The following is a 57671-nucleotide window of genomic DNA, read 5'->3' as shown; positions in this document are numbered from 1 at the left end:
CGCGTTATTCGACGCGAGCGATGATTCGGCTGGAAGCGACGATGGCGTGGCAGGCAACATGGCTGTCGAACCGGGAGGGAAGGGGCGTTTCCCACTCCGCTCTCGAAGCCACGTTCAAGCGGCATGAGCGGCTGTCCGACGAGCAGAAAGCAGCGATCGAGCGCATTGCAGGACCTGCCCGTATCGCCGCCGTCGTCGGACGCGCGGGTGCTGGCAAGACCACGATGATGAAGGCGGCGCGGGAGGCGTGGGAGCTGGCCGGATATCGTGTCGTTGGTGGCGCGCTCGCCGGCAAAGCGGCGGAGGGCCTTTCGAGCGAAGCCGGCATCGAGAGCCGCACGCTCTCATCCTGGGAGCTGCGCTGGAACCGCGGTCGTGACGTGCTCGACAATAAGACCGTCTTCGTCATGGACGAGGCCGGCATGGTAGCCTCGAAACAGATGGCGGGCTTTGTCGATGCCGTCGTCAGGGCAGGGGCAAAGATCGTGCTGGTCGGCGACCCCGAACAGCTGCAGCCCATTGAGGCGGGCGCTGCCTTCCGCGCCATTGTCGATCGGATTGGTTACGCTGAACTCGAAACGATCTATCGCCAGCGCGAGGACTGGATGCGCAAGGCGTCGCTCGATCTGGCGCGCGGCAATGTCGAGAAGGCGTTGGCGCTCTACAATGCCAATGCGGGAATTGTTGGCGAACGTCTGAAGGCGGAAGCGGTTGAGCGCCTGATCGCCCACTGGAACCATGATTACGACCAGACGAAGACGACATTGATCCTCGCCCATCTGCGCCGCGACGTGCGCATGCTCAACGTCATGGCGCGCGAGAAGCTGGTCGAGCGCGGCATCGTCGGCGAGGGCCACGTCTTTAGAACGGCTGACGGCGAACGCCGTTTCGACGCAGGCGATCAGATCGTCTTCCTGAAGAATGAGACCTCACTTGGGGTAAAGAACGGCATGATCGGCCATGTCGTTGAGGCTGCGCCGAACCGCATCGTTGCGGTGGTCGGGGATCGGGATCATCGGCGGCATGTTGTGGTCGAACAACGCTTCTACAGAAATCTCGATCACGGCTATGCGACGACCATCCACAAGTCTCAGGGCGCCACTGTCGACAGGGTCAAGGTGCTGGCCTCTCTGTCGCTCGATCGGCATCTGACCTATGTCGCGATGACCCGCCATCGCGAGGATCTTCAGCTCTATTACGGGCGCCGTTCCTTCGCCTTCAACGGTGGCCTGGCAAAGGTTCTTTCTCGAAAGAACGCCAAGGAGACGACGCTCGATTACGAGCGCGGCAAACTCTACCGCGAGGCCCTCCGCTTTGCCGAAAACCGTGGCCTGCACATCATGCAGGTGGCTCGAACAATGCTGCGCGACCGGCTCGACTGGACGCTGCGCCAAAAAACAAAGGTTTCCGATCTCGTTCATAGGCTTCGTGCGCTCGGTGAGCGCCTCGGCTCCGACCAATCCCCAAAAACCCAAACGATGAAGGAGGCCGCGCCCATGGTCGCAGGCATCAAGACATTCTCCGGCTCTGTTGCCGACACGATCGGTGACAAGCTCGGCGCCGATCCCACGCTGAAGCAGCAATGGGAGGAGGTCTCGGCGCGCTTCCGCTACGTCTTCGCCGATCCCGTAACCGCCTTCCGCGCCATCAACTTCGATACGGTTCTGGCAGATAAGGAGATGGCGAAGCAGGTCCTCCAAAAGCTTGAGGCGGAGCCGGAGACTATCGGTCCATTGAAGGGCAAGACCGGCATTCTGGCAGGCAAGGCAGAGCGCGAGGCACGTCGCATCGCCGAGGTGAATGTGCCTTCTCTCAAGCGCGATCTTGAGCAATATCTTCAGATGCGCGAGACTGCCACGATGCGGCACCAGGCGGACGAGCAGACGCTGCGCCAGCGGGTCTCGATCGACATTCCGGCACTGTCGCCGGCAGCGCGTGTTGTGCTGGAGCGGGTGCGTGACGCCATCGACCGCAACGATCTTCCGGCGGCGATGGCCTACGCGCTCAGCAATCGTGAAACCAAGCTCGAAATCGACGGGTTCAGTCAGTCGGTTACGGAGCGGTTCGGGGAACGAACGCTGCTGAACAACGCCGCGCGCGAGCCTTCCGGAACGCTGTACGAAAAACTCTCTGAGGGCATGACGCCGGAGCAGAAGCAGCAGCTCAAACAAGCCTGGCCGGTGATGCGGACAGCGCAACAGCTCGCGGCCCACGAGCGCACCGCTCAATCGCTAAGGCAAGCCGAGGAACAGCGTCTAACCCAGCGCCAGGCACCGGTGCTGAAGCAATGAGACGGAAGAGGATTCTTCAGTTTCTCGCGGGCGCCGCCGTCGTCATGTCCGTAGTGACGGCGACGGCGTTCACGGGTGGCTATCGCCTGAACCTGACCCCAAGCGAGCCGCTCGGCCTCTGGCGTATCGAAGAGCTTCAGCGTCCGGTCGCGATCGGCGATCTGGTGTTTTTATGCCCACCCATGACAGCTGTCTTCGCAGACGCATGGCGGCGCGGATATCTGCGCCGAGGGCTTTGCGCCGGCGGCTTTGCGCCGCTGATCAAGACGGTCGCAGCACTTCCCGGACAGCGTGTCGACATCACCGATCGCGTGTTCATCGACGGTCGTCTGGTTCCCGCATCGTCTGTGTGGCGCACGGACGGCGAGGGCAGGATGCTCTTGCCTGATCCCGGCGGCGTTGTGCCGCCGTATCATCTCTTCCTTCACTCATCCTTCGCGAGCTCCTATGATAGTCGATACTTTGGCCCGGTTCCGGATTCCGGTCTGGTCGGCCTGGCGCGGCCGGTCCTCACCTTCGATCCGTGATCGCGGTGACGACCAGAGGAACGAGCGCTGGAAACCCATCCTTCTGATCATCGCCTCGATTGCCTGTGGGAGGATCGGCTGGAGCGGCGAGGTGCTTCTTCTCCCGCTCGCCATGTTCTTTCCGTTGCTCTGGGCAATGGCGCCGTCACGTATGATCGCCGCACTTGTTGCGGCGGGCTATTTCCTGGCGGCCTCGCGCGGATTGCCGCAGGGCGTGGCGAACTTCTATGCCGCCGATCTTTGGCCCGGTCTGGCGCTTTGGGTGATGGCTTCCGCATCCTTCGTCATCGTCCATGCAGTGTGCTGGACGAAACCTCGTGGCGGAGACTCTTCGGGGAAGAGGGGGACGGACGCGGCGAGAGCGCTCCGCTATCTGCTCGCCATGGCGCTGACAGGACTGCCGCCATTTGGCATCACGGGCTGGGCGCATCCGCTGACAGCCGCCGGCGTCTTGTTTCCCGGGCGGGGTTGGTCAGGCCTTGGCGCGACCGCGATCCTGTTGGTCCTCATGACCGGTCGAAGATGGCAAATCGCGGTCGCAGTCCTCGGAGGACTTTACGTCTGGTCCGCCACGAACTGGACGCCCCCGAAACTAACACCCGGATGGATGGCCGTCGATCTGAAACGAGGGGGAGACCTTGGGCGCGATGGCTCGCTTAACTATCACCGTGACCTGATCGCGACAGTGCGTCGGACGATTGCTGAGCAGCCGGACGTACATGTTGCGGTGCTGCCCGAAAGTGCGCTCGGCTTCTGGACGCCGACCGTTGCGCGGCTCTGGCGTGAAGGTCTCCGCGGCTCGGACCGCATCGTCATCGCTGGTGCTGCCGTCGTCGATCCCAAAGGCTACGACAATGTGATGGTGGCGATATCGGCCGATAAATCGAACATCCTCTATCGCGAGCGCATGCCGGTTCCCGGATCGATGTGGCAACCATGGTTGCCATGGACCGGGCAAGGAGGTGGCGCGCGGGCCGACTTCTTCGGCAATCCGGTGGTTGAGGTTGACGGAGCAAGGGTCGCGCCGCTGATTTGCTACGAGCAGCTCATTCTCTGGCCGATCCTTCAATCGATGCTGCACTCGCCCGAGGTGATCGTTGCCGTCGGCAATGGCTGGTGGACGGAAAACACATCGATCGTCGCAATCCAAAAAGCGAGCGTCTCAGCCTGGGCAAGGCTCTTTGACCTGCCCGTCGTTATGACCTTCAACACATAGGGAGTACCCGGGATGCTCGATGCCGTCCTTGTCCAGCAATGCGCCGACCCCTCCCTGAAGCCAGCAATCGTCGAGAAATTCATCGCGAAGGCAGGATCGCAGGATCCGCTGGCTGTCACCGTGCGCTCAGGCAACAGCATGGTTCTGGTGCCAAAGCCGACAACGCCGGAAGAGGCTTTGGCTCTCATCCGCGACAATCTCGGACGCAACACCGTTCGCGTTGGCATCACCCAGTATCCGGCAGGGGTCGGAATCGTCGAGGCCGGTCAATTGAAGCCGGAAATGGTCGAGCCTTGTGAGAATATCCGCATGGGGACAGCACTGTTTGCCAAGGTCTTTCGCATCGTCATTAAATGGTACGGCAATCCCACAGCAAAAGACGTCCTGCCACAGGTTATGGATGATGCGGTCATCGCTTGGCAGACGGGATATTTTGAGGGGCTGGCGGTGTTTCGGGCCGAAGATCCTGGTCAGGGAAAACTTGCTCAACCCGCTTCAACCCAAAGTGACGAAGCCGAAACAAAAAACGACTCTCGCGAAAATCCAAGAGATGAAGATGCTTCATCCGAAGCTGTCTCGTCTGATCCAAACAAGGCCGGCATCAGGATCGACCTGTCGGGGATCGGCGCTCAAGAGCGTTAAGCCTGCCGCCAGAGTGCGATGAAATTGGAATCGCGCCACCCGGACTCCCTGCAGGCTTGCCGCTGCCTGCAGCATATTCAGCTCGGACGGATCATTGAAGACGCTCCAGATCAACACAATATCTTTCGCACGGTGTATGCGGAGGCGATCATGTGGTTAGAGATGCCAATAGGTAAGTATAAGGGTAAAACGCTACCGCAGTTGTTGCTGACGGACCCGGACTATTTTTTCTGGGCGATGGAGCAGGATGACTTTTTCAGGGGCGGTCTTGCAAAGCAGGCAGCCGACATCCTCCGTAAAGCCCGCCGCATCAAGATCCCCAAACCGGATCCCGCTAACTGGCGCGTCGAGTATTTTCTGACACCCGACGGTAAGTTCGCGCATTTCGACATTGTCGAGGCTGATCGCGCACCGCATGTCGGCTCAAGCAGGACTTCCCGCTCGCCGACGCTCGATTTCGCATATGTCCGCCAGACGCGGGACTACGACAAACTTGGATACAAGCACTTCATCAAGAGCTTCAAATACTTCTATTTTGGGAGCTTTGATGTGCGGCTTAACAAGGCGAAATGCGAAGCGTTCTTCGACAATCCAGCGAATTTCAGTTAGTTCTAACGCGTCTAAGGCAGGATGAATTAAGGGCAGCAACTCGAAGCCTATCAGCCCATGGAAAGCCTCCCGCGGTCCGATCAAGGTCGATCGGTACTCGTTTGGAGCGGCCAAGGCGGTAAACGCCTTGTTAACTGGGCCAATTGCAGTTCTTCCTTCGGCTGAAGGGGAGATAGTCCTGCCGTTCAGGATCGGGATCAATGATGACATCGAGAGATTGTTGAGACCGGGTGCGGCACTGTCGGATCTGCACAAAGCGCTGCGCCGGTACACGCACAGTGCGGCGTATCTTTATGCGACCGCGCGGCCGGATGCCTTGCGCCATGATATGTTGGTGAACCCTTCGGCGCCGTCAGAGATGAGGATCGGCTGAACGCCCGTCAGACTTTCCTGATCGTTCAGGAACGACGCAAGCAGCGCCGCGAGCAACGTGAAAGCGAAAAATTAGCTCAAAACTAATCCGACAGGCGCGTGAAATCATCTCTGACGGCGGTTTCGTGAAAAATTGCACCTACGCGATCCTCATCACGACTGGCTTCTCCATGGAATGACTCTTATAAGGGTGGTTGACGCAGTACGCGCTGCGTTGCGGCTTAGAATCCGCAGATGAACGGTTGGCGCTGACCGGAATGGCGCCAGGAACCCTCTGACTTTGTGTCCGGGGGCCTGCGGCGTATGTCCAGGCTCCGGCTAAAGGTCGCAGGGCCGATTCATCTCGGATTCTAACCCCCGGCAAGGGTTCACAGGGTTCAACGTCAGCGGGGGCGTACCGCGGCCAACCAGGGTTAGGTGAGGAATGGAACTGGAAGATGCAATCGTAACGAATAAGGTCGAGCTCCGCCCATTGATCGGGCTGACGCGAGGATTACCTCCGGCGGATCTGGAAACCATCACGGTTGACGCTATCAGGACGCACCGGCGATTGGTGGCAAAAGCCGATGAACTCTTCCAGGCTCTCCCGGAGACCTACAAAACCGGAAAAGAAGCCGGCGGCCCACAGCATGTTCGATACATTGAAGCGATCATCGAAATGCATGCGCAGATGAGCGCCGTGAAAACCTTGATCAGTATTCTTGGCTTCATTCCCAAGGTCGTCGTCAACTGACAGCTGGCAAAGTCAAGTGCGGACAATCATCGTGTGAGGGCGGATATGGCTGTATCGCTTGGTTTACGTGCTTAAGCTGCGCGTCTAGTGGTGGCGTCGCCCATCGTGTTCCTCAGCGGGTGCCGGCTTGATCTGTGTCGTCAATCGTTTCGATTATTTCGTAGGTTTTGATGAGCCTCTAGATGCCTTCATTCAGTGACACACGCGCCACATCCGGCGAAACTGCGCGGATCTGAATTTTCACGAGATAAGCCGATTTCCAAATTCAGGATACTCGGCCGCCTCGCGCTTGAACTGGTGAACTGCCTCACCGGCGGCATCCGAACTCTCGTAAAAGTAAAGGACCATGACCCCGGCTCGGACAAAACAGAATTGACTAAGTCACAATCACAGGCCCGATTGACAGTGACCCTTCCTGCGCCCATCGTCGTCTCCGACTCCGCATAATTATTGGCGGCGCTAAATTGCGCATCTCGGTTACGCCGCAGGCAAGAGTGACCCGGTAATTTGCACCCTTCACTATCATGCCCCTTCAACGAGCGGATCAGCGCCTTCAGCACGTCAGGTGCGGTATCAGCCTCGACCTTCAAAACACAAACGCCCTTGCAACCGATCTCAATGCGCGATGGTTTTACCGAGCGCTTCGCAGTCGTAGGTTTGGCCGTCGCATTCGGCCGCTCCGCTTCACTGATCGGCTCCGACGCAATCAGCGCAACAGCAGGAACGAAACCACTGGGTTGGTCGCCGCGAACTTCCCTGCGCCGGGTGTAAATCTGCTGGGGACGGATATCGTGCCGATGGGCGACATCCACGATCCTTGCGCCTGAAGCGGCAGCCTCTTCCAATATCTGTAGCTTATCGTCATCAGACCAGTCACGCCGACGCTCGACCCCTGTCAAAATCTTCATAAGGTCCATAGTTTATCCGCGATGACGTCGCTGACGACAAAGTTATGGACGTAACTTCCGATGTTCGATGAAAATTTCTACTACAGGCTCACCGGACGCTTACGATCCACCGCTATATTCGATAGGTTTGATGGCTTGGACTCCAGCGTCGAGGCCCCCTTCGATTTTCCAGTTCAACAGCCTAATCCGCTCGAAAATCACTCAGACAGCGCGGCATGACGGCAAACAGAAATTTCAGTTGAAACGTTATTCTTATAACCGGCGCGGTCTTATTTGATATTGTGGTCGGATCGCAAGATTTCCGCGGAGTGAGATATATGCAGAATATTGTATCCAATTCACAGACACAGCGGCAACCCATAGAAAAAGAGGTGTCACCCTTCCATCGCGTAATGAGCGACGATCTGATCTCCCGGATCGTGGATGGCATGGTCACTAACGATCCTGTTGAGACTGCAAGGAATATCTCAAACCTTAAGCTCTCTAATAAATCTGTAAAGGAAAGTGTTGAGCGTAGTGCTGGAGGAAGATTTCACGGACAAATCAATAGACTTGGCGCAGCAAGCAAGGCCTTATATGACCACGCGGTTCCCACAGAAGGATTCTCTGAGCATCCTGAGTTTCGTCCAGCCTTGCCAAGGGACTACGCCCTGGCCGGGGAGAGAATTGATGCAATCGGGGGAACTTTAAAGCTGCAAACACCGCAACGAAAATCAGCGCTCGTAGATCATATATTGAATATCGCAGAACCGTACGATCAAGGTCACGCGCTTGAGTATGTTGCGCCCCATGTCGGTGAATTTAGCTCGGAAGATCGTCGACGTCTTGTCGAGAAAATGCTTGAGCACTTTTCCACCCCCTTTACCGATGAGTTGCCAAGCGATGAAAACTTCAGTGGAACTTACGCCTTGTTCAAGGCATTGCCCCACATGGAAGATAGCCTGAAGGCGAGGATGCTTGATACCGTGGTCAATAATCCTGATATGGCAGCACTCATTCAATCGCAGAAGGAACGCTATGATTGGTTGAGGGCGCAAGATGAGTACGAGAAGGCCACTTGGCGCTCCACGCAAAAGCCAACTGTCGATGAGCGGCTGGCAGACATAGAAAGTTCAGTTAGAAGCAATCTCAGCCTCGGTCAAGGCAGTGACCTTGAGAAGATGCGCTCTGCAAGGCCCCTGCAACAGACTATAAGTGACACCCTCAATCTCGCGCGTGAAGAACTCAAAAGCCGCGCCCCCGACGTCCGAGGGAGGTAACCTCAATTATTTCGTAGAATTGTTGCGAACTACGAGACGACGACGAGAACCATGTGTCGCGCGATCCGGCGTTATCGACAGTGTTGGCGAAAAGATCAAGGCGCTCTCGTGGGGTACGTGAGACGTTTTGGCTCACCGAGCCGCAATATCATTTGTCCACTCAGGTTTGCTTTGTTTCACAGAAATTCGCCTCGATCAACCGAAGGTCCCCCAAGAAGGAAACTTCTCCTAGCACATCAAATCCAGCGTCTGCCAAGGTCAGGATACCGTCGATTTCAACGCCTCCGGCGATCTAAACTTCGGGAATTTGTGTCGGTGCACATGTTGCTCGCACTTACGGTAGGCCGCGCCAGACGCTTTGCACATCCCATCCCGCTTGGGCGGAGCCTCGAACATTCGAGCATATTCGCGGCTAAATTGCTGGACACTTTCGTCGCCAACCCTTGCAGCGGCGCTGTCGGCATTCAGGTGTTTTGTCACCATCAGATTTCCTTGCGGCGCAGACTCGAAGGGTCTTCTGGTATTGAACATGACTGGTTCCAGTTGGGTGGCGAAAGTTGTGATGGAACGTGGATGGCGGACTTGATGATGGGCATACTTGCCTTCCGCCGCGGTCGGCCATAGTACCCAGCGCAAGAATTGAGACGGCTAAGACTTCGCTCTATATGTTGATCGATCTCCTTAAGGAACGCGATCTGTCGGTGCACCTAATCAAACGTCTTGGACGTCAAATCCGTTGTCATAAAAGTCACGAACAATAACGAGAAGGTCAGCAAATTCGACCTCAATGCAAAGCTCGCGATACCCGCGGACAAAAACAGAATGTCTATCAAAACGATGGTGGCTAAATTTTTCGACTATCAAATAGTCGACTTTTCGATCAATGCATAATTGCACGCAATCTCTTACCTGCAACTCTGCCTCACAGATATACACAATCGTGCACGAAGAAGAGTTTGATGACCTTTCCCGTTTGACGGACACCCGCCATGGTCTCATCAACAGGCTTTTTGCTGCTTCAAGAAATTTGCACATCAATGCTTGGCCCTCTTTCTGGGTCGGCATATTGGTGCATTGAGCAGTCCTAGCAATGCATGTTGGAAAAAACCGCGTTTCAACTGAAACACTGAATTTATTTTGGCAGGTTCCGAGCAGAAACAAAAAGCAAGGCTACATACTTCGCCGGCGTTCCAAACGTTCGTTAAGTTGGTCGGTCTCCTTTGTTCCACCGAGTTCGCATGAGGGGTCGAAAGATGGCGTGCTCGATTTGATGGTCGAACTGCTGCAAATTCCGTCTTTGGCCTAGCGCGCCGTCACAAAGGTGGTGCGCGTTGACTCACCAGATACTTCTTAGCCGTGTGATTTAATTCGTTAGCGTTGAGTAACGAGGGATGTCGCTCCCAGCATACCCCGGCAGCAAACCGATCGCGAATGTTACCGTTGAAACACAGTTTCTGTTTAACCAGCATTCAGGGAGTGATAGACCTGAAGCGAGATCGCCGCCAACAGGAACAACCCTAGTATTCCTGATATATTTTTGATGGAAATATGGCGTGCATACGAAATATGGAAAGTATGAATGGCTAAAAATGATGCTTATAAGCTAATTATATTTGATTTTGATGGTACATTGGCCGACAGCGGCGCCTGGATGATACGCGCTCTGAGGGAAATGTCCGAACGTCACCGATTCGTATCGCCCAGCGACACTCAGATTGAATATCTGCGGGGCCTTTCAGTTTGCCAGGTTCTGAAGTGGATGAGAGTACCGGTGTGGCGCATTCCTCTGATCGTGAGAGACTTGCGTAAACTGGCTCGCGAAGCCACGTTCGATATGTTCCCTAGGACAGAAAAGGTCTTGTTTCTCCTCCAAGATCAAGGGGTCGAGCTTGCAATCTTAAGTTCGAACAGCGTTGAAAATATTCAGCGCGTGCTCGGGCCATTGGAGAGATACTTTGCTTATATAGAGGGCAGCTCGCCAATATTTGGGAAGGGCAAAAGGATCAATAAGATACTTCGTCGGTTTGAAAGGTCCCGGAATGAAGTGCTTCTTGTCGGAGATGAGGTACGTGATATTGAGGCAGCGATGAGTCAAAACGTTGCCTCCGCGGGAGTTACGTGGGGTTATGCTAAGAGAGAGGCTTTGGCGTGCAGCAATCCCACGCACATTCTAGAAGATATTGAGGATCTAATAGACTTGAAACCTCTCTAAAGAAGGAGAGCTACGCTCGTAGCTCTACTACATCATATTCACATTGAAATTGCCGCACATATGTCGGGAAGGGCTGAAAGCGGATGCCATCAGTCGTTCAACGTGCCCTAGCCTTGCTTCAGAAGCATAACATGCACGATCAAGAGCCTGGACTGCGGCATTCAACGGATGCCTACGTCGAAGCGGGCACTTAAGCATTTCGACGCCATGTGTAGCGCGCGATTAAATGTCGACTGAATTAGGCGGCGTCTTCAACATAGACTGGGCCAGATGCATGTCCACGAGAACCAATTGATGAGCAGTCTGATGATTGTTCTCTTGTCCGGCGCCGCGATACTGATCCACTGGGAAACGGCCTACGTAGCACGTTAACACTGCTGTGTTTAATCCAAGTTTATTAACGAAACGAATCTCTTGCTATCGATAATTACCTATCGCGTCTTGCAGCCGAATGAGGCAAACATGAAAACGTCGACCAAAAAAATGCTTGTCTACGCCGCGATAATTTTCACTCCAGGATTTATATATTTTCCACTATATAAAATTTTGCTCACTCTTTATAGTGAAGATTCAGGAGATACATATTTTTGTCAGTTCTATACGGAGTTCTCATTTTTTTGGATAATGGGATTACTGGTTTTTGCCTTGTCAACGATGCTTAAAAAGAAGCCTTAGTTTTCCTTACGCCGCGCGGAAATTCTAACAAGCTTCAACGGGCGTGGGGTCAACCTGGTGGTCTCCAGCGTTAAATGACGACACCTTGTCGGCGTTACCGCGCATATTCTAAGCCAACGAAGTGATCAGCTTTGAACGGCTGTCACGGCACCCTTTCGTTTGCGCGAGACGGGATTATCTGGGGTCATCGTTGCCGAGCGGTGCGGGTTGAGTACCGCAATGCCGCACAGCCTGCCTCGGCAGAAGCATGTTACAACTGAAATCAAATGCGGCGAACCTGAAATAACCCGTTAACTCACCTCTTACAAGATTCTGCGAGCGAAGCGATATCTGTTGGCTCACTAGACTTGGCAGGAGCTGTCATGCACTCAACCAGATTGCGAACAAACGAAGTCGCGGTCACGCTACCCGAAGAAGGCGACGCATCGCTTTTCTTTGTTGGAAAGATCCGGACCCCTTGGAAAAGTCGAGCTGACACTCCTCGGCAGGGCAGTGAATCCGGGCCACTATGCACACTTGAAATTTCAGAACCGTGGGCCGTGGCGCTAAAGGGGGTCGAGGCGTATTCGCAACTTGAGGTTCTATATTGGTTGCACCAGTCACCACGCGATATCGTCCTACTAAGTCCCGCTGACGATGGAGAGATTCACGGTGCTTTCTCCCTACGAGCACCTGTGAGGCCCAATCCGATCGGAACATCGATTGTGAAAGTGGAGAGGGTATCTGGGAACTCGATTGTTGTACGTGGTCTTGATTGCCTGGATGGAACACCGCTGTTGGATATAAAACCGGACCGCTCGCTATCAAAGCCGCTAGCCCCGGTGAGGAAAAGGTTCTCGATTCCTGCCGTCTGACTGGCACGATGTACCACTCTTCCTTCCACAGAAAAATCAGCCGGTCGCGAAAGGCATTTCCGATGGTTTAGGCTCTGATGACAAAGTGGTCACCAGAAGCGGGATTCATGACTGCCTTTGAGGAGGCAGTTTCGGCTCGCGGGGACCTCACGGATATGGAATGATGGATCATCGAGGCGCTACTGCCCAACGAACGCGGTAGAAAGTCTCGACCGTCGCACGATAATCGGCAGTATCTGAACGGCATGCTGCATGTTCTCCGGCCCGGTTGTCCCTGACGCGACATGCATGAGCGCCACGGAAAATGGTATTCCGTTTATGTACGCTTCTGCCATTGGGCCGAACGGGGTATTTGGGACGCTCTCCTTGAGACCTTGTTCGAACTTGGGCTGACGGATGACTGGCACACATAATCGATAGCACGACAGTTCGTGGCCGTCCTCGTCGTCACTCCACGCGCCCGCTGCGGCTCCGCCCAACTGTCAAAGCGTATTGAGGACATAACCGAGAGTTGGAAGTGATCCTGCGTCAGTGGGCAGGCATCCAGACGGTATGGGAGAAGTTGACCTGCCACAAGTGCCAAAGGATTACGCGGCCACAGCCCTCCTTCCGTGTGACGCAACCCGGCTCATCGCCGACTCTTTTTCGAGACATAACTGGACAACCTAAGCGTATTGCGATCACCGTGTCACGTCGCGATTGTTGCGTTGACTTTCAAATGAGTTTTCGTCGGATTGCCAGCGCTATCAGATGCGCCTTGGAGTGGACGTCGAAGCGTTTCATGGCTTCGCGAAGTTTGACACGGACGCTGTTGTACTTGACCCCTTCGACGTCAGCGATCTCCTCCATCGTCATGCCAACGGCGATCCATCGGAGATAAGACGCCTCCTTCGGATCGAGCCATGCGGCATCTTCTGCCGTAGGCGTGGTGCGAAGGTATGAGATGCGGGCATGGATCTGCCCGATGGTTGATGCCGCTGCAACTGCATCGATTTCCCGATCCAGATCAATCACCGGCTTATCCGATGCCAGCGTGAACATCGACATCGAGCCGTTGGCAGTCCTGATGGGTATGGTGATGCCGGAGCGGATGCCGAAATCGGCTGCGCGAGCATAGAAAGAACGCTCGTCTCTCGACAGCGACGGTCGTTCCTGCTCGCCCGACCAGGTAAAGATGTGCTTCCTGGACCTTGCGCGTTTGACGACCGGATCGAGAGCCACTAACTTCTTGTCGAAATAGGTTGATTGCCACTCGCGATGATAGTTGGTCACGGCAGTGATATGCCTGTGCTGGATATGGAGATAGGCATAACCTGTGAAGCCGAAATGCTCTGCGATATCCGCCAGCCCCGTCTTCAGGATGCATTCATCGCCTTCGATCGCGGCAAGATCCGTCAGCTTGTCCAGCCAGTGTTGCATTCTTCATCTCCGTCTAATCGTTGCCATTATCCTTGTCGTCATTGTTTGTCCGACAGCTGCCGATCGGGAGCGATGTGGAGTGTTCCAAATCAGGTCGGCCAAAGCGTCGCACGTCCCGCCATCTTCCCAGTCGGGGATCGACCGTCGTATGATCTATGGGATGAAAACCGGCGTTGGAAAAATCTATCGTGGCAAAAGCGGGGAGGGCATAAAGACCACCAAACAAGCCAGCAAACTTGCTCTCTATCAAGGTCTTGAGGTTCGGAAAGCCTCCACCACTTAACCGGTCGACATAGGCGAATAGCTGTACTTTGTTCTTCATTTTGAACTTCCGATGGTTTGCGTGGGTACGAGGCGTATTGATCCAGTGTAGGTCAGGTTATCGAGTCGCGAGCAATGATACGGCTTTCACCGAGCAGTCCTTGTTCGTCCATGATCGGATGGGCGACGGATACGAGGTGGGCGTTGATCCGTTTGAGATCGCGCAGGATGTCGAGATGAAGCGAACTGGTTTGCAGGCTGTCGGCGCGTCCGTGACGCAACCGCTCAAGGTGACGCTCGGAAGATCGTTTCTCCATCTGGCGCACCTCGATCTTGCGTTCCATGAGTTGGCGGGCAAGGTTGACATGCGGGTGACGAAGATCGTCTGTGCGATCCTGAGATTGTCTATGGTCAGCTGGAAAAACTGCTGAAGCTCGACAAAGCCGTCATCGGAGAACTTGAGGCCGTGCCCGATCTTCTTGGTTACCGCCTGCAAGAGACCTTTCTCTATGATGTCGCCGATGTGTTCGAGGTTTGTGGCGTAGTCGATGATGACGATCGAACGGCGCCCTTCGTCTTCTGACAATCCGGACCGACCAAGTTTGGAAAGGTAGACCTTGACCTCCTGTTGCAACCGGTCGACCTGATGTTCGATCTGAGAAATATCCTTTAGCCTCGATGCGTTATTCTGCTCAAAAGCATCAGAGACTTTCAAAAGCATTCTTTCGATCAGATCTCCGACACCAAGCACCTCGCGTGTAGCACTGGTGAGGGCCACGATCGGTGTCGACAGTTCGTCGGCGTCGAGAAATTTTGGACCGTTTTCCGTCTGGGCCTTATCAGGGATTAGAATGGTCATCCACCGTGCGATGAGCCGCGAAAAGGGCCATCTGAGCAACGCGAGGGCGATGTTGAAGGCCAGGTACGCATCGACGGGAAGCTCGGAGTAGGGCAGGGGTAACATGGACAGCCAGTCGGCGAGAATTCCCGCTCCGGGAAGGGTAACGACGCAGCCAATGGCCCGTACGAGCAAGTTACCGAGCGTCACACGCCGGGCGGCTACCGATCCCGACAATGCGGCAATCACCGGCGGAACAGCGCCACCCAAACTGGCCCCTAGAACCAATGCAACGACAAGGCCGCCGGATAGAATGCCGGTAGACGCCATCGACAGGATAAGAACGACCGCAGCGAGGCTTGAGGACGATGCAAGGGCAATCGCCGCCGAGAGGATAATGGCGACCGGCCATGCGTTGTCGAGGAGCCCGATGAAGGCCGCAAGCGCTGCTGAATGGCGCAGCGGCTCGGTCGCTGGACTGAGAAGATGAAGAGAAAGCAACATCAGCGCAATACCGATAAGGGCGGTTCCAGCGCCCTGACGCGACGTTGTTCCGCCTCGATAAAGAATGATTCCCACAGCAAGCAAGACAGGCGAAACCCATTCGATTCCGGTAGCAACGATCCATGCTGTTACTGCGGTGCCGACATTGGCTGCCAGCAGCACGACCTGCGCCATGCGCGGCTTGATCAGTTCTCGCTCAACAAATGAAGAGACCATCAGCGCTGTGGCCGTAGAACTCTGCAGTGCTACGGTCGCGACAAAGCCTGCAAGAAATGATCGTGTGCTGCTCCTTGTTCCGGTTGCGAGACCGGTGCGAAGCTTGGAACCAAGCGTCCGGGACGCTCCTTCCTTGACCTGCGAAAGGCCGAACAGCAGCAGAGCAACTGCCCCGAACAGGTTGATCATGACGATTGTCGACTCCAACGCCGCCGTCCTCAGTCTAAGCCGGTTTGGTAGGGACTATTGTCGAAGAGAACCCGGGGCGTGGAGACATTGAACCGGTGGGCGAGCTGGGAGGAAAGCTGCCCACCGGCCTCCCGCCTGCGCCGCCTCGCATACAGGAAGAATTTGCTGGAGGTCCAGAAGTTCGAGGCCGTTCAGCTTCAATCAATCGTGCACGTGGCATAGGCACTCTCCCAAAGTTCATCTCAGGCAAAACAGGCGCAGGGGCCCATTTGGCCTAAGTAACGAATGAGCGGTTTCGCTCACTCGACCAATCGCTTACAGGGCGGACGCGGCTGTGTTAAAGCTCGGCGGGGAAATCTTATACGCTGTAGTACTCTGTTGCAACGCAACAAAACCGTCATCAAACTTTCATTTGACGAAGAACGATAACGCTCATAATGTGAGCGATATAGATCATTCTTGGGTGAAAGGGAAGTGTTGTGTTCAACTCGACGCAGGACCGCCAGGCTAAAATCGTCGAGCTGTTGCGAGGCGAACAGTTTCTGTCCATCGGCAAGCTAACCGACCACTTCGAGATATCAGTGGCGACCGCCCGGAGGGATCTGAGTGAACTCCATGAGGCCGGTCTTTTGCGCCGGACACACGGCGGAGCAGTCAGCGTTTCCCAAGTCGCTCAAGACAAGCCGAACGCGGCTCGCGCCGTTTCGCATCAGGCCGAAAAAGCGGTGATCGCTGCGGCGGCCGCGGCGATGATAAAGGACGGCGACGCTGTTCTGCTTGATGCCGGTACCACTGCCTTGGAGGTCGCAAAGCATATTTCCGGGCGCGCTGGCCTGACGCTGATCTCGAACGGCACAGACATCGTTGCCGAACTGATCCGAGGCGAAACGAAAAACGTCTATTCAGTCGGCGGGGAATATACCGAAACCAACCGGTCCTTCAGAGGTCCGCTCGCCGAGCAGTTCATCCGACAATTCAATGTCGACAAGCTGATCCTCAATGCCAGCTCGATCGATCTGGATCGGGGATTGATCTGTACGGCGTCGCCACTGAACGCGAGCGTCCAGAAGGCGATGATTGAGGTCGCAAGCCGCGTCATTGTCGTTGCGGATCATTCAAAGTTCACGAAATCAAGCCTCTCGGTGACCGCCAGGATAGAGGACGTCGGGGTCATCGTCACCGATGCCGGCGCCAGAAGCATCATTGAGACAGTACCGGAAAAGCTGCGGAAGAAGCTCGTCATCGCGAACTAGGTTCGAAGTCCGCGCAATCGCACAAACACTCTTTAGAAAGAGCAGGGAGAGGACAACCAGATGCGTAAGACCAGTCGCAGAAGTTTTATGATGGGCGCCGGGGCGATAGCTCTCGCGTCAACCGCAGGCGGAAATTTTGCATCTGCCGCGGATCGTCGCGCGTTGCGCATCGGTGTAAATGGGCTACCTCCGTCGCTGGAGCCGATCAACGGCATTAGCAACACCGGCCCGCGTATCATCAACCAGATTTTTGATGCCTTGATCCGGCGCGACTATTTTGCGGATGGTGCCAAAGGCAACAATATCAAGCTTGTGCCGGCACTCGCTGAAAGCTTCGAACGGATTGACGACAAGTCCATCCGGTTCAAGCTTCGGCAAGGCGTCAAATTTCACAACGGCGCCGAGATGACGGCGGAAGATGTTGCGTTCACCTTCTCTTCTGAGCGGCTGTGGGGTGACGAAGCGATCAAGACGGTTCCGAATGGCCGAAATTTTTCTCCCAACTGGGACGAGCCGGTCGTGGAAGACAAGTACACCGTCGTTTTGCGTACCAAGACGCCGTCCTATCTCATCGAGAAATATCTCGGCTCCTGGCTCGGCCCGATCGTCCCGAAGGAGTATTACAAGAGCCTCGGTGCAGTTGCCTTCGGTAACAAGCCGATCGGCACAGGGCCATACAAGTTCAGGGAGCTTGTCGCTAACGATCATGTGACGTTGGAAGCGAATGACGGTTACTGGGGCGATAAGCCTACGGCCTCGACAATCACTTACCAGGTCGTAGCGGAGCCAGCCACGCGCGTGGCCGGTCTGATCAGTGGTGAGTATGACATCATCACGACGTTGACGCCGGACGACATGGCGTTGGTTGACGGCTACTCTGACCTCGAAACGCGTGGCACGCTGATCGAGAACCTCCATATGTTCACGTTCAACATGAACCAGCCAATCTTCCAGAACAAGACTTTGCGTCGTGCTCTGGCGCTTGCTGTCAATCGGCCGCTTATCGTCGAGGCTTTGTGGAAGAATAAGGCTTCCATACCGAACGGCTTTAATTTCCCGCATTACGGCGCGACTTACGACCCGAAGCGGAAGCCTATGGAATTCAACCTCAAAGAGGCCAAGCGTCTTGTCAAGGAAAGCGGTTACGACGGCACCCCGATCACCTATCATACGATGGGCAACTATTACGCCAACGCTGTCCCCGCGTTGATGATGATGATTGAGATGTGGAAAGCCGCCGGCATCACCGTCGTGCCGAAGATCTTTGCGCCGGGGACGACACCCAAGGACTCCGACATTCTAATCCGCAACTGGTCGAACGGCCAGTGGCTGACGGACGGCCTCACAACGATGGTATCGGAATTTGGTCCTGGCCGCGGTGTCCAGAAGCGCTGGGGTTGGAAGGCACCTGCAGAGTTCAACAACCTCTGCGACCAGGTGGCCCAGCTGAAGGATGGCGAAGAGCGTTCCGCAGCCTTCAACCGCCTTCGTGATATCTTCGAGGACGAAGCTCCTGCTGTCCTGATGTATCAGCCTTACGATGTCTACGCTGCACGCAAAGACGTCCAGTGGAGTCCTGTTTCATTCGAGACCATGGAATTCCGCGGAAACCTCAATTTCAAATAACAACAATCCAACGAGATGGCGGTGCGCATCCGTGCGCACCGCTCAGGGAGGATGAAATGTCTACTTTGTTGAATGTTCGTGATCTCGTGGTCGAGGTGCCGGCCCGCAATATCCGGATTATCGACGGTGTCAGTTTCTCTTTGGAAGCCGGCCAGACGCTGGGGCTCGTTGGCGAGTCTGGTTGTGGAAAAAGCATGACGTGCTACGCGGTGGGCAACATGCTTCCGCGGGGAATTGCGAAAACCGGCGGATCAATCGAATTCGGAGCGAACCGGACGGCGTCCGCCAAATCCGGCAAGCCGACGATCGCGATGATCTTTCAGGACCCGACAAGCAGCCTGAACCCGGTCCACACGATCGGCTACTACCTGGAGTCCGCCCTTTACCGCCACCAGGGTCTGAAAGGCATTGATGCTCGGCTGGAAGCGATGCGGCTTCTTGAGCGTGTCGGTATCGATCGGGCCAAAAGCCGGCTGCGATCCTACCCGCATCAATTCTCCGGCGGCATGAACCAGCGCGTTATGATCGCCCATGCTCTGGCAGCAAAGCCCCAACTTTTGATCGCCGACGAGCCGACGACGGCGCTCGATGTGACGATGCAGGCACAGATCCTTCATCTGCTCGAAGAACTGAAAGCCGAGACCGGCATGGCGCTGATTATTGTATCCCACGATCTAGGTGTTATCGCGCGTCTCGCCGATAGGGCGGCAGTGATGTACTGCGGAAAAATCGTCGAGACGGCGCCCGTTGCGGAATTGTTTGAAAGACCGGCCCATCCGTATGCTCGCGCTCTGATCGAATGCATGCCGAGTATCGAGGCGGACGATCTCGAACCGCCGGTCCCGATCCCCGGATCTGTACCGCTACTCGATAACCTTCCCCAGGGCTGTTATTTCCATCCGCGCTGTTTGCGAGCGACGGCAGAATGTTCGACGCGGTTTCCGGCGCCTGCGAATGTCGGCTTCGCGCATGAAGCGGCCTGTTATCATCCGGTGGCTGCATGAGCGCGCCCCTCCTCAAGACACGCGACTTGTCGAAGGCCTTCGGTCAGAAGACCGGCTTTTTCTCGAAGTCGACCAGCCTGTTTGCTTCCAGGAAGATCAATCTGGAACTGGCGCCCCGCGAGAGGCTCGGAATTGTCGGGGAATCCGGAAGTGGCAAATCGACACTCGGCAGACTTCTCCTCGGCCTGACACCGCCAACGAGCGGTGACATCTGGTTCGAAGGCGTGAACCACAAGGAACGGACTGCTCAGGACTGGAAGAACTTCCGCATACACACATCGCTCGTTCAACAGAACCCCTTGTCGGCTTTGAATCCGCAGATGACCATCGGCGAGCAGATTGCCGAGGGCCTTATTGTCCATCACGTGACGGACCGAGCGGTTGCCTATGAGCGGGCTGCGGCCATGCTTGAGCGGGTCGGCCTGTCGAGCGTAATGATGGACCGCTATCCGCACCAGATGTCTGGCGGCCAAAGACAGCGCGTCGTTATCGCTCGGGCTCTCATCCTTGATCCGAAGCTGGTCGTCTTCGATGAAGCCGTATCCGCTCTAGATGTCTCCGTTCAGGCGCAGGTTGTGGCGCTGCTGCGGGAACTCTGGCGTGACTTAGATCTTGCCTACGTCTTTATTACCCACGACCTACGCATTGTTCGTCATCTCGTTGACCGGATTGCGGTGATGTATCTGGGGTGCGTCGTCGAGACGGGTGATATCAGGTCGGTCTACCAATGGCCGCGTCATCCTTACACACGTGCGCTACTTGCATCTGTCCCTACCATGGACCCGACTGTGCGCAACGTCGAACCGCCGATCAAGGGTGAGTTGGACATAACGAAAGCCGGTCAGGGCTGTGCTTTCCGTTCGCGCTGTCCGTTTGCTATCGACAGATGCACGAATGAGACGCCAGCACTTCGATCGGTCGGGGACCAGCAGGTGGCATGCCATAGGGCTGAAGAGTTCCCTCGATCAATCGCTTCCTTGCCGGCAGACTCGCAGCAGAAGGAGATTGCCTAATGGTGGCATTCATTTTTGCCCGCCTGGTCCGGGCTGTCATTGTGCTTGTATTCACCGTAACGCTTGTTTTTGTTGTTCTGCGCTTAAGCGGAGATGCCGCGCAACAGATGTTGCCTGACACTGCGAGCCCCGAGGCGTTGGCCGCCTTCCGGACCAAGTGGGGGCTCGATCGGTCTATTGTCGAGCAATACCTGATTTACGTCGTTAACGCATTGAGAGGCGATTTCGGGACTTCATACGCCGATGGCCGAGACGTCTTCGATGTCGTCAGTGAGCGAATCCCGAAAACGCTGCTTCTTACGGTCTCGGCCTTTGTTCTTAGCATGTTGATCGGAATTCCAGCCGGCATCCTTGCTGCGGTTCGGCGGGAGTCCGCTGTTGACAAGGGCGTCATGGCAGGCGCTGTACTCGGCTACAGCATTCCCAACTTTCTGCTGGGTCTTGTGTTTGTCTTTGTATTCGCTGTCTGGCTGCGGGTGCTCCCGAGCTCGGGAAGTTCGTCATGGAACCACGTGATCCTGCCGGTCGCGACATTTGCTTTGTTCAATGCCGCCGCCATTGCGCGGTTCATGCGCTCGACCCTGATCGATGTTCTTGGCCAACCTTACATCGCTGCGGCTCGCGCTGACGGCATCCCAAACTGGGAAATCATACTCCGCCATGCTTTGCCAAACGCGGCGATACCTATGGTGACCACGCTCGGCTTCACCGCTGGTGGACTGCTGGGCGGCGCCGTTCTGATCGAACCAGTGTTTGCGTGGCCGGGGCTCGGCAGCGGTTTCGTCGCGGCAACCAGCAGCGGCGACCTGTCGGTCGTTCAGGCAATGATCCTGCTCTTCACGGCATTTATGGTGACGATCAACCTGACCGTCGATGTCCTCTACGCGGTTCTCAACCCCAAAATCAGGAAGCACTGACATGACGACAGCGACAGCTTCACGCTCGTTGAAGAGCACCGTGTGGGCTCCCTTTCATCGTATGCCGGTCATCATTGGACTGTGCTGTGCCTGGATTGCCATCGTCGTAATCATCGGCATCACGGCGCGGTGGGCAGCACCCTATGATTACCTCCATCAGGACCCGCTGGCCCGGTTTGCCAAGCCGTTTGTGTCGGTAGCTCATATGCTCGGGACCGACTACCTTGGCCGAGACGTTGTCAGCAATCTCTTGGTTGCAACCCAGACGACCCTGATGATCGCGGTCGTCGGATCGCTTATTTGCGCCCTGATCGGCACATGCCTGGGGCTGATCGCCGCCCATTTCGGCGGGTGGATCGATAATGCGATCATGGGTTTTTCCGACGCCATGGCATCTGTTCCATTCATCATCGTCGCATTAGGTATTCTCGCAATCTTCGGGTCGAGCCCACTGTTGTTTGTTTTTCTGGTCGGGTTCGCGAACTGGGAACGCTATGCGCGCTTGACCCGGGGGCTCGTGCTGAGCGCGAAAGAGGAAGGGTATGCGGAGGCGGCACGGATCGTTGGCGTGCCGCCGATGCGAATCTACTTGCGTCACATGCTGCCGAACATTGCGGGGCCGCTCATCGTACAATTCACTGTCAATTTCCCGGAAATCATTCTTCTCGAAAGCGGTTTGAGCTTTCTCGGTCTCGGCATCCAGCCCCCGGCCACGAGTCTCGGATTGATGGTCGCTGACGGCCGTAACTATCTCGCTATCGCCTGGTGGCTGGCTGCGTTTCCGGGCGCGGTAATCGTGTTGACAACCCTGTCGATCAGCCTGCTCGGCGACTATCTGCGTGACCGCTTCGATGCGCGGCTCCGTTAAACGAAAGGAAACAAAATGAACCCGCTGAGAATGACGCCAAAGACAATGCGCGTCGCTGGCCATCGCGGCCATAGCGAAGGCGCGCCGGAAAATACGTATGCTGCGTTTCGCGCGGCCCGCGAGTTTGCCGGACCCGGCGTGACCTGCGAAACTGACCTGCGCATTACCAGTGACGGTGAACTGGTCCTGATACACGATGAAACCGTCGATCGGACCACCGACGGCAATGGCCTGATCTGCAACATGGCCTATTCCGAGATTGCCGCCTTGAGTGCCGGCCGATGGTTCGGCGAGGAGTTTAGAGACGAGCGAATTCCACGCCTCAGGGACGCGCTGCACTTCGCCCGCGAGCACAACATCATCTATCAGCTTGAGCTGAAGACCTATGGTCATGACGACGTGTTCTTCCCGAAGCTCCGGGCGATCATCGATGAACTCGATTGTGCTGACCTGCTGCAGTTCTCGTCCTTCGACTTTGTCCAGCTCCGGGCTCTGAAGAAATCTATTCCAGAGGTGCCGACTGTCGGCTTGTCGCATTCGCGCCTTCTCGATCCGGCCGCCATCGCACGCGAAGCCAACGTTGATGCCATCAACCTTGAGATCCACCATTTTCCAAGCGGAGAAGCAATCCAGCTCCATGACGGCGGGATTGCGACTTTCCTCCACGTTCCACCCCCGAGCAAACTGAAGAGTCTCAAGACGTACGGCGTCGATATCGAAGCCGACGTCGTTCGCTGGATTCGCGAAGGTCAGCTTGATCAGCTCATCAGCAACGATGTGTCGCAGGCCGCGCGGCTCAAGGACGAAGCCAATGGCTGATTTGCATACGGGGCACACGGTAGAGGCCATCGTAGAAGAGATTGCGAGAAAAGCGGGCGCACTCGCCCTTCAGTATTTCCGCAAGCTCGCTGATTTGCCTGTCGAGAAAAAGGGCCATCTTGATCTCGTGACGGAAGCTGACAGGCAGGTCGAAGAATTCCTAATCGCCAATCTCAAGAGATCTTTTCCGGAAGACGGCGTCTATGGCGAGGAAGGTGGCGAGATCAATGGAACGTCCGGACGGACCTGGGTCATCGATCCTATAGATGGGACGTTCAATTTTGTTCGTGGCGGCCAGAACTGGGCGATTTCCATCGGACTTTATGAACACCGTCGGCCGGTCTTTGGTGTGATCTACGCCCCCGTGCGAGATTTGATGCTGACTGGCGGCAGGGACGTCGAGACGCAATTGAACGACAAGCCCTTGCAACCAATTCCTCCGCTCGATCTTTCCCGGGCTTCAATGGGAGTTGGTCTTCATCCGTCGGTGGCGACCGAAGACCGGCTCGAAGTTGTTCGCTTCATCTCCGATGATCTTCGTATCAGCTTCCGCTGCTGCGGTTCGGCAACGTTGTCTCTCATCGAGGTGGCGATGGGTGAAACCGATGGCTATGTGTCGTTGGGCGATTCGACCTGGGATGTGATGGCGGCGTTGCCGATACTCGGCAATCTTGGCGTCTCGCATACGATTGACTGGGACAGAACCGAACTACCGCAGAAGCTCCGTTTTGCTTGTGGAAGCGACACTTTTCTGGAGAAAGTAAGACCACTGCTCCAGAAAGTGGCGGTTGCTGCCTAATGCGGCGTGATGCCACCAGAATATGTCAAACACCACTCGGCGCGAAGGTCGACCAATACGCGGCACTTTGTACGCGATCGGCCGACCTCGCCCCCGGTGACGTTGAGGTTCTCCTCATCACGAGCCGAGATACCGGCCGTTGGGTAATACCCAAAGGTTGGCCGATGAGTAAGAAGAAGCCGCATCAGGTTGCTAAACAGGAAGCGTGGGAAGAGGCAGGGGTCAGAGGGCGTGTCAGCAAGTTGCCTCTTGGCCACTACACCTACGATAAGAAGATCTCTCTGGATGAGGTTCTTCCCTGTCTCGTTCAGGTTTATCTGCTGATGGTTTCGGAGGTCGAAGACGAGTTCCCTGAGAAGGGCCAACGCCGCAAAAGGTGGTGTTCACCAGCGGATGCCGCTCTGGCAGTAAATGAACCCGGACTCCAGCAGCTTCTCTTCAATTTGGGCGGCCAGAACGCCGACGTTTAGCGTCGCCGGCCAGTCGGAACTTCTGACAATCTCAGCGAGCGACGCGATCGAGGATACTATGGATATCAATCTGTTGAGAAAGACCCCGGATTTGAGAGGGGTTGCGGACATTCGACTGGTGACGCTCGAGGATGGTCCCGCGCGAGGTCAAAGACTACTCATTGCCCGGAACGCGAAGGGGATTTCATTCGAGATTGCCGTCGACAGAGGATTTGATGTCTCCAGTCTTTCTTTCAAGGGCGTGAACATCGGCTGGAATTCGCCGGCACAAATGCGGTTTCCTCCGTCTGATCCCGGCTCGGAGGACGGGTGGGGGTTCCTGCGCAACTTCGATGGCTTCATGGTGACCTGCGGACTTGACCACGTCAGCCGCCCGCGCGAAACGGATATTTCGCACTACGGACACCCCCATCTTAAAACGAGAAAAATGCCGCAGCACGGTAGGATCTCCACCGAGAAAGCGCGGTTGGTGGGATATGGGGTCGACCAGGGCAGCGAGGAAATCTTTTGTGAGGGCATCGTCAGGCAGGCAAGTGTATTTGGTGAGACACTCGAATTGCGGCGGCGCGTAACACTTGGGATATTTGCCTCTGAAATAGTGATCGATGATGTGGTTACCAATCGAGGCTTCGTCCCGTCCCATCACGCGATGATCTACCACCTGAATTTGGGGTATCCGTTTCTTGATGAGAACCTGGAGTTCACAGGTCTACCTGAACTTCTCGCGGCAAAAATGCTGGTTGAGCAACCTCTGCCAAATGACAAATACGGTGAGCGCGTGGATTCTGTAGATAGTCGCGATATTCCCTGGTCCGATCCCATCATGCTCTCAAACCCGGCGCTCGATGTATCTGTGGGCTTATCGTTCAGCCGAACGCACCTGAACAGGCTGGCGATCTGGCGAGCGTATCAATCAGGTATGTACGCCCTTGGCGTCGAGCCTCGTACCGACATCGCAGAAGACCGTCCACTCCTGCAGCCGGGGGAGAGCTGCAACTATACGATCGGATTGGTGTTTGGCTCCTATGAGGGCGCTTGAAGCTTGGCGACAGTGACGACCTTTTCCTCGAGCTGAAACCATCCGCGTGAAAAAGAGGAGGGGCGCCTCAAAGTCATGCCCGGTCTGATCAACCATGTCGTCTCGTGGGCATAGTCCCCGGCATCGGTTCTTCCAAAAATTTTACGGAAGTGGTCGCACAAAATTCCGGACATCGCAGCGGGTCGAAAAGATAGTCTTTATCACCGCGCTTTGCCATGCTGCATCTCAGTTGAAGGGAATTTGCTAGACACGAGGACGGAACCAGACGAACGTGAAGAATAACACAGCGAATGGCTTGGTTCCATCCTCGACGGGCAGATTGAGGTCCACGGTGACAAGCGCCTGACAAATAAACTGGCAATCGCCAAATTGTTTCCCAGCGTTCACTGAAATCGACTTACCGCACCTCTGCAGCAGCGGCAGGATATATGGCAGTGTAAACTCCATTTTCGAACGCGGTTCAGGGCACCTACGATTATCGAAAAAGGATAACGGCTGCAGGAATATATATGACTATGAAAAGTGCGGGCGTTGTGGCCTTACTGGGTGTGAAATCGCCGTCAGTTTTTGAACTTACTGAACACGTGTTTATGGCATTTAGTATAGCCGTATGCGGGATTTCCGCCTTCCGTTTTGTCAGCGGGAAGCCGCGAGACAGTGGAATGACCCGTACTGCAATCTGAGCCTATGAAAGAAACACAAAATCAATCAGCGAGAGAGAAACTTTTGTTTCTCTGAATCAAAAGCGGACCGAGGCAATCATGCCATTTTATCGACTTTGAGCCTGAATTGAAGTTTATTCGCATCAACGAGTAAATACTTTAATGGTGATTGTAAGACGAAATAGGTTAGGCCCGTCATGAATACCTAACAGGTCCCACTAGAAGGCATCTTGATTTAATAAAATTGCTCATAATTCAGTTAAGAGCGCGACGATGTATTATGTACCGATAAGACCGTAAATTATTCTGGGCAATTGTCGAATGAAATTATTTCGAATTTTATCTGCTGAAATAATTTCGCAATACATTATAATATAAGATAAATGTCTGAAAACAATACATAGTCCCATGTCAAATTACAAAGCAAGTGAACGGTGCATACGGCCGAATATGTCCGATCTTATTTGATATTTGAATTTAAAGTACTCAGTATTCAGAAATACTTCAATAACTGTGCGCATTCGTCAACAAAAAATTACGAAGCCTACTCCTCTTCAGAATCGTAGATGTCAAGGTGAGGTGCCTGCACGTCGACCCTACGTTTGACGCCAGCGCTCTTCCAAGCAAGTAAAGCCATGTCGTCCTCTGAGCGGTCGGAAATTACCAAATCTGGAAGATCATGCAGCAGGGGTATACCAGGCGTTCCTTGGCGACAGCGGATGTAATGGCGAAGGTCGGTGTCCCATGCTTCCTCTCTACCGGTGAAAAACTCGTTATGGAATTGCAACCTTTTTCCTTGTGTCACAGCACTAAAATCGTAACTTCGGGTACCGGTCGAGAGTTTTAGGTTTGGTCTCGCTTCCTTTATATCGCGATCAAACTTTACATAGTAAGCCAAACGCGTGCTCGCTTCGCTAGCCCTGTACGCGAGTCTTTCGTCTTCAGTTGCCGCGTCTTCTAAAGTGTCTTCAGAAACGTAGGACAGCATAGTTTGAACAGCAAAAATGCAAATGTCTTGGGCGAGGACGGAATCAATCCAATATTTTGCAGCCCCATATATTTCATCAACAGTCGGATGAGAATGCCCCAGATCCCTTGCGATCCGAACCATTTCCATTGGAAAAAGCATAGGCATGAGGGGCACAGTCTGCCTCCATCGAGGTTCCGGATCTGCACTCTCTACCAGTTGCACAAAGTGATCCCCATCAATGTACTTGAAGGTGTAGAATAGAAGAGCAACCTTGCCAAAATACGCCGACCTATAGCTTAACCAGGCCACGATGAGATGAGCTTCGTCATCGCGGCCGTCGAGAATGAAGGTTGCGTCCGGATTCACCTGAATCGCGCTGTCGAGGATATCTTCAAGAGTGCTTATAGTCTGGTCAGTAACCCTGTAGTTTGTCTCAGAGATCTTACCGTTCTCGATCTCGCGTATGATGACTGGTCGTCCAACGATCTGATGGGACAAAAATTTGCGAACCGGCTTATCCTCATCTAAAGCAGCAACACGAAATACATTGAATTCGTGAGCGACGATTGGAACGCCGTCCGCCGTGAGCGCAATGTCAATTTCACAAAGGTTTCTATGCCCCTCTCCAATCGCGGACAAAATAGCTGTTTTCGTACATTCTTGAATTCCCTTTCCCAAGTTAAACATGCCTCTGTGCTCAACAACCTGAACATCGAGTTTCTCGTCAAGCTTCTGGAGCAGATTTGGCGTCGAGTAACGTGCCAGCACTTCAGAGACACTTGTTCCAGCGGGGAGATCCCACTCTAGTTCCCACATCGGCCAGTTGGTATCACTCCGTCGTCTCGGCTTCCTCTGAGAAAGCACCTGCAGGTAAGTTAATGTTGAGGACTCACAGAAAAATAATAAAAAAAGAAAAATGCCTGCTCTACCTCCATTGTTTATGCCGCTATTTTCTTAAATTGACTAGATAATATTAATAGTCTGCATACCGAATATATTTATAGATAGCTTTACCTGTCTTATTGACGTAAGCGCTTACGTTATTAACTCTGGGTTCTAACCAATCGACAGGTGGGCCAGTAGCATTACGGCGGCGGCAGGATATATTCAAATGTAAATGGCGTGATGTTCGGGAATTTTACATGGCACATCAATGAGCATGGTGGTTGATACAGAGCAAAAACTAACTATGCAATAGGCGTAGTAAATTGCAAATTCTTTACAGAAATATGCATCACATGAATCGAAATATTATAACTCATTGCATTGATAAAGCGATAAAATGAAATACTTCCTCCGATGATTGTGATTTGAAATGCCTAAATTAGCATCGAGATGGGGAGTAGGTGAGAATTACGCGAACGTTAAAATTGTTTGGCCGAACATCACGCCTTTGTCGGCGATTTCAATAAGATGCGTGTCCCACTTGTAGAAAGTCTTAATAACAATCAATATTTTAATAGGGTAAAAAGACGAAATACTTCGGTGCTCATTTTAAAATTAGTTAATTTAAATCAATCCCGTGATTGATGATTTTGAGTACCAATAATACGGCCACCGAAGCCCATTTAATTATGAGATATAACTGAATTTATATTCAAAAATCAGTCACTAATTCGAGATGTATGACAGTCAGCCGATATTCAACATTATCGACAGCTCGAATCTACAAGACCGGCGTGAACTTAAACTCGTTCTAATTCACACCGCGAATGCTCGCCGCAGTTTTGCACAAAAAAGTCTCATAGCTGCTCAACGCTCGTGGATAAATTTAATCACTAATACTGATGTTCCCATTGATCCACCTAAAGACAAAGTGGTCAAGCGCTTTTGCGAAGTTGCGGGCTGCCCAGGTCCAACAGATATACCCAATGTATCTTTGATGTACGTTTATTGCTCGTTTCAAGAAATGCGAGAGTATGCACAGAAGCGATTTTATGACGGCGCTTCCGACGGAGGCGCAGTTATCTCCACCGTCCCACCCTATGCCGAAGGGATAACAAAACAAACTATGAGGTTGTGGCAGAAAAATGTTTATCAAAATACAAGCAACGAGACACATGATTTGGATGCTTACATTGCTTTTCTTCCGAGTACGTCGCTTCAAAATCCGATTTTCTCGCATATGAAGATCGGCGGCAATAGCTTCTTAGCGCCATCCCGGATTGGTCCTTTCTGTGTTGAAATAATCGCGGTCGGCAAGACTCTCTTTCAGGATAACGGGCTGAAAAAGGAGCCCAAGATGTGGTGTGATATGGCTTTCACTTCCTTGTGGAAGCGTTTGGTCTAACGTGCAGAGGTGTGTTGGCGGGGATGAAGCAAGGGTGTCCGTTTGTAACAAAATGTAACGATCCCACCTAAGTATAAAATTATGTAGTCAGCATTAATATAATCATTTTGTTTCCAATATGTAATACGATTTCCGATGTTGTTATTGCTGCCGTTATGTAAGCGTTGTCACAACATGATGCCGTATGACTTTCTCTTCATCATGGACGAAGTAATATGTTTATCATAATTCGTTTTATATCGTCCGTTATTGAAATGTAAGTTCTGAAGCTCGGTTAATTCAATTCAAATCTAGATTGACGACACGAATGATTTAAAAATGATTACAGGTAGTGGATATTAATAAGACATAATAATCGCCATTATAAAATGGCGATATCATTTTATAATGGAATAACACATTTATTAGTACAAGGATAATACGTAGAAATACGTTAAAAATATGAGGTTACATAGGTAGATATATTGTCGTGTATGAAACACGAAGTGAGATATTGTATGTGATACATAAATGGTGATATAGATAGTTAACTCGTCGGTCCATATGCTACCACGGGATAGTAGGTTGCTGAGTCATGGCATCTTAGATAACTCTTCCCTAATTCTTTTCCGACGTACAGGAATAAGCTGCTTGGAAAAACGGCGATATAGAAAGTTGCGTCAATTAACTTCTCCTTCATTTCAGCTGGCGGCATGCGAACGAAGCATAGTTCTTCCTTCGCATGAATCAGGAATTGGGTATTATCAATTCGGGTTTTGAGTACGTCTGAGGGGTAAATATTCCGCAGTTCGCGTCTGAGTACCTCTGCGCCGTAGATGTACAGCAGTCCTTTCTCGGTATTGATTACCTCTCCGGATTCCAGAACTGAAGATTTACCATAAGTGTTGATAAAGTTTTCGGATGCCCATTGTAGATCGTGAGAAGCCAACGGAATATCTGAGAAGTTCATGATGTGAGGTTTCTTTGTGTGAGACAAGCTAATATTGGTGCCCTTTATATAAGCTGGCCTTGCGTGATCCGTGCCTACGGTTTCGGGGAGCATCGATTTTAAAGCTTGAACTATTTTCATCCAAAAAAGGCGATCAACCGCTAGTCACGCTTGGCGGATTTTGCGCTGGCTGAAATTGCTGACTTTTCGTAAGGCCGCGCATATCTGTGTGCCAAGTGGGCCGTCGATAGCGTAAAATAATGACTAATAATGATGTGGTTGTGACAGGTGCATCCACATTCAAAGGTGGGTCATGTTCCGTCACATCTATCCTCACGCGGCGCTTCATTTCAAAAAAGCCGCGAATTTCATAATGCAGATTTGAGAAATTTGTAACGGATCGCGGAACGCGGATCATAGATATACAGATTGATTTTAATACATTAGGCCGATGTTATATTATGTAATCCCATTAGTTATCCTTTTAACTGAATAAAATTTCATTTTTTAGGAATTTGTTTCATTTAAATCCGAATACGCATTATCATTCTACGAATCTACATATTGCTAAAAAGGCTATATTTCATTTTCAATGATGAGGTTGTTTATCTATCATGGATTTACAGAGAGTTTTATTGTTACATCAAGCCGATGTGTTTAAGAAATATTCATTTCAGATTATTTATTTTTCCAGAACATAATTTCTCCTTGTCTATGGACGCAACACATGATTGTATATCAACAATCTAAAGAATTGTAAAAACGGACAAGATAGAAGGTTTAATTAGGTAAACCGGGACGATATCGGAATCCAATGGCTTCTTCCAATGCCCCCCCTATTGCTAACAGACGTTGGTCTGAACCCGCTAGTCCATCGATCTCCATTCCAACGGGCAAGCGATCAGGTGTAAGGCAAACAGGAATGCTTAAGCCAGGTAGACCTGCGTTGCTGCTTGGGTCCACATTTCGCACGTAGATCTTGAATGTGTCCATCATCGAGCCATTGTGTATAACTGAGGAATCGTGGCCTATGGGTCTGGCCACCAAGGGTGCAGTTGGGAAGAGAATTGCATCTAATCTATTAAGTCGGAAGTAGTTGCGATAGGTGGCTTGAAGCCTTGGTCTGAAGGAATGACGGGCCAGTTCATATTCAGCTCTGGAAACTTGATGTCCATCAATTTGCGCATTGACAATGTTGGCTACATCAGGGCTGCGAATTCCTTTGATCACGTCAGAAAAAGAAATGGTTTTTACAAAGTCATCGAGATACTGTCTTAGAGCGTGTGGAAATTCATAGAGTGCAATTGGTAAACTGGCCCCACTGTTTAGTTCTTCTAGGTGAGGAATGTTGGCTTCAACAAAAGTTACGCCTTTGTTTGCTAGCTGGCGAATTGTAGTTTCAGCTGCTAGGCCCACATCAGCATCAAGGTCATCATAAAAGTAGGTTATAGGAAGGCCGATCCTTAGCCCCCTCAGCGGTATCGGTGGCATTCTCGCCGGTGTGCCGGAAATTATCTCGTCGAGGATTACAACGTCGGCTACGCACTGCGCTATGATTCCGGGAGTGTCTCGGGTAGGGCTAACCGGTATTATCCGATCTCCCGGATATCGACCAAGCGTCGGTCGAAATCCTACTACCCCACATAGGGCTGAGGGAAGGCGAACAGATGCCCCGGTATCGGTGCCTATGCCGCCCAACATTAATCGGCTTGCCACCGCAGCCGCCACACCACCGCTTGACCCTCCTGGTATCAGACTTGGATTCCACGGGTTCCGAACCGCCCCGGTGGCATAGTTGTTACTCGTAATTCCAAACGATAACTCATGCATGTTTCCCGAGGCACCCGGCAGTGCTCCAGCTGAAAAAAGTCTTTCTGCGACGCGGGATGGTATCTTTGGCAAGTGGTTTATCAGCGCCGGCGTAGCAGCGCTTGCAGGAAATATGCCGGTCGCGATGTTCGCCTTAAAACAGAGTGGAATGCCGCAAAGACCTACTCCGGCGTTTCCATGGCGATCAATTTGTTTTGCGCTTCGCCGCAAGCCATCCCAGTCTGTAGCCAGAAGGGCGTTTAATGATTTTGCAGCTTCACAACGCGCTATCAGAGTCTCCACTAGTTCTAGGCAGGAGTATTCCTTCCGTCTGATGCGTTCTAGGGTTTGTGCTAACGAGGTAATGGCCACCATCTTTCTGAGTTGGGGATTTCAAACCCATTTCAGACAAAATAAATATACCAAGCTTGGGCCCAAATTGCGCGATTATTGGTGGGAATTCAGCAATTACGGCGTGTGATACGAATGATTGTAGGCACTAAGGTCGCTTTTTCAAACGCAAACAGTATTGTATCAATTGTCAATCAATATTCAACTTGATTGAGCAGCGAGGTGGACCAGAGTGAATATCATATTAAAAAAAAGCCCAAATTGTCGCTTTCCATTGGCATGTCAACGAACAGTATGTTCCCCGATTTTCAACTTAAATAGAAACAGTTGATGTCGTTGGTTATCTACACAGAGACGAATCTTTTCTAGCAATGTCAGCTTCAGCTCTCTTTGATAACCAGTGCGATCATTTCTCTACCAAAATGGTGGATCTGATAATGGTCGATAAAGCTGATGAAATGGACCGGAGGGTTTCCGATGCCTTCTTAGAACGAGAAGTTTCCAGGGGAAGGAGGATTACTCAAATCTCCACCGAGTGCAGCGCTGGGTTAGCTTGCAAAAGGCTGGCCGACGGTCGCTTTCCCGAGATCTCAGATGGGCGAAAGATAGCAGTTCTCTCCGCTTACATCTATGTTGGCAAGGAAATTCTGGCGCGGATACTTGAATCGGAACCTTGGGCGCGAGCAACAGTCAGTGGCCTCATTGCCATCGACCTTGCACCATTTTGCATGGATTTCTCCGAAGCACAACTTCTCCAAACCCTGTTTTTGCTGAGCGGTAAAAGATGTGCACCCAGCGATCTTAGTCATTTCGTGGCCATTTCAATCTCTAAGACTGCCCGCGTTCGAACCCTGCAAATGCCGCTGTATGAGAAAGGCACGATGAAACGCGTTACCGGGTTTACCATGACCCTTGAAGAGGCCGTGCCATTTGACATGGTCGCTTATGGTCGAAACCTGATGCTGAAGGCTTCGTCAGGTTCCTTTCCAACAATCGACTTGCTCTATGACTACAGACCGTTTTTTGACCAATGTTTCGATAGTGGACGGATCGGCTTCTTTCCGGAAGATGTTCCTAAGCCTAAAGTGGCGGTCATTGGCGCTGGCATTTCCGGACTCGTGGTGGCAAGCGAACTGCTTCATGCTGGGGTAGACGATGTTACAATATATGAAGCAAGTGATCGGGTCGGAGGCAAGCTTTGGTCACATGTTTTCAAGGACGCTCCCAGCGTCGTGGCCGAAATGGGGGCGATGCGATTTCCTCCTGCTGCATCCTGCTTGTTTTTCTTCCTCGAGCGGTACGGCCTGTCTTCGATGAGGCCGTTCCCAAATCCCGGCACAGTCGACACTAACTTGGTCTACCAAGGCGTCCGGTACATGTGGAACGCCGGGCAGCAGCCACCGGAGCTGTTCCATCGCGTTTACAACGGTTGGCGTGCGTTCTTGAAGGACGGTTTCCATGAGGGAGATATTGTGTTGGCTTCGCCTGTCGCAATTACTCAGGCCTTGAAATCAGGAGACATTAGGCGGGCTCGTGACTCCTGGCAAATTTGGTTGAACCGTTTCGGGAGGGAGTCCTTCTCTTCCGCGATAGAGAGGATCTTTCTGGGCACGCATCCTCCTGGTGGTGAAACATGGAGTTTCCCTCATGATTGGGACCTATTCAAGCTAATGGGAATAGGATCTGGCGGGTTTGGTCCTGTTTTTGAAAGCGGGTTTATTGAGATCCTTCGCTTGGTCGTAAACGAATATGAAGAAAATCAGTGGATGTGCTCTGAGGGAATCTCAGAACTTCCTCGTCGAATAGCCTCTCAAGTGGTTAACGGTGTGTCTGTAAGTCAGCGTATACGCCATGTTCAAGTCAGGGCGATTGAGAAGGAAGAGACAAAAATAAAGATAACGCTTAAGAGCAGGATATCTGAACTTTATGATAAGGTGGTGGTGACATCTGGACTCGCAAATATCCAACTAAGGCATTGTCTGACATACGATACCACCATTTTTCGTGCACCAGTGAACCAAGCGGTTGATAACAGCCACATGACTGGCTCGTCAAAACTCTTCTTGCTGACTGAACGAAAATTTTGGTTAGACCATATCCTCCCGTCCTGTGTCCTCATGGACGGCATCGCAAAAGCAGTGTACTGCCTGGACTATGAGCCGCAGGATCCGAATGGTAAAGGTCTGGTGCTCATCAGTTATACATGGGAGGACGACTCCCACAAGCTATTGGCGGTCCCCGACAAAGAAGAGCGATTATGTCTGCTGCGGCACGCGATTTCGAGATCTTTCCCGGCGTTTGCCGAGCATCTAGTTCCCGCCTGCGCTGATTACGACCAAAATGTTATTCAACATGATTGGCTTACAGACGAGAATGCCGGGGGAGCTTTCAAACTCAACCGGCGTGGCGAGGATTTTTATTCTGAAGAACTTTTCTTTCAGGCGCTGGACACGACTAATGATACCGGAGTTTACTTGGCGGGTTGCAGTTGTTCCTTCACGGGTGGATGGGTGGAGGGCGCTATTCAGACCGCGTGTAACGCCGTCTGTGCAATTATCCACAATTGTGGAGGCGTTTTAGCAAAGGGCAATCCTCTCGAACACTCTTGGAAGAGATATAACTACCGCATCAGAAATTAATCTATGGATCCTGTTACATGTATTGAACGTTTTATAAATTGCATATTAATGCAATCTGGATGTTTAACGAAGAATGTAATGGCGTAAAAAGATTTATTTTATTGTATTTATCTTTCATTATGTTGAAGTTCGCAATAATATGCTGCTGTAAAATTAAAAATTATATACTGCCGTATTTATTGAAATGGCGCTGTTATTTCAAAAATATAGTTGATTTTGTTGCAATGAAAACGACTGCACGAAGTAAATAATGGACGCCGTTGTTAAGAAATTGCTATCATATGTGCCTAACTATAGCGACATTTAAGTCAATTGTGAAATAGCCGCCCTTATTTTGACATCTCATCAAGTCAAATATTACAAAATATCGCACTCTGTCGCCAGCAATGATGTAATAAGCGCAGACAAATGGCAGTAAAGCGCGGAAAAACGTCCCCGAGTGACATGAATAGCTGCCTCTGTATTGCTGATTTAGTCCGCCTTATTTGACTTAAGGGTGCCCTCGTAAGTGACAAATTGCTTTCAAGGAGACAGCCATGCCCCACACTTTGTTGAAAAACAAGTTGCCCTTTGGGAGGCGGTAAAGCCAGTTGCTCTTCAATAATGAATTTCAAGGAGACAATATAACCGCCTCTGATAGTACACTTCTTTAGTCCAAGAACCAATTTGTATTCAAATACCGCAAAAAACCTATGGATCTGCATCTAATTTTCGGTCCAACTTGCACAGGAAAGACGTCGACCGCGATAGCTCTTGCCCAGCAGACAGGGCTTCCAGTCCTTTCGCTCGATCGGGTCCAATGCTGTCCTCAACTCTCCACCGGAAGCGGACGACCAACAGTGGAAGAACTGAAAGGAACGACCCGTCTATACCTTGATGATCGGCCTCTGGTGGAAGGTATCATTGCTGCCAAGCAAGCTCATGAAAGGCTTATCGAGGAGGTGTATAATTATGAGGCCGACGGCGGGCTTATTCTTGAGGGAGGATCTACCTCGTTGCTCAACCGCATGGCGCGAAACAGTTATTGGAGTGCAGATTTTCGTTGGCATATTATGCGCCACAAGTTAGCCGACCAGGAGACCTTCATGAAAGCGGCCAAGGCCAGAGTTAAGCAGATGTTGCACCCCACTGCAGGCCATTCTCTTATTCAAGAGTTGGTTAATCTTTGGAATGAGCCTCGGCTAAGGCCCATGCTGAAAGAGATCGATGGATATCGATATGCCATCTTGTTTGCTAGCCAGAACCAGATCACGCCCGATATGCTATTGCAGCTTGACGCAGATATGGAAGGTAAGTTGATTGATGGGATCGCTCAAGAGTATTTCATCCACGCGCGCCAACAGGAGCAGAAATTCCCTCGAGTTAACGCAGCCGCTTTCGACGGATTCGAAGGTCATCCGTTCGGAATGTATTAGGTTACGCCAGACCTTCGTCACAACTGTCTTCATCTGAATAAGATGTTCGCAATTGCTTTTAGCTTTGTCCCGTTGTGGCAGGGCGGCAAGTGCTCCAGACAATCCATCATGTCTTGGAACTTTATGCTGGCGAACAAGTCTTAAGTTTACACGGAAGTAGTATACTCCATTTTAAAAAATCTATGTATAAATGTCGCTACGGTGTAAAATAACCTATCGTAAGTGTGCGTGTTACGTATAAATTTTCTAAATGTCTCTTGTTTATTATCGAACGCAATAAGTTTTAAATATAGTGATATTTTACAGTATAAATACATCATTACAAGTCGTTTATGCTCCAGGGAACCTTTTCTATCATTTTCGTGCGACAAGTCACGGATATCCGTGAATGCGACAAAAACTGCGAAATTTGCGGGCAGTCTCTTCAGTTTGCCTATTAATATTTAGTTTGACACCAGCTGCTATCATTGCGGCCAAGCTCAGCTGTTCCTTTTCTAGAACGCTGGATCGAAAGAGCATGACTCGGCAAGGTTGGTTTGTACCATGTTTTTCTCATGGCAAAGATGATCAACTGCAGGGCGAACTCTCGGAACTTCAAAAGCTTATCGGGAAAAGTTTCAAACCGATCTACACACTAAGTCTGGCGACATCATCAATCCTGGCGGGGAATTTCTGTACGTTTATCTCGATGAAGAGAATTATCTGTTATGCCGGCAAGGAATGGTTTTAGTTTCAAATGCTTCAGATGGATTGCTTGCCACGACATTGGAGCCCTATTCCGACAGTTATACATTTCGGCAGGTGAGGGAGCAACTGCATGCCTTCAGCGGAAACGGTGGTCGGATCAACTACAGCAGAAATGAATATTCATCCTCGTACTTTCTAGCAATTCAGGCCAGCAACGAGTTCGAGCGCATAGGAGCCGTCCGGAACACTTTTGGTCAAAGCAAGGACGTTTGGAAAAGGAAAATGCCAAGCGCCAGCCAGCCGTTGGATTATCTTTTGATCGCTGTGGGCTGTTCAGCTTTCCTGCCGGAGGCTGCTCTTGAAGACGTGGAGTTAGATGGTGCAATCTAGTTTTTATGGTGCCGGGTATCGAAGTCTATGTCGGTTTAGTTGTTGCATCATAGAGGTGCTTGTAAAATCTTTTGTTAAATCAAGGAGTGTCAGAGAACTTTGTTGAATTAAGTATTAATGGATAAGACAATTGTGTTCGCTTGTAATTTTTGCCATGCTCATCCTGGCTGATAAATATTATATTTAATTCGTCTTCTTGTGTGATCGCGATGATAGTAAAAAGATTTACAAAATTATTTATAAACAGGTTTTAGCGGCATTGAGTAAAAATGTAATCTCGTATAGATTGTTACGAGGCTAGCTTCGAACACTTTTAGAAACACCCGTGATGGGTAGTGATGCTTGCCGAAAAAAAGCTGCTTTTAGAAGAGGATAACTTTTCGTTACTAGATGACATTGGAAACATGCAAAATAACAAAGAGCCAAGACACACTCAATCACATAGATTAGCCGACTTTATTAGGTGTCGTCGACGGGAATTATGCCGAAAGATCGCATGACCCTAAAGCAATGATCGGATAATTGATAAGGTTTCCGATCTGACACTCTCTTGGTTCCGCTTCACCAGCCTCGCCTTCATCGTCCACCTCATCGTCGCCAGCTCCTCCTTCCTCGATGTAATTTCCGCCCCGGGCATAGAAACCGTAGCTTTCATTGTTGATCACGTCGGTCGCAAACCGAACGAAGCAGTTGCTTAGCATGATCGCTAAAAAGAACTGATTTGTATGTCGGCCTTGATAGTAATTGACGAGGCCACCTCGATCGCACCGCTGCCGCAAAACTTGATTTAACCTGCGTGAATCCATCAACCATGGCGGTATTGTAGTTGCCACTGTTCCGAAGTTGGAGGAGTTGGACGGTAGGAGCCGACCCAAAGCGCATTGGCGTGCAATTTGTTCACGAAGGTAGACATAAACCATCTCTTGGCCAGAGAGGATGTACTCATCATCAAACTCACCAGGGCTAATCGCGGAAGGCTGGAAGTAGAGAATTCCGGGCAGTAAAGATCCGAAATCCCTTCTCGCCTGTTCCAAGCGGATCTCGACCTCGCCGGCGCTCAGGATGAGCGACAAATCTCGAACCTGCCAATTAGCTACCGTCATCTTAACAGAGCTGTATTTTTTGGATTTATTACAAAATACCTGCCGCTGGTAAATGTGAGCCGTTAGTTCTAATACTGACTAAGGAAGCCCTCTGACGTCATTGGTGACGGTTTGATGCCGTGTGAAAACACGAAAGATTGATAGCATGAATAGCGCGTTTGAATTTTCAGCTGCTGAGCCCCGACATGTTGTCGCAAAAATCGCCCTAGGCCCCCCAAACGATTTGTCGTTACTTCAAAATTCAAAAGGTACCGCTGAAATTATTCATTCAATGCGATGATTGCGTTTTCACAGTCCCTTTCAGCGTAATTGGTGGGGTGAGTATACAGCGAGCCCCGCATATAAGGCGGAAGGACCTGAGAAGGCTCATATCAGAAGAAATGGCAATGGAAATCAATGAGCTTCATTGGTCTGAGCAAAAATTGAAGGAACTCGGCGTGGCCATTACGCCAACTCTCGTACAAGATTCTCTTCAAGACTACTGGGAGAGCCAGTTCGATAAGAGACAGGTGAAGAAGTATCTTCAGTTTGATTCAATTCCTAACGGATGGCGAGAAGGCGTCCTGATAGGGTGCTTCAAAGACTATTCTGGTGTCAAGAATATCCACTTCTCTCCCTCTAATGAACAGAAAAATCTTCCTCTGAGGCACATCGACATTCTTCTCCGGCGTAAATCCACCGGCGAGCGACTACTGTCGCTAGAGGGAAAAGCTATATCCTTCGGCCGTACCGCGTGGTTTGCCCCCGCCTGTGTCGATTTGTTGCTAAAAGCCAAAGATAAAATTGAGGTCTTCCTGTTTGGAGCTGGAGAGCTTGGCCGTGAGATAGTCAGGGCCTTGAATGAAAATATTTCTTCTAGAATCAAAAAAATTTGGATATTAAGCAGAGGGACTTCGAACGAGCGCCTTGTCCGAGAGTTGGCGGACACTGTAAAAATTCCTCTTGCCGCCGTTTGGGAAACGTCCGCTCTTTCCGGAGCGGACCTTGTAATTATTGCTACCAGTTCACCACCTGCTTTTAATCCAGGAGATCTTGCACCGAAAGCTGTGACGCTCTCCCTTAGCATGGACGATGTTCCTCAGCGATATCTCGAATCTCTAATCGAGGCTAAAGCACCAATAATCTGCGACGACATGCTTGCTATGGAGGAGCGAAACGTGAACGCTCTAGCACTGCTTTTCTCAAGAAAAGGCCAGAAGTTGAGCGAAGTTGGACCAAGCGTCGGTGTGAAGCACTACTCCGCAATACGGGCGGACAAGTCTCTTTTTGATGCTATATCCGCTCGCGGGGGACCGGCGCACTTCACCACTGTGGGACTTGCTAGTATGGATATTGCCGTCGCCGCTCACATCTATGAAAAGATGATCGCCCTGCCCAACTAAGTGGCTTACCCAATGCACGGATGTTTCTATGTTTAAAATATCTAATATTGTTTCAATAAGTGCCGTGTGTATTGTATCTTTTCTATATTTCTGTCATCTTTAATAAAATTTTGCATGTTATTATATTAGGAAGTGGGGGCGATTCGCAATCGCGCAACTTTCAGATAAAGCATTATGTCGGATTATTCTGAATCAATATAATGTACTGAAAATAATAAACTCAAAAATGATAATAATATCATTTAAAAACTTAAAAACGCTTAAACTCATACTATATTGATAGCATCGCGTAAACCACAAGCTTCGATCGCTCAGGGAATTCGCTCGTCCCTCAATCGCGAGATCTCAAGAGGGTATGGTATGATGGCTTTGCATGTCGAAATCGTGTAGAAGCATCGCACAAGGGATTGTTCCTAGAACTCGCGATACTCATGTTGCGTATTGGAGGACGTTGACTGCTTTGGCTCGCCAGAGACCCACTTGTCGGGTGCTTGGTAGATGGAGAGGTTGTTTGTGATCGTCGGTGGGCCAACCTGACGGGCTGTCTTTGTTTCGCAAGGTGCACTAATCTTTTCGTGCGTCAACGACCCACTCACTGTAACGGTCCCATAATATCCGAACACGGTCTCCCACTTAACAAGTGTGCGAGGTAATGTGCCCATCATGACTAGTCACAAATCCAAAGATAGAAGTCCTGCGCGCAAACCAAAGATGCTAGTGGCAGTGACGTTCGCAAACAAAATTGCTCGTGTCGCTTGGGCGTTGATAGCTCGCGGCGGGGTGTATGAATCTCCAGCTACCGTCTGACTGCGGCGGCTGGAATGTCGGCATGCGGGTGATCTAAGCGGAGGTTTATGGGGCGAAAGTTGAGAGTGACGGGATCGGAAACCCAGTTAAAAACCACGTGCCCCGAGCACGCCTGTCCGATATGGGCCGAATCCCCGCACGAACCGTAATGGCCAGCATCTAAAGCGATGCACTTCAGCAGGCCGGACACACGACGGAACTCATCCGCATGCTCATGACCGAAGAAAAAATCACTTGCATTCCGAGAGGTGTTCACGCACGGTGTTTATGGGGCAACTCCACTCACGCACACGTTGTATGCACAACTATAACCTCCAAACCTGGCCGCGGGTATGTGTGCCGACACACGGTATCGCCGACCACTTGGATCATAAATCCCCGACCAAATTATTAATCAGCGACAGCAAACGAAACACGATTCTAAGGATGGTTTAGCGCGGTTCTTGGTTCGATGATAGCGCTTCGCCTGCGCTGACCGCTACGTCCATTACCTTTGTAAGCGCATAAGCATCGCATTGATTGCTTGGGTAGAGCGTCTTTGGATTCGCACCTATACATTTTAAGAGACCAACTTAATCAACAAATTAATGTTTGGCAGGATATATTGGGATGTCAAATTTGTACGTCTCTCACGAGATAATACTATTTGATTGTTGATTTGTTTGTAACTTGTGTTGAGTGCACCTAAACTGCACCCCAATTCGACCGGACGGTATGCATAAGGGCATAAGCAGAGAGGCACAGGCGTGGGTATCGGTGGCATCCGCAGTCTCGGAGCGCGAGGTGCGGGGTTCGCCGTATAGGCGCGGGAAGATCCTGATGTCCATCTGTACTGACAGGCGGCCCGATCTACCCATGAACTGCCAACTGGTTGTTTGACGAGAGCTACTGCAGCGGTATGAACCGCACCGGGTCTGCCGGAGGCCGTTTCGTTTAAGTTATGCGGCCATGGCTGGTTCGTCCAGCATGGCGTAATACCGGTCCTCGGCTTCGGCTGGCGGTATATTCCCGATAGGCTCGAGAAGCCTTCGATGATTGAACCAATCGACCCATTCCAAGGTGGCGAATTCCACCGCCTCGAAGCTGCGCCATGGTCCACGCCGATGAATGACTTCGGCCTTGTAGAGTCCGTTGATCGTCTCAGCGAGGGCGTTGTCGTAACTGTCGCCGACGCTTCCGACAGACGGCTCGATGCCAGCTTCTGCCAATCGCTCGGAATACCGTAAGCCCACGGTGAAGGCCGTCTTGCGATGACGGCCTTCTGACTGCCAGTCCTAGTGGTAACACTAGGAGTAGTCATATGACGAAGCATGCAATTGAGGTGATCACGTCCGTAGAGCGCCGTCGGCGCTGGTCACGAGAAGACAAAGAGCGCCTGGTCGCTGCCTGCTTTGAGCCAGACGCGGTCATCTCCGAGATTGCCCGCGCGGCTGGTATCCATGTCAGCCAGTTGTTTCGTTGGCGCAAAGAGCTGTGCCGGCTCGACGAGCCGCAGACCGAGACGGGAACCGTGTTCGTGCCGGTGATCGTGTCCGAGGCCATTTCATCAGTCTCTCCCATTCAGCCGGGAGCGCCGACCACACCCCATCCTCGTCGGAAGCGCAGCGATGTGACAATCGAGCTTGGACGGGGTCGGCGCGTGCGCGTGGATAGCGACATCGATACCGAGGCGCTCGGCCGCATACTCGACTGTGTGCTGGGGCTGCGATGATCCCGGTTCCTGTTGGCGTGAAGGTCTGGCTGGCCACGGGCTATACGGACATGCGCAAGGGCTTCCCCGGTCTGTCTTTGATGGTGCAGGAGGCGCTGAAGCGTGACCCGATGTGTGGACACCTGTTCGTATTCCGCGGCCGCGGCGGTGGCCTGATCAAGGTGATCTGGCATGACGGCCAAGGCGCTTGCCTGTTCACGAAGAAGCTGGAGCGTGGCCGCTTCATCTGGCCATCTGCGGCCGATGGCACGGTGGTGATCACACCTGCGCAGCTCGGTTATCTGCTGGAAGGTATCGACTGGCGGATGCCGCAAAAGACCTGGCGGCCGACGTCGGCCGGATGAGCAAAAACACTGGAATGATGGGGTCAAATATGATTCCATCCTGTCATGAGCGACGCGACCGAAGAGCTTCCGGACGACCTTGCCAGTGCCCTCGCATTGCTGGCCCAGGAACGCGCTCGACGTGTTGCAGCCGAAGCAGAAGCGGCAACCGCCAAGGCAGAAGCCGCCAGTGCAAAGGCACTCGTATCGCATTCCGAAGCGCTGATCGCTCGGCTGAAGCTGGAGATCGACAAGGTTCGCCGTGAACTCTACGGCAGCCGGTCCGAGCGTAAGGCGCGGCTCCTGGAGCAGATGGAACTGCAACTCGAGGAATTGGAAGCGGACGCCGGTGAAGATGAACTGGCCGCGGAGATCGCAGCCAAAGCTTCAACCGTCAAAGCCTTCGAGCGCAGGCGTCCGTCACGCAAGCCCTTTCCCGAACATCTGCCACGCGAGCGCATCGTCATCGCCGCTCCCGCCAATTGCGCCTGCTGCGGATCGGCCAAATTGTCGAAGCTTGGCGAGGACATCACCGAGACCCTGGAGGTCATCCCGCGCCAGTGGAAGGTCATCCAGACGGTACGGGAGAAGTTTACCTGTCGCGAGTGCGAGAAGATCACGCAGCCACCAGCACCCTTCCATGTAACGCCACGCGGCTTTGCCGGGCCAAACCTGCTGGCGATGATCCTGTTCGAGAAGTTTGCCCAGCACCAGCCGCTCAATCGTCAAAGCGAACGCTATGCTCGCGAGGGCGTCGACCTTAGTTTATCGACGCTTGCAGATCAGGTCGGAGCTTGCGCCGCGACGTTGAAGCCACTTCATTCTCTGATCGAAGCGCATGTCCTTGCCGCCGAACGTCTGCACGGCGACGACACGACCGTGCCAATCCTGGCCAAGGGAAAGACAGATACGGGCCGCATTTGGACCTATGTCCGGGATGATCGGCCGTTCGGAGGCCTCTCACCGCCGGCAGCCCTTTACTATGCCTCGCGCGATCGACGGCAGGAGCATCCGGAACGCCACCTGAAGACCTTCACCGGTATTCTGCAGGCGGACGCCTATGGCGGCTACAATCCGCTGTTCAAGGGCGATCGCGATCCAAATCCGCTAAGACAGGCGTTTTGTTGGGCACACGCGCGTCGCAAGTTCTTCGTGCTCGCAGACATTAATGCGAACGCCAAGCGTGGAAAGAACGCCGCGCCGATCTCGCCTATGGCGCTCGAAGCCGTCAAACGGATCGACGGCCTGTTCGATATCGAGCGGGAGATCAACGGGCTTACGGCCGATCAACGCCTGGAACGTCGCCGCAAGGAAAGCCTGCCGCTCGTCGACAGTCTGCAGGCCTGGCTTCAAACCGAGCGTGCAAAACTGTCGCGCAGTTCTCCGGTCGCCGAGGCGATCGATTACATGCTCAAGCGTTGGGATGGCTTCACGTCATTCCTGGAGGATGGCCGGATTTGCCTCACGAACAACGCCGCGGAGCGAGCCCTGCGAGGCTTCGCACTCGGTAGGAAGTCCTGGCTCTTCGCCGGATCAGACCGCGGCGCGGATCGTGCAGCCTTCATGGCCACGTTGATCATGACGGCAAAGCTCAACGACATCGATCCGCAGGCGTGGCTGGCCGACGTTCTTGCCCGCATCGCCGACACGCCGATTATCAGGCTGGAGCAGTTGCTTCCGTGGAATTGGATGCCGCCGACCGTCAACGCTCAAGCTGCCTGACCTGTGGTCTTTACCGGAGGCTTACGGAATACCGAATGGACACGTATTGAACGCCGCGATCCGAGTGATGCACGAGGCCGCTGCCATGAGCGGGACGCCGATCATGAAGTGCCTGCTCCAGCGCATCGAGGACGAAGCTCGCATGTGCTGTCCGGCTTGCCCGCCAGCCGACGATGCGACGAGCGAAGACGTCGATGACAAAGGCCACGTAGACGAAACCCTGCCAGGTGGCGACATATGTGAAATCTGAAACCCACAGCCTGTTTGGTGCTGGGGCTTTGAACTGGCGGTTCACCCGGTCAAGCGGGCTCGGAGCCGTCTTGTCCGAGAACGTCGTGCGGATCGGCTTTCCCCGAATGATGCCCTGCAGGCTCATTGACCTCATAAGCCTGGCGACACTGCAGCGGGCGACGTCAAAGCCTTCACGCTTCAATTGCCGCCAGACCTTGCGAACGCCATAGACGCGGAAGTTCTGTTCGAAGAGACGCCGTATCTCGATCTTCAGGCCGATATCGCTGCGGGCGCGGATCGACAGGCGATCCACGTCCAGACGTTTGGCGACATTCTCGTAGTAGGTTGACGGGGCGATCGGCAGCAGTCTGCAGATCGGCTCGACCCCGAACACACCACGGTGTTCGTCGATGAACGAAATCATCGCTTGAAGGGGCGGTCGAGCTCCGCCATGGCGAAATAGGCCGAAGCTTTGCGCAAAATCTCGTTGGCCTGACGAAGCTCACGGTTCTCCCGCTCGAGAGCCTTCATCTTCTCGGCGACATCGCTCGGCAGGCCTGCTCTTTTGCCACTATCGACCTCGGTCTTCTTGACCCATTCGTGCAGCGTGGCTGGCGAGCAGCCAATCTTGGCGGCGATAGATGAAACGGCAGCCCAGCGGGATGGATGCTCGGCTTCGTGGTCCAGCACCATACGGATGGCACGGGTGCGGACTTCAGGTGAAAACTTGTTCGTTGTCTTGCTCATGGTGGCTCCACTTTCTCAGAAATTGGAGCCTCCGGCAAACCCGGCGCGGTTCACCTCGGCCTTGTAGAGACCGTTGATCGTTTCGGCGAGGGCATTGTCATAACTGTCGCCGACACTTCCGACAGACGGCTCGATGCTAGCTTCTGCCAGCCGCTCGGAATACCGGATGGACACGTATTGAACGCCCCTGTCCGAATGGTGCACAAGCCCGCCGCCCTGAACCGGACGCCGATCATGAAGTGCCTGTTCAAGGGCATCGAGGACAACCCGGTGCGGTTCAGTATGACGCTTTGGCCAGCCGTGTGGGAGCTCGCTTCGCTTAACAGGCAGACCATCAACTTTGCGGCTGAAATAACGGTTCGGTCCTCATAGTGGCGTCCAATAACGGAGATGCCTACAGGCATTCCATAACTGCCTTGCCAACGATCAAGGCACCCGCACCGCGGAGTATATCGACACATGCTGAATCCGTGCCTCGAGAAACACCCTTGTATCTAGGCGTGCCGCATCCCGTCGGCATGCCTTTCGTCGCGATGATGTCTTTAACCGCGATGGTGACACCCTTCAGCGGACCGCCACGTGTCCCCGCGTCCAGCTCTGCTGCCTGCTGCCGAAGAAGGTACGGTTCAAAGAACTCCATCGCTTGAGGCTCAGGCTCTCCAGCCATGATTGCTGCAATTGTTGCCTCGGCGATATCGGAAGCGGTGCGAGTGCCCGACTCTACATACTTCGCGATACTCGTCGCCGTCATGTCGTCGGGCATGGTGTCTCGTTCGTGGAACATCTTGGCTTTCAAATTAGAGAAAGTGCCCCCGAAGACGCGAATGGATCGGGGGCGGATTTGTTAAGTCAGCCGATATAGGCGCTGTCGAGTGCCATGCCGACCTGGTGCAACATCTGCGCTTTACCATTTGAGGACACTCCGATGCGGCAAGAATGTATGCCATGAGCGAGCCGTGAAGTGCGCCTTAGTGCGCCACGTGCCGCACCTCTTTTCTTATCAGGCGCTTAGCTGAAAAAGGTTCGATGACTCTGTTCGTTCCGCCATGCACAATCAGATCGGTCATAATAGCTCCCAGGACAGGAACAAGCTGAAAGCCGTGGCCGGAATATCCGAAGGAGTGGAAAACGCCGCTGGCATTGGGCGACGGGCCTATGATGGGCAGGTGATCCGCTGTCATGGCTTCCATGCCAGCCCATGTCCGCACGATACGCAATTGCCCCACGATGGGAAACAGATCTGTCGCGGCACGGGCACCCTTTGAGAGCTCTTTGAAGTTGACGAAGCTTCGCTGGGCGTCGAGATCCGCTCTTCCCTGAAGCCCCCCACCGATGACAAGCGTCCCCTGGTCCGACTGCTTGAAGGAAAGCGGGCGGCCCACAACGCTGACGACCGGCTTCAACAGAGGCGCAATGCGTTCCGTGACGATCATCATCGAGGCTTTGTGGCCGATCTGAATGTCATCGCCGACCATGGCGGCGATTTTAACCGCCCAGGCTCCGGCGGCGTTGACGACGGTTGGCGCGATGAATTCCATCGTCTCCGTCCTGACGCGCCAGTCGGCGCCCGCGTGCTCGATCGCGATGACACCCGCGCCTTCGTAAATTGTGACGCCGGCGGCTTCTGTCGCCTGGCGGAAAGCCTTGAGCGTACGGTGGGGATCTGCGGCACCATCGTTTCGAGCGATCAGTGCGCCCATGCAATGTGGCGAGATGGAAGGAACAAGGCGCAGAAGCTCCGCGCGGTCGATCAGTTCCTCATGGTCGTAACCCGCCGATCGAATCTTGGCGAGACGCTTCTCCAGAACGGTGAGATGCTCGGGCTTTTCCGCGATGCTCATCTGCCCGTAAGCATGGAAACCGCAACTGTCGCCGACAATGCGCTCAATGTTATGCCACATGTCCATGGCCTCGAGCGAGATCGGGATCTCCGCGAGATCGCGGTTCAATGTTCTGACGCCCGCAGCCGTCGCCCCGGAAGAATGACGGCCGACCCAAGAACGCTCCAGGATCGCAACCGTTTTGCCAGCTCGTGCCAGGTTCATCGCAGCAGAAAGACCGTGCAATCCCCCGCCGATGACAATCGTGTCCAATGCATTCCCGCTCATGACGATCTTTCCTGACTGTCGAGGGCTGCAAGTTCGCTCAACGTGACTGGCTTCAATGGCGGACGCACACGATAGAGGCCAACATCCGGGGCGGCCCGACCTTCCGCATCCGCAAGAACACGCGCAATGGTGTACCCGCATTGACGGCCCTGACAGGGACCCATCCCGGCACGGGTGAAGGCTTTGATCTGATTAGGACCCGGCCGACCCGATGTAAGTTGGGCGCGCACGGATGCGACACTTACTTCCTCGCACCGACAAGCGATCGTATGGTCGGGTGGAACGAATATCGATGGGCGGGGGCGATACAGCTTGTCCAGGAACGGGCGGGTTGCAAGGGCCTGCCTAAGGCGTTTGCGTGTCGGTTCCGCCTGAAGGGTGGCTTCTAGCTGTGACACTCGTCCGGACTTGAATACAATTTGCAGACCCGTCAGCACGCCGCGCAGGCATGCCGCCTTTGCTCCGCCGATCCCGGCCCCATCTCCGGCGACAAAGATATTCGCCTCGGACGTTTCGCCCCAACTGTCGAGCTCGGGCGCGAAGCTGTCCTGATCGGCGTTCCAGACGTGTCGGCAGCCCAAAGCGAGGGTCGGATGGATTGTCGGGACAATGCCTTCATGAACGAGTAAAAGCTTCGCGTCGACAGTGGCGGACTGGCCGCTCGCCGTCACGTAGCGAAGGCGCTCAAGGCTTTCCTTGCCCGTCGCTTCGATCTCGGCCACGTGCTGGATATACTGAACTCGCCGTTTGATCGACTGGAGCCAGCCGACTCCCTTGAGGATATCCATTGGCGCACTTTTCAACGCGGAAAAGAGATCGGGCAGCGCGCTGCTGATCTGGCCTGCACGAGACGTGTCGAGGAAACCCGCAATCCGACCGCCCGCTTTAAGAAGCTGAGCTGCATAAAGGAGTGAGAGAGGGCCACTCCCTGCTATCCAGACCGGCTCAGATGGGATTTGATCTGACGTCTTCAGCACGATCTGGGCAGCGCCGATTGTCATCACACCCGGCAACGTCCAGCCCGGAAATGGTGCCGGCCTTTCCTGCGCACCCGTTGCCAGAAGGAGGTAGTTCGCCTCGATAGAGCTTGCGGCACCATCGCGCGTGACATAGGCCCGCGGGCCGGCTTCGACCTGCCATACCTGCGTGCCTGGTTCGTAACGAGCGCTGCTGGCGCGGAATTGCCGGACGAGATCAAGCCCTTCCGCGTAGGCCTTGCCGAGGATGTCCATCCGCGGTGTACCCGAAACCGCTTCGATATTACGCCAGATCTGGCCGCCCGGGGTAGGCTGTTCGTCGACAACCAGCACATCCAGTCCGTAGCGCCTCGCCACGACCGCTGCCGACATACCTGCAGGCCCGGCGCCGACAATGAGCAGATCAACCTGACGGCTCATAATGCAATCCTCCGCCGTCCGAGTTGCCGCTCAATCCTCATTCCATCGCGAACCGAGACAAGACAGGTTTGGACAGATGCACCGTCTACCACGGCAAGGCACTCGAAGCAGACTCCCATCATGCAGTAAGGTGCGCGCTTGGTTTCGGAAACTGGGGTCGTGCGTGACCAGACAGGATCCTGACGCAAAAGAACTGCGGCGACACTTTCATTGGCCTCGGCTGCGACTGCCTCACCATCGATGTAGACCGTGATGGCTCCCTGGGGCACTTTATTGAGTTTCTTGAACATTAGCTAACCTGCGCAACCGATCTGAGCTCGTGGGCATTAAGAGGAAACCCGGTGACAACTCGCTCAAGAAGATTTTCGCGCATCAGCGGTCCGAGCTCTTCGAGGATATCGTTGCCACGACCGAAATCTCGGTCATAACAAGCGCTGATGATGTTCACGCCGCTCCTGTGAAGGGGCGCGGTTATGCCGGCGAGCTCGGCAAGCAAGAGCGTCGGCATCAGGCCGAAGGGTACATCTTCAAGGATGTACCGTGTATCAAGGCTCTTCGGGCCCATCGGGTCGTTTCCGCGAGCAATGACGGCAACCGCCAATTCCCAGACACGATCACCCTCGACTTTGTGGGTTAGCCTGTAGTGATCGAACACGGTGCGGACATCCTTCCCGAACGCGGAGGCGATCGCTACGCGCTCACGGTCGAGCGCCTCGATTAGGTTCCCAACCGCCGATGTGAGGTTCGTATTCTGGCCCCAGGACTCGCCACGCTCGATCCTCGTCAGATTGCATAGAGCAACGGCGAGGTGGTTCTGCGGATTCAGATTGCTTAATGCGATCGTGAGAATGTCATCTTTGAGGTTGAACCGGTCACCGAAGACGTTCGCGCATATCGCCAGTCCCGCGTCTGCGAAACGAGTTGGAACCGTTGCCATATCGACTTTGTCCCGGATGGTCCCGATGTTGAATGTGTTGGGGCCGCGTTGCTTGCTGGTCAGCACCGTCGTACTCCAGGCCACGATCGGGATTTCGATGCCACGTTCGGAAAGACGCTTTGAGAGAAACAATGCGGCAAGGGACAGGTGGCTACTGATGATGACCGTGTGGTTCTTGCGGATGAACGGTATGAGTGCTTGGAGCACGGATCGGTGGCCGTAGGCCGGCAACGCCAATACTATGACATCGTTTGAAGCCAGCTCTTCGGCTGAACGGCAGATCGCTGGACTGAACTCGCCTTCGATCATACCGGTGATCGTTAGGGCGGCTCCTTTGGCGAGGTCCACCGTTCCGGCCCCCGTGGGAGACCAGACGCTTGCTGAGTGACCTTGCTTATCCAGAAAGGCCACGTAGCCCATCGCGATTGCTCCGGCACCTGCAATTCCTACGCGCATATCTCACTATCCTTGCCACTATATGTAGCCGTTATGTATTTCCAATCATTTGAAACAGATCGAAGGTCGCGGAGGTTTGACCGCGATCATCGCAATTCCCGGTTTACTCGACTTGCACGACATGTCCGGGAGAAACCTCGACATACTTCCGCTGCGGAGGCACGTAGTCGATCGAACGAACAGGGCTCTTGATTTCGTCCATCTGACTGTTTCTCTTGATCCGGCGCCTTGCCGGATCCGGCACAGGCACCGCGGACATGAGCTTCCTGGTATAAGCGTGCTGAGGGTTGTCGAACACAGCTGCTCGCGGCCCGATTTCAACGATTTCGCCGAGATACATGACAGCGACGCGGTGACTGACTCGTTCGACGACTGCCATGTCGTGCGAGATGAACAGGAATGCCAGGTTCAGACTTTGCTGCAAGTCGAGGAGAAGGTTACAGACCTGCGCCTTAATCGAGACGTCGAGCGCTGAAACGGCTTCGTCGGCGACAATCACCTTCGGGTCGAGCATAAGGGCGCGCGCGATCGCCACACGTTGCCTTTGCCCGCCTGAGAACTCGTGTGGATAGCGCTTCATCATTTCGGCCGAGAGACCGACCTTCTCCAGAAGGGCGGCGGTTTTGTCGCGTGCCTGCGCCTTGCTTCCGAGACCATGTTGGATGAACGGCTCCATAACTGCATCGCCGATATTCATGCGCGGGTTGAGCGATGCGTAAGGATCCTGAAAAATCACCTGAATCGACTGACGAACCTTGCGCAGTGTTCGTTGGTCAAGCTTCAGCATATCATGACCATCGACAGTAATGCTTCCGCTTGTCGGATCGGTAAGACGGGTGATCGAGCGTCCCGTCGTCGACTTCCCGCATCCAGATTCCCCGACCAACGACAAGGTCTCTCCCTCGTAGAGGTTGAACGATACCTTTTCGACGGCATGCACTGCACCGGTCGTTCGGCCGAATATTCCTGAACGAATTCCGAACCGAGTGATGAGGTTCTTCACCTCAACAATTGGCGCCCTGTCCTTCGCCACCGTATCCCAGACGTCCGCGAGAGGTTTTAATTCGCCGCTTTCCGGGTCGACGATGGGAAAACGCAGAGGCAGGTGGCTTTTTCCCATTGCCCCAAGCCTGGGCACCGCGGCAAGCAGGGCACGGGTGTAGGGATGCTTGCCGCGATGGAAGATTTCTTCGGTCGGACCGGTTTCCACCTGGTCGCCACGATACATCACGATCGTCCGATCAGCGATCTCCGCAACCACTCCCATGTCATGGGTGATGAAAAGTACCGACATTCCCTCCTCATCCTGAAGCTCCTTAATCAGGTCGAGGATCTGCCCCTGAATTGTTACATCGAGCGCTGTCGTCGGTTCGTCTGCGATCAGCAGCTTGGGCCGCGATGCAAGCGCCATGGCGATCATAACGCGCTGACGCATGCCGCCGGAGAACTGATGGGGATATTCGTCGAAGCGTCCCTTCGCGTTCGGAACGCGCACTTTGTCTAGGAGGCCAAGAACCTTCCGCTTCGCTTCCTCAGCGGAGATGTTCTGATGAACGGTCAGGGCTTCGGCAATTTGCTTTCCAACCGGCAAGATTGGGTTGAGCGAGGTCATCGGTTCCTGGAAAATCATTGAGATCTCGTTGCCGCGTACCTGTCGCATCTCTTCTTCCGAAAGAGAAAGAAGCTCCCTGCCGGCAAGGATTACACGGCCTTCGATTCTGCTCGAGGCTTCCGTCAGCAGGCGCATGATCGACAGCGAGGTGACGGACTTGCCCGATCCAGACTCGCCGACGATGGCGACGGTCTCCTTGGGGGCGATATCAAACGAGATATCGCGCACCACCGGGTTCCATCCATCTCCAGCGCGAAAGGAGGTGGTGAGATTTCTGACCGACAGGACGGGCGCGGCAGAAGAGCCTGCATGATTGATTTGATCGGCGATCTGGTTCATCGCTCATTCCTCGTTTTCGGATCGATCGCATCGCGCAAGGCATCACCCAGCAAATTCAGCGCGAGGACCGTGAGAAGGATTGCAAGGGAGGGGAAGACAACGAGCCACCAGGCGCTGAGGATGTTTTCGAATCCCTCGCGGATCATTGCGCCCCAGGTTGCCGTGGGGGGAGCGACACCGAGACCGATAAAGGCAAGAGACGCCTCGGTACGAATAGCGGATGCCATCCAGAGCGATGCCACGACGACAATGTCGGACAGGATGTTCGGAAGGATGTGGACGCCCATGATTCTGATCGGCGTGAAGCCGAGGGACTTGCTAGCGTCGATGAAATCGCGTCGCTTGACGGCAATTGTGGGTCCGCGTGCGACGCGGGCAAAGGGAGCCGTCTCGGTGATCGCAATTGCAATAATAAGATTCTCAAAGCTGGCGCCGAGCATTGCCGCGACCATGAGCCCAAGGAGCAGTGTCGGGAACGACAGCATGACGTCCACAAGGCCCATGACGATCTGATCGAAGAGACCGCCGATATAACCCGCGAGAATTCCGAGCGCCGAACCGACGACCATCGCAATCATCACGGAAAGGAAGCCAATCGCGAGTGAGATACGGGCCCCATAGAGCAGGCGCGACGCCACGTCGCGACCGAAACTGTCGGTTCCCAGCCAAAACTGCGCGGATGGTGCGCTCAGGCGGTGAACGATGTTTTGCTTCAGTGGATCGTAAGGTGCGATCATCGGAGCAAAAACGGCAGCCAGCACGATCAGGAGAAGCAGTCCGATGCCAACCCAGGAGAGGCGGTTGCGACGGAGTGCGGTAAGCACCGGATTTGGCGCCTTCTCAGGCTTTGCGGATTGCAAGATGATATCGGTCATTTCGCGTAACTCACTCTTGGGTCGACAGCGGCGTAGATTACGTCGGTCAAGATGTTGACGAGGACCACGAAGGTTGCAAACACGACCATCAGGCCCTGCAGCATGGTGTAGTCGCGTGACTGAAGTGCTCCGAGAATGAGCTTGCCCAGACCAGGTCGGGTGAAGACGATTTCGACAAGAACCGAGTTTCCGATCATCGTCCCGAAGTTCAGCCCGACCACCGTCACGATCGGGATAAGAGCGTTGCCAAGGGCGTGCCGGATGATGATGCTCTTGGTCTTGACGCCTTTGGCGCGCGCGGTGCGGATATAGTCCTCACCCAAAACGTCAAGCATTGAGGAGCGGGTGACGCGGGCGATATAGGCGGTCATGATCAGGCCGAGATTGAGAGCCGGCAAAGCCAGGCTTCGCAGATGATCAATCGGATTGGCCGTAGGCCGGCTCATCACCGGGAACCAATGCAGCCAGACAGCAAATGCGAGGAGCATCAGAATTGCCGAGACGAACCCGGGAAACGAGAGGCCGACGAGTGAAAGAAGACGGCTTGCATAGTCCGGCCATTTGTTGCGGCGAATAGCTGCGACAATGCCAAGGGGGATACCGAATGCCACACCGATGATCATCGCGGCGGCGGTGAGTTCGAGAGTATAAGGTAAGACAACAGCGACTTCGGACAGTACCGTACGGCCGCTGACGGCGGAGAGCCCGAAATTACCGGTCACCATGTCACCCATGAAGCGGAGGTATTGAACGGGTAACGGCTGGTCGAGGCCGAGCTGCGCGCGCAGTGCGGCGAGCGCTTCGGCACTGGCGCGATCCCCAAGCATTGCGACGGCGGCATCACCGGGCACCAGCCGAACGAGGATGAAAACCACCGTCAGCATTGCGAGCAAAGTCGGTATGGCCAAAAGGAGTCTTCGGATTACATAGGTTGTCATATGGTAGCCCTTTCAGCATCGATGCAGCTCACCAACTCTTCGTCAAGGTTTTTGGAAATTGGACCCGCGTCGATCGAAGAATCGCGACGCTTGGTCGACGAGGGGAACAATCGGAGATCTAGCCCGGAAAGACGCGGTATAGGGCACGCGAAGGCTGGGCTTGGCCTCGTCCGACCGATACGTCTGAAATTCAGCGAATGAGATGACATATTGGCGACGGCCAACACGCGCCACCCAGAGTCCCAGGTGCGTGGGCGGCCAATGGTCGGGTGATGACATCGCGATATTATTGCGACCTCACCGACGCCTGTTTCAGGCGGGAAAAGTTCGATAGACACGGCGGTAGTTCCCCATATTATTATTGTAACTTCAAACCCGCAGGGGTAGAAAGTCAAAGTCGAAAAATTTGGCTTCATATTCGCGTGGGTTATAGTTCATGAGAAATCCGAGCCTTCGGCAACTCGAAGGTTTAATAGCGGTTGTTGAAACCGGGACTGTGAGCCGTGCATCGGAGGTCCTGCGGATTTCCCAGCCCGCGGCCAGCAAGCTGATCCAGGACCTGGAGTTGGACAGTGGTTTGAAGCTGTTCGAGAGAGAGAGCGGGCGGCTTGTCCCGACGGGTCGTGGAATGCGGCTCTACGAGGAAATCAAGCGCATCTTTGGTGGTGTCAATCAGGTCGCCCGCGCCGTTGAAGCGATGCGGAGAGAGGAATCTGGCCATCTCGTGATCGGCGTGATGCCGAGCCTGTCGGGTCCTTTTCTCGGTCGGGTCGTCGCGGGTTTTAGATCCCGCTATCCGGACGTATTCGTGGAAATCGAGACGCAAGCGTCTCAGTTTCTGACGGAATCGGTTCTTCTGGGACGTATTGATCTCGCGCTGGTCAAGAGTGGACTGGAGCATCCGACGATCATTGTTGAACCCATAGACAGCCCGCCCATGGCGGCAGTTTTGCCGTTAGGCCACCACTTGCTGGAAAAGTCTGAGCTCAGCCCGGTGGAACTTGCCTCAGAGCCCTTCGTCGCGTTCGGCGACTCAAGCCGAACGCGCATAAAAGTCGATGCGGCATTCGAGGCGCACGGCTTGAAGCCAAAAATTACCATGGAAGCAGCGACAGCGCCGAATGTCGCGGAATTCATTGCTGCTGGGCTGGGCGTTACGGTGTCGGATCCGATTTCGATGGAATGCGTCAAGGGACGCGTTGCATTGCGTCCGTTTCTCCCAAGCATTGATGCCGAGTACAGGCTTTATCGCCCGGCACGAGCCCGGCACACGGATCTGGTGCTGGAATTTTCTCGAGAGGTGCATCTGGCCGCAGCCAACACCACACTTGCCATCTAGAGCAAGACCCCGGCCAGCAACTCTCCAAGAGGAGGAAACGTAGGCCGGGGCAAGGTGGGGAGGATTGAGACGGGCTACTGCTTGAACGTCGTGTTTTCCGTGATCGGCGGCGCCAGATTCAACGCGCCTTCGAGTTCGTACCCATAGTCAAGCTCGTTCTTACGAACCCAGACCTGCATCAGGTTGAAAAGCGGGATTCCGCAGACCTGATCATAGATCTTGTGCTGCGCGTCCGACCAAGCCTTCAAACGTTCAGGATCGGTTGCAGCCTTGCGGCCTGCTTCGATCTCCGAATCGGCGGCATCGCAATGCGAGAAATTGGTGACTGCCGTCGGCTTTCCGATCGAGGCATTGGAATGGTAGAACTGGCTGAGATAGCTGTCGGCAACGGGATAACGCGCGGCACCATAGAAGACGACGTCGCTGAGATCCTTGCGGCTCTGTTCCTGATAGGTTGCGTGATCGACCACCTGCATGTCCATATTAATGCCGACCTCCGACAACTGGCCCTGCACGACCTGCATGATCGGCTGCTGCGCGGTGGCCGATGAGACGATGGCCTTGATCGTCAAGCCGTTGCCCAAACCGGCTTCCGTGAGAAGCTTCCTGGATAATTCCGGATCGTACTTATAGCTCCAGGTGCAGTCTTCACCAAGAAAACCCGATGGGACGACCGAGCAACCCTTCTGTCCGACGCCCGCCCCGACGAATTCAACGATCTGATCGACGTTCACAGCATGTGCTATTGCCTGACGCACTTTGACGTTATCGAGGGGCTTGTGAGCCTGATTAAGGAACAGCGTGCGATATTCGCCCGGTGCGAAGATATCGACCGTTGAACCATCCCATGCCTTGGCCTGGTCGACCCAGCGCTGCTCGCGCTTGCCGTATATAAGATCGAGCTCACCGGAGCGGAACGCAAGTTCGCGGCTCGCGTCCGAGGGAATGAGATTGTACTGGATGCCGTCCAGTTTCGGCTTGCCGCGGAAATAGTCCGGGAAAGCCTTCAGCGTTACCGATTGCTGCGTGACCGCGTTCTCGAACATGAAAGGCCCGGTTCCGATCGGACGGAGTTTGAAGTCGGCTCCCAGCTTCTCAGCTGCCTTTTTGCTGATGATATTGCCGCCATGGTAGTTTGCGATCAGGCCCAGGAAGCCTGGAACCGGGCTGTTCAAGGTGATCTTCACGGTCAGCGGGTCGATCGCTTCGATCGATTTGACTTCGGTGAAGTCGTTCGAAAAAGATGACGTTTTCGGATTCTTTGCACGCTCCAGGGAGTAGACGACGTCCTCGGACGTCACCGTGCCGTAGTCACCGTGAAACTTGACGCCATTTCTCAGATGGAAAGTCCAGACCAGACCGTCCGGCGTAGTTTCCCACTTTTCGGCAAGATCCGGCTCGATCTTTGTCGGGTCCGCGCTGCCGGGCGGGAAGCGAACAAGGCCGTTGAACATCCATGAGACGACACCGACATCGACGGTGGCGGTGGCCCTGGTCGGATCAAGCGTGGCGACGTTTTCGGCGGCAGCACCGACGCGTAGCGTGGCTGCCTCTGCGGCACACGGAAGTGCAGCTGTCGACAGAAAAATTGCGATTAGCGCGGAAAGGTTCAATTTCCCAGTGTGAGATATCATGTTCGCCTCCTTTGTTATTGTTTCCACTAAATTTCAAAGGCGTATAAGTGTCAAAGTCGCTGATTTGGGCGTGGTATTCGCACGGGTTATATTTACCCTCCACGGTGTGTGCAATTATTCAACCGTGAGCTTTCCAGTTGGCACTGCTGTTGGAGCAAGACTGAGAAAAGCCGGAAGTCGTTGATTTCGAGATGTTTGTCGAGTGTAGGTTCTCCGGTTTTGCGCGCAATTATCATCGTCGGCCTTTCATTGATCTCAAGGAAATCTTGACGCACAGGGCATGGTGCGCTGATCGCCGACGGATCCTCTCTCTCTCTCTCTCTCTCTCTCTCTCTC

Annotated in this window: 47 protein-coding genes, 5 pseudogenes and 1 other annotated feature (1 of these 53 running past the window's edge); of the genes and pseudogenes, 32 read left to right on the top strand and 20 right to left on the bottom strand. The window is 53.5% G+C overall.

Annotated features, from left to right (window positions below):
- The 7 genes from traA to EKM04_RS01010 all read left to right on the top strand — a co-directional run.
- Positions 1 to 2291: the 3' portion of a Ti-type conjugative transfer relaxase TraA gene (gene traA, locus EKM04_RS01035; protein WP_173994917.1), read on the top strand. It extends 1012 nt beyond the left edge of the window; the window shows 2291 of its 3303 coding nt (coding positions 1013–3303); the start codon falls outside the window, past its left edge; it ends in the stop codon at positions 2289 to 2291.
- 44 nt (positions 2292 to 2335) lie between these two features.
- Positions 2336 to 2818, top strand: a complete 483-nt coding sequence (gene traF, locus EKM04_RS01030) for a conjugative transfer signal peptidase TraF (protein WP_410171771.1) — start codon at positions 2336 to 2338, stop codon at positions 2816 to 2818.
- Positions 2739 to 4034 carry a conjugal transfer protein TraB gene (locus EKM04_RS01025; protein ID WP_081307303.1) on the top strand — a complete coding sequence of 432 codons (1296 nt, stop codon included), beginning with the start codon at positions 2739 to 2741 and terminating at the stop codon, positions 4032 to 4034. The genes traF and EKM04_RS01025 overlap by 80 nt, the downstream gene beginning before the upstream one ends.
- Positions 4035 to 4046: 12 nt before the next feature.
- On the top strand, positions 4047 to 4676 hold the full coding sequence (locus EKM04_RS01020; protein WP_065657599.1) for a TraH family protein: 630 nt from the start codon (positions 4047 to 4049) through the stop codon (positions 4674 to 4676).
- Between the two features lie 18 nt (positions 4677 to 4694).
- Positions 4695 to 5285: a hypothetical protein gene (locus EKM04_RS01015; RefSeq protein ID WP_065657600.1), complete on the top strand. Its 591-nt coding sequence runs from the start codon at positions 4695 to 4697 to the stop codon at positions 5283 to 5285.
- A gap of 127 nt (positions 5286 to 5412) precedes the next feature.
- Positions 5413 to 5658, top strand: a complete 246-nt coding sequence (locus EKM04_RS22985; RefSeq protein ID WP_158006765.1) for a ProQ/FINO family protein — start codon at positions 5413 to 5415, stop codon at positions 5656 to 5658.
- 423 nt (positions 5659 to 6081) lie between these two features.
- Complete coding sequence (locus EKM04_RS01010; protein WP_035258696.1) at positions 6082 to 6390, top strand: transcriptional repressor TraM; 309 nt, start codon at positions 6082 to 6084, stop codon at positions 6388 to 6390.
- A gap of 188 nt (positions 6391 to 6578) precedes the next feature.
- On the opposite strand, the gene EKM04_RS01005 is transcribed toward EKM04_RS01010, so the two are convergent.
- Positions 6579 to 7307, bottom strand: coding sequence for a transposase (locus EKM04_RS01005; RefSeq protein ID WP_173994919.1), 729 nt, complete (start codon positions 7305 to 7307; stop codon positions 6579 to 6581).
- A gap of 308 nt (positions 7308 to 7615) precedes the next feature.
- Between EKM04_RS01005 and EKM04_RS01000 the strand changes: the two genes are divergently transcribed.
- The 4 genes and pseudogenes from EKM04_RS01000 to EKM04_RS23120 form a co-directional block, all read left to right on the top strand.
- Complete coding sequence (locus EKM04_RS01000; RefSeq protein WP_012478144.1) at positions 7616 to 8557, top strand: hypothetical protein; 942 nt, start codon at positions 7616 to 7618, stop codon at positions 8555 to 8557.
- Positions 8558 to 10136: 1579 nt separating this feature from the next.
- Complete coding sequence (locus tag EKM04_RS00995) at positions 10137 to 10769, top strand: HAD family hydrolase (protein WP_065657607.1); 633 nt, start codon at positions 10137 to 10139, stop codon at positions 10767 to 10769.
- A gap of 1037 nt (positions 10770 to 11806) precedes the next feature.
- Positions 11807 to 12298, top strand: coding sequence for a tRNA (N6-threonylcarbamoyladenosine(37)-N6)-methyltransferase TrmO (gene tsaA / locus EKM04_RS00990; RefSeq protein ID WP_032489521.1), 492 nt, complete (start codon positions 11807 to 11809; stop codon positions 12296 to 12298).
- Between the two features lie 167 nt (positions 12299 to 12465).
- Positions 12466 to 12734: pseudogene (locus tag EKM04_RS23120) on the top strand (transposase); the annotation flags it as partial.
- A 278-nt stretch (positions 12735 to 13012) separates the two neighbouring features.
- Here EKM04_RS23120 and traR read toward each other — a convergent pair.
- From traR to EKM04_RS00975, 3 genes and pseudogenes are all read right to left on the bottom strand, one after another.
- Positions 13013 to 13717 (bottom strand): autoinducer-binding transcriptional regulator TraR, encoded by a 705-nt coding sequence (gene traR, locus EKM04_RS00985; RefSeq protein ID WP_173994923.1) that lies wholly within the window; start codon positions 13715 to 13717, stop codon positions 13013 to 13015.
- A gap of 13 nt (positions 13718 to 13730) precedes the next feature.
- Positions 13731 to 14039: a hypothetical protein gene (locus tag EKM04_RS00980; RefSeq protein WP_065657609.1), complete on the bottom strand. Its 309-nt coding sequence runs from the start codon at positions 14037 to 14039 to the stop codon at positions 13731 to 13733.
- 52 nt (positions 14040 to 14091) lie between these two features.
- Positions 14092 to 15743, bottom strand: a pseudogene (locus EKM04_RS00975) (Na/Pi cotransporter family protein).
- A gap of 461 nt (positions 15744 to 16204) precedes the next feature.
- Here EKM04_RS00975 and EKM04_RS00970 point away from each other — a divergent pair.
- The 10 genes from EKM04_RS00970 to EKM04_RS00925 are packed head-to-tail and all read left to right on the top strand — an operon-like array spanning position 16205 to position 25533.
- Positions 16205 to 16978 carry a DeoR/GlpR family DNA-binding transcription regulator gene (locus EKM04_RS00970; RefSeq protein ID WP_173994925.1) on the top strand — a complete coding sequence of 258 codons (774 nt, stop codon included), beginning with the start codon at positions 16205 to 16207 and terminating at the stop codon, positions 16976 to 16978.
- A gap of 60 nt (positions 16979 to 17038) precedes the next feature.
- A complete protein-coding gene (locus EKM04_RS00965; protein WP_012478151.1) occupies positions 17039 to 18604 on the top strand; it encodes an ABC transporter substrate-binding protein in 1566 nt (521 codons plus the stop codon).
- A 56-nt stretch (positions 18605 to 18660) separates the two neighbouring features.
- The gene (locus EKM04_RS00960) at positions 18661 to 19608 is read left to right on the top strand and encodes an ABC transporter ATP-binding protein (protein WP_012478152.1); all 948 of its coding nucleotides are present in this window, start codon (positions 18661 to 18663) and stop codon (positions 19606 to 19608) included.
- Positions 19605 to 20621 carry an oligopeptide/dipeptide ABC transporter ATP-binding protein gene (locus EKM04_RS00955; protein ID WP_065657611.1) on the top strand — a complete coding sequence of 339 codons (1017 nt, stop codon included), beginning with the start codon at positions 19605 to 19607 and terminating at the stop codon, positions 20619 to 20621. Before EKM04_RS00960 ends, EKM04_RS00955 begins: the two co-directional genes overlap by 4 nt.
- A complete protein-coding gene (locus tag EKM04_RS00950; RefSeq protein ID WP_012478154.1) occupies positions 20621 to 21538 on the top strand; it encodes an ABC transporter permease in 918 nt (305 codons plus the stop codon). The genes EKM04_RS00955 and EKM04_RS00950 overlap by 1 nt, the downstream gene beginning before the upstream one ends.
- A gap of 1 nt (position 21539) precedes the next feature.
- Positions 21540 to 22406, top strand: coding sequence for an ABC transporter permease (locus EKM04_RS00945; protein ID WP_065657612.1), 867 nt, complete (start codon positions 21540 to 21542; stop codon positions 22404 to 22406).
- A 45-nt stretch (positions 22407 to 22451) separates the two neighbouring features.
- Complete coding sequence (locus EKM04_RS00940) at positions 22452 to 23225, top strand: glycerophosphodiester phosphodiesterase (protein WP_327786361.1); 774 nt, start codon at positions 22452 to 22454, stop codon at positions 23223 to 23225.
- Positions 23218 to 24024, top strand: coding sequence for an inositol monophosphatase family protein (locus EKM04_RS00935; RefSeq protein WP_065657613.1), 807 nt, complete (start codon positions 23218 to 23220; stop codon positions 24022 to 24024). Before EKM04_RS00940 ends, EKM04_RS00935 begins: the two co-directional genes overlap by 8 nt.
- A complete protein-coding gene (locus tag EKM04_RS00930; protein ID WP_065657614.1) occupies positions 24024 to 24494 on the top strand; it encodes an NUDIX hydrolase in 471 nt (156 codons plus the stop codon). The genes EKM04_RS00935 and EKM04_RS00930 overlap by 1 nt, the downstream gene beginning before the upstream one ends.
- A 58-nt stretch (positions 24495 to 24552) precedes the next feature.
- Positions 24553 to 25533 (top strand): aldose 1-epimerase family protein, encoded by a 981-nt coding sequence (locus EKM04_RS00925; protein WP_065657615.1) that lies wholly within the window; start codon positions 24553 to 24555, stop codon positions 25531 to 25533.
- 1206 nt (positions 25534 to 26739) lie between these two features.
- Here EKM04_RS00925 and EKM04_RS00920 read toward each other — a convergent pair.
- Entirely contained in the window at positions 26740 to 27981 is a 1242-nt protein-coding gene (locus EKM04_RS00920; protein ID WP_065656786.1) for a glycerophosphodiester phosphodiesterase family protein, read from the bottom strand.
- 805 nt (positions 27982 to 28786) lie between these two features.
- On the opposite strand from EKM04_RS00920, the gene EKM04_RS00915 reads away from it, so the two are divergent.
- Positions 28787 to 29455 (top strand): RolB family protein, encoded by a 669-nt coding sequence (locus EKM04_RS00915; RefSeq protein ID WP_233279011.1) that lies wholly within the window; start codon positions 28787 to 28789, stop codon positions 29453 to 29455.
- Positions 29456 to 29981: 526 nt separating this feature from the next.
- Here EKM04_RS00915 and EKM04_RS00910 read toward each other — a convergent pair.
- Complete coding sequence (locus EKM04_RS00910) at positions 29982 to 30404, bottom strand: hypothetical protein (protein WP_173994926.1); 423 nt, start codon at positions 30402 to 30404, stop codon at positions 29982 to 29984.
- Between the two features lie 759 nt (positions 30405 to 31163).
- Positions 31164 to 32567: an indoleacetamide hydrolase gene (gene iaaH / locus EKM04_RS00905; RefSeq protein ID WP_173994928.1), complete on the bottom strand. Its 1404-nt coding sequence runs from the start codon at positions 32565 to 32567 to the stop codon at positions 31164 to 31166.
- 347 nt (positions 32568 to 32914) lie between these two features.
- Here iaaH and EKM04_RS00900 point away from each other — a divergent pair, with 347 nt between their 5' ends.
- The 4 genes from EKM04_RS00900 to EKM04_RS00885 all read left to right on the top strand — a co-directional run bounded on the left by EKM04_RS00900 (position 32915) and on the right by EKM04_RS00885 (position 37674).
- Positions 32915 to 35182 (top strand): FAD-dependent oxidoreductase, encoded by a 2268-nt coding sequence (locus EKM04_RS00900; protein WP_081307295.1) that lies wholly within the window; start codon positions 32915 to 32917, stop codon positions 35180 to 35182.
- A gap of 692 nt (positions 35183 to 35874) precedes the next feature.
- Positions 35875 to 36597, top strand: coding sequence for an adenylate dimethylallyltransferase Ipt (gene ipt, locus EKM04_RS00895; RefSeq protein ID WP_173994930.1), 723 nt, complete (start codon positions 35875 to 35877; stop codon positions 36595 to 36597).
- A 388-nt stretch (positions 36598 to 36985) separates the two neighbouring features.
- The gene (locus tag EKM04_RS00890; RefSeq protein ID WP_233279013.1) at positions 36986 to 37327 is read left to right on the top strand and encodes a hypothetical protein; all 342 of its coding nucleotides are present in this window, start codon (positions 36986 to 36988) and stop codon (positions 37325 to 37327) included.
- On the top strand, positions 37246 to 37674 hold the full coding sequence (locus EKM04_RS00885; protein WP_336510656.1) for a RolB family protein: 429 nt from the start codon (positions 37246 to 37248) through the stop codon (positions 37672 to 37674). Before EKM04_RS00890 ends, EKM04_RS00885 begins: the two co-directional genes overlap by 82 nt.
- A 479-nt stretch (positions 37675 to 38153) precedes the next feature.
- Here EKM04_RS00885 and EKM04_RS00880 read toward each other — a convergent pair whose 3' ends face one another.
- A complete protein-coding gene (locus EKM04_RS00880; protein WP_173994932.1) occupies positions 38154 to 38777 on the bottom strand; it encodes a RolB family protein in 624 nt (207 codons plus the stop codon).
- A gap of 386 nt (positions 38778 to 39163) precedes the next feature.
- On the opposite strand from EKM04_RS00880, the gene EKM04_RS00875 reads away from it, so the two are divergent.
- The gene (locus tag EKM04_RS00875) at positions 39164 to 40159 is read left to right on the top strand and encodes a hypothetical protein (protein ID WP_173994934.1); all 996 of its coding nucleotides are present in this window, start codon (positions 39164 to 39166) and stop codon (positions 40157 to 40159) included.
- A gap of 1745 nt (positions 40160 to 41904) precedes the next feature.
- Here EKM04_RS00875 and EKM04_RS00865 read toward each other — a convergent pair.
- A pseudogene (locus tag EKM04_RS00865) lies at positions 41905 to 42198 on the bottom strand (integrase core domain-containing protein); the annotation flags it as partial.
- A 68-nt stretch (positions 42199 to 42266) separates the two neighbouring features.
- On the opposite strand from EKM04_RS00865, the gene tnpA reads away from it, so the two are divergent.
- The 3 genes from tnpA to EKM04_RS00850 are packed head-to-tail and all read left to right on the top strand — an operon-like array spanning position 42267 to position 44722.
- Complete coding sequence (tnpA, locus tag EKM04_RS00860; RefSeq protein ID WP_173993448.1) at positions 42267 to 42677, top strand: IS66-like element accessory protein TnpA; 411 nt, start codon at positions 42267 to 42269, stop codon at positions 42675 to 42677.
- Positions 42674 to 43021, top strand: a complete 348-nt coding sequence (gene tnpB, locus EKM04_RS00855) for an IS66 family insertion sequence element accessory protein TnpB (RefSeq protein ID WP_034495582.1) — start codon at positions 42674 to 42676, stop codon at positions 43019 to 43021. Before tnpA ends, tnpB begins: the two co-directional genes overlap by 4 nt.
- Before the next feature lie 45 nt (positions 43022 to 43066).
- Entirely contained in the window at positions 43067 to 44722 is a 1656-nt protein-coding gene (locus EKM04_RS00850; protein WP_173993446.1) for an IS66-like element IS66 family transposase, read from the top strand.
- A 16-nt stretch (positions 44723 to 44738) separates the two neighbouring features.
- Here the strand turns inward: EKM04_RS00850 and EKM04_RS00845 are convergent.
- Together EKM04_RS00845 and EKM04_RS00840 are read right to left on the bottom strand one after the other, a co-directional pair.
- Positions 44739 to 45700, bottom strand: a pseudogene (locus tag EKM04_RS00845) (IS3 family transposase); the annotation flags it as partial.
- Positions 45303 to 45419 (bottom strand) — a sequence feature (AL1L pseudoknot). It overlaps the preceding pseudogene by 117 nt.
- A gap of 51 nt (positions 45701 to 45751) precedes the next feature.
- A pseudogene (locus tag EKM04_RS00840) lies at positions 45752 to 45967 on the bottom strand (DDE-type integrase/transposase/recombinase); the annotation flags it as partial.
- Between EKM04_RS00840 and EKM04_RS00835 the strand changes: the two are divergent.
- Positions 45878 to 46072 carry a hypothetical protein gene (locus EKM04_RS00835; protein WP_174156216.1) on the top strand — a complete coding sequence of 65 codons (195 nt, stop codon included), beginning with the start codon at positions 45878 to 45880 and terminating at the stop codon, positions 46070 to 46072. The pseudogene EKM04_RS00840 and the gene EKM04_RS00835 sit on opposite strands and share 90 nt — an antisense overlap.
- 22 nt (positions 46073 to 46094) lie before the next feature.
- Here EKM04_RS00835 and EKM04_RS00830 read toward each other — a convergent pair whose 3' ends face one another.
- The 8 genes from EKM04_RS00830 to EKM04_RS00795 form a co-directional block, all read right to left on the bottom strand.
- A complete protein-coding gene (locus tag EKM04_RS00830; RefSeq protein ID WP_233279014.1) occupies positions 46095 to 46484 on the bottom strand; it encodes an amidase family protein in 390 nt (129 codons plus the stop codon).
- A gap of 184 nt (positions 46485 to 46668) precedes the next feature.
- Complete coding sequence (locus tag EKM04_RS00825; RefSeq protein ID WP_173994865.1) at positions 46669 to 47808, bottom strand: NAD(P)/FAD-dependent oxidoreductase; 1140 nt, start codon at positions 47806 to 47808, stop codon at positions 46669 to 46671.
- Positions 47805 to 49205 (bottom strand): NAD(P)/FAD-dependent oxidoreductase, encoded by a 1401-nt coding sequence (locus tag EKM04_RS00820; RefSeq protein WP_173994866.1) that lies wholly within the window; start codon positions 49203 to 49205, stop codon positions 47805 to 47807. Before EKM04_RS00820 ends, EKM04_RS00825 begins: the two co-directional genes overlap by 4 nt.
- Positions 49202 to 49495 (bottom strand): (2Fe-2S)-binding protein, encoded by a 294-nt coding sequence (locus EKM04_RS00815; RefSeq protein ID WP_080830660.1) that lies wholly within the window; start codon positions 49493 to 49495, stop codon positions 49202 to 49204. Before EKM04_RS00815 ends, EKM04_RS00820 begins: the two co-directional genes overlap by 4 nt.
- A complete protein-coding gene (locus tag EKM04_RS00810) occupies positions 49495 to 50598 on the bottom strand; it encodes an NAD/NADP octopine/nopaline dehydrogenase family protein (RefSeq protein ID WP_173994867.1) in 1104 nt (367 codons plus the stop codon). Before EKM04_RS00810 ends, EKM04_RS00815 begins: the two co-directional genes overlap by 1 nt.
- A gap of 103 nt (positions 50599 to 50701) precedes the next feature.
- On the bottom strand, positions 50702 to 52549 hold the full coding sequence (locus EKM04_RS00805; RefSeq protein ID WP_080830658.1) for an ABC transporter ATP-binding protein: 1848 nt from the start codon (positions 52547 to 52549) through the stop codon (positions 50702 to 50704).
- On the bottom strand, positions 52546 to 53424 hold the full coding sequence (locus tag EKM04_RS00800) for an ABC transporter permease (protein WP_173994869.1): 879 nt from the start codon (positions 53422 to 53424) through the stop codon (positions 52546 to 52548). The genes EKM04_RS00805 and EKM04_RS00800 overlap by 4 nt, the downstream gene beginning before the upstream one ends.
- Positions 53421 to 54362, bottom strand: coding sequence for an ABC transporter permease (locus tag EKM04_RS00795; protein WP_173994870.1), 942 nt, complete (start codon positions 54360 to 54362; stop codon positions 53421 to 53423). Before EKM04_RS00795 ends, EKM04_RS00800 begins: the two co-directional genes overlap by 4 nt.
- A gap of 436 nt (positions 54363 to 54798) precedes the next feature.
- On the opposite strand from EKM04_RS00795, the gene EKM04_RS00790 reads away from it, so the two are divergent.
- Positions 54799 to 55701, top strand: a complete 903-nt coding sequence (locus EKM04_RS00790) for a LysR substrate-binding domain-containing protein (RefSeq protein ID WP_173994872.1) — start codon at positions 54799 to 54801, stop codon at positions 55699 to 55701.
- A gap of 74 nt (positions 55702 to 55775) precedes the next feature.
- On the opposite strand, the gene EKM04_RS00785 is transcribed toward EKM04_RS00790, so the two are convergent.
- The gene (locus tag EKM04_RS00785; protein WP_173994873.1) at positions 55776 to 57335 is read right to left on the bottom strand and encodes an ABC transporter substrate-binding protein; all 1560 of its coding nucleotides are present in this window, start codon (positions 57333 to 57335) and stop codon (positions 55776 to 55778) included.
- Positions 57336 to 57671: the final 336 nt, after the last annotated feature.

Source organism: Rhizobium skierniewicense Ch11 (assembly GCF_023757665.1).
In the GTDB taxonomy this organism is placed as follows: Bacteria; Pseudomonadota; Alphaproteobacteria; order Rhizobiales; family Rhizobiaceae; genus Agrobacterium; species Agrobacterium skierniewicense.
This window is presented reverse-complemented; position numbering and strand designations above follow the sequence as displayed.

What these genes read in the sequence shown, in the direction of transcription:
- traF (WP_410171771.1), top strand. Translation starts at nt 2,336, where the DNA reads ATGTCCGTAGTGACGGCGACGGCGTTCACGGGTGGCTATCGCCTGAAC.
- EKM04_RS01025 (WP_081307303.1), top strand. Translation starts at nt 2,739, where the DNA reads ATGATAGTCGATACTTTGGCCCGGTTCCGGATTCCGGTCTGGTCGGCC.
- EKM04_RS01020 (WP_065657599.1), top strand. Translation starts at nt 4,047, where the DNA reads ATGCTCGATGCCGTCCTTGTCCAGCAATGCGCCGACCCCTCCCTGAAG.
- EKM04_RS01015 (WP_065657600.1), top strand. Translation starts at nt 4,695, where the DNA reads ATGAAATTGGAATCGCGCCACCCGGACTCCCTGCAGGCTTGCCGCTGC.
- EKM04_RS01010 (WP_035258696.1), top strand. Translation starts at nt 6,082, where the DNA reads ATGGAACTGGAAGATGCAATCGTAACGAATAAGGTCGAGCTCCGCCCA.
- EKM04_RS01005 (WP_173994919.1), bottom strand. Translation starts at nt 7,307, where the DNA reads ATGGACCTTATGAAGATTTTGACAGGGGTCGAGCGTCGGCGTGACTGG.
- EKM04_RS01000 (WP_012478144.1), top strand. Translation starts at nt 7,616, where the DNA reads ATGCAGAATATTGTATCCAATTCACAGACACAGCGGCAACCCATAGAA.
- EKM04_RS00995 (WP_065657607.1), top strand. Translation starts at nt 10,137, where the DNA reads ATGGCTAAAAATGATGCTTATAAGCTAATTATATTTGATTTTGATGGT.
- tsaA (WP_032489521.1), top strand. Translation starts at nt 11,807, where the DNA reads ATGCACTCAACCAGATTGCGAACAAACGAAGTCGCGGTCACGCTACCC.
- traR (WP_173994923.1), bottom strand. Translation starts at nt 13,717, where the DNA reads ATGCAACACTGGCTGGACAAGCTGACGGATCTTGCCGCGATCGAAGGC.
- EKM04_RS00980 (WP_065657609.1), bottom strand. Translation starts at nt 14,039, where the DNA reads ATGAAGAACAAAGTACAGCTATTCGCCTATGTCGACCGGTTAAGTGGT.
- EKM04_RS00965 (WP_012478151.1), top strand. Translation starts at nt 17,039, where the DNA reads ATGCGTAAGACCAGTCGCAGAAGTTTTATGATGGGCGCCGGGGCGATA.
- EKM04_RS00960 (WP_012478152.1), top strand. Translation starts at nt 18,661, where the DNA reads ATGTCTACTTTGTTGAATGTTCGTGATCTCGTGGTCGAGGTGCCGGCC.
- EKM04_RS00955 (WP_065657611.1), top strand. Translation starts at nt 19,605, where the DNA reads ATGAGCGCGCCCCTCCTCAAGACACGCGACTTGTCGAAGGCCTTCGGT.
- EKM04_RS00950 (WP_012478154.1), top strand. Translation starts at nt 20,621, where the DNA reads ATGGTGGCATTCATTTTTGCCCGCCTGGTCCGGGCTGTCATTGTGCTT.
- EKM04_RS00945 (WP_065657612.1), top strand. Translation starts at nt 21,540, where the DNA reads ATGACGACAGCGACAGCTTCACGCTCGTTGAAGAGCACCGTGTGGGCT.
- EKM04_RS00940 (WP_327786361.1), top strand. Translation starts at nt 22,452, where the DNA reads ATGCGCGTCGCTGGCCATCGCGGCCATAGCGAAGGCGCGCCGGAAAAT.
- EKM04_RS00935 (WP_065657613.1), top strand. Translation starts at nt 23,218, where the DNA reads ATGGCTGATTTGCATACGGGGCACACGGTAGAGGCCATCGTAGAAGAG.
- EKM04_RS00930 (WP_065657614.1), top strand. Translation starts at nt 24,024, where the DNA reads ATGCGGCGTGATGCCACCAGAATATGTCAAACACCACTCGGCGCGAAG.
- EKM04_RS00925 (WP_065657615.1), top strand. Translation starts at nt 24,553, where the DNA reads ATGGATATCAATCTGTTGAGAAAGACCCCGGATTTGAGAGGGGTTGCG.
- EKM04_RS00920 (WP_065656786.1), bottom strand. Translation starts at nt 27,981, where the DNA reads ATGTGGGAACTAGAGTGGGATCTCCCCGCTGGAACAAGTGTCTCTGAA.
- EKM04_RS00915 (WP_233279011.1), top strand. Translation starts at nt 28,787, where the DNA reads ATGTATGACAGTCAGCCGATATTCAACATTATCGACAGCTCGAATCTA.
- EKM04_RS00910 (WP_173994926.1), bottom strand. Translation starts at nt 30,404, where the DNA reads ATGAACTTCTCAGATATTCCGTTGGCTTCTCACGATCTACAATGGGCA.
- iaaH (WP_173994928.1), bottom strand. Translation starts at nt 32,567, where the DNA reads ATGGTGGCCATTACCTCGTTAGCACAAACCCTAGAACGCATCAGACGG.
- EKM04_RS00900 (WP_081307295.1), top strand. Translation starts at nt 32,915, where the DNA reads ATGTCAGCTTCAGCTCTCTTTGATAACCAGTGCGATCATTTCTCTACC.
- ipt (WP_173994930.1), top strand. Translation starts at nt 35,875, where the DNA reads ATGGATCTGCATCTAATTTTCGGTCCAACTTGCACAGGAAAGACGTCG.
- EKM04_RS00890 (WP_233279013.1), top strand. Translation starts at nt 36,986, where the DNA reads ATGCGACAAAAACTGCGAAATTTGCGGGCAGTCTCTTCAGTTTGCCTA.
- EKM04_RS00880 (WP_173994932.1), bottom strand. Translation starts at nt 38,777, where the DNA reads ATGACGGTAGCTAATTGGCAGGTTCGAGATTTGTCGCTCATCCTGAGC.
- EKM04_RS00875 (WP_173994934.1), top strand. Translation starts at nt 39,164, where the DNA reads ATGGAAATCAATGAGCTTCATTGGTCTGAGCAAAAATTGAAGGAACTC.
- tnpA (WP_173993448.1), top strand. Translation starts at nt 42,267, where the DNA reads ATGACGAAGCATGCAATTGAGGTGATCACGTCCGTAGAGCGCCGTCGG.
- tnpB (WP_034495582.1), top strand. Translation starts at nt 42,674, where the DNA reads ATGATCCCGGTTCCTGTTGGCGTGAAGGTCTGGCTGGCCACGGGCTAT.
- EKM04_RS00850 (WP_173993446.1), top strand. Translation starts at nt 43,067, where the DNA reads ATGAGCGACGCGACCGAAGAGCTTCCGGACGACCTTGCCAGTGCCCTC.
- EKM04_RS00830 (WP_233279014.1), bottom strand. Translation starts at nt 46,484, where the DNA reads ATGTTCCACGAACGAGACACCATGCCCGACGACATGACGGCGACGAGT.
- EKM04_RS00825 (WP_173994865.1), bottom strand. Translation starts at nt 47,808, where the DNA reads ATGAGCGGGAATGCATTGGACACGATTGTCATCGGCGGGGGATTGCAC.
- EKM04_RS00820 (WP_173994866.1), bottom strand. Translation starts at nt 49,205, where the DNA reads ATGAGCCGTCAGGTTGATCTGCTCATTGTCGGCGCCGGGCCTGCAGGT.
- EKM04_RS00815 (WP_080830660.1), bottom strand. Translation starts at nt 49,495, where the DNA reads ATGTTCAAGAAACTCAATAAAGTGCCCCAGGGAGCCATCACGGTCTAC.
- EKM04_RS00810 (WP_173994867.1), bottom strand. Translation starts at nt 50,598, where the DNA reads ATGCGCGTAGGAATTGCAGGTGCCGGAGCAATCGCGATGGGCTACGTG.
- EKM04_RS00805 (WP_080830658.1), bottom strand. Translation starts at nt 52,549, where the DNA reads ATGAACCAGATCGCCGATCAAATCAATCATGCAGGCTCTTCTGCCGCG.
- EKM04_RS00800 (WP_173994869.1), bottom strand. Translation starts at nt 53,424, where the DNA reads ATGACCGATATCATCTTGCAATCCGCAAAGCCTGAGAAGGCGCCAAAT.
- EKM04_RS00795 (WP_173994870.1), bottom strand. Translation starts at nt 54,362, where the DNA reads ATGACAACCTATGTAATCCGAAGACTCCTTTTGGCCATACCGACTTTG.
- EKM04_RS00790 (WP_173994872.1), top strand. Translation starts at nt 54,799, where the DNA reads ATGAGAAATCCGAGCCTTCGGCAACTCGAAGGTTTAATAGCGGTTGTT.
- EKM04_RS00785 (WP_173994873.1), bottom strand. Translation starts at nt 57,335, where the DNA reads ATGATATCTCACACTGGGAAATTGAACCTTTCCGCGCTAATCGCAATT.